This is a genomic window from Streptomyces sp. NPDC001219 (assembly GCF_053597915.1).
Genome location: NZ_JBSFJF010000021.1, coordinates 57,486 through 111,559, shown reverse-complemented (window position 1 = coordinate 111,559; position 54,074 = coordinate 57,486). Strand labels below are relative to the sequence as shown.

Sequence of the window (54,074 nt, the reverse complement as noted above, 5' to 3'; positions counted from 1 at the left end):
CGATGTGGTGCTGTGCGATGTCGCGCGGGAGGCCGGTGACCGGCTGCTGGCCCGGCTGCGGGAGATGGGCCTCGACAGGACCGGGGCGATCGCGATCGAGCACATCGACCTGTCGCTGTCCCGGCGGGCCGACCGGGCGGAGGACGAGGCGCCCGGCGAGGGCGCGGACGCCGTGCTGTGGGAGTCGCTGGCCGACGCCACCCACGAGGAGTCCACGCTCTCGGCCACCTACCTGGCGTTCCTGACCCTCGCCACGATGATCGCGGCCTGCGGTGTGGTGCTGGACAACGCCATTCTGATCGTCGGCGCGATGGCGGTCGGCCCGGAGTTCGGCCCGCTGGCGGGAATCTGTACGGCCCTGGTCCGGCGCGCCCCGCGGCTGGCCTGGCGCTCGCTGCTGGCGCTGGTCGTCGGCTTCGCCGTGGCGATGGTGCTGACCTGCGGCTTCAGCTACTTCATGGACGCGGTGGGGCTGTTCACCGAGCACCGGGTCGAGGGCCCGCGGCCCAATACGTCGTTCATCTGGCAGCCGGACTGGATGTCGTTCGTGGTGGCCTTCCTCGCCGGGGTCGCCGGAACCCTCTCGCTGACCTCGGCGAAGTCCGGCGCCCTGGTGGGCGTGGCCATCTCCGTGACGACCGTCCCCGCCGCCGCCAACGCCGCCGTCGCCTTCACCTACGGCGACTACGCGCAGACCTGGGGCTCCTCCACCCAGCTGGGGCTGAACCTGGTGGGCATCGTCCTCGCCGGCACCCTCACCCTGGCCACCCAGAAACTCCTGTGGGCCCGGCACCACACGGCCCCGGTCACGCGGTAGCCGGGAGCGCAGCAGTCGGAGACTGCAACAGCCGCGGACACACCAGCCGCGGACGCCACCACGCGGACGGCCCCGCCCCGGAGCGGCGAGATGCCACCCCGGGGCGGGGCCGGAGAATCCGCGGAACCCGCGGTGCGGCCGGAGGGGCCGCACCCGGTCGTCCGGTGCCTCAACGGCGGCCGCGGCGGCCGCCCCCGGCACTCATCCCAGCGCCGACTTGACCACGTCCGCCAGCCGCTCGGCCACCGCGCGCGCCTGCTCGATGTCCGCGGCCTCCACCATCACCCGCACCAGCGGCTCCGTACCGGACGGCCGCAGCAGCACCCGCCCGGTGGCGCCCAGCTCCCGCTCCGCCTCGGCGACCGCCGCGGTCACCTCGGGCGAGGTGCCCACCCGGGACCTGTCGACGTCGGGGACGTTGATCAGGATCTGCGGCAGCCGCTCCATGACGCCCGCCAGCTCGGCCAGCGGCCGGCCGGTCGCGGCGACCCGCGCGGCCAGCATCAGCCCGGTCAGCGTGCCGTCGCCGGTGGTGGCGTGGTCCAGCACGATGACGTGCCCGGACTGCTCGCCGCCCAGCGCGAAGCCGTGCGCCTTCATCTCCTCCAGGACGTAGCGGTCGCCGACCGCGGTCTGGACGAGGTCGATGCCCGCGCGCTCCATCGCCAGCTTGAAGCCGAGGTTGGACATCACGGTGGCGACGACGGTCTTCTTGCGCAGCGTGTCCGCCTCGCGCATGCCGATCGCCAGGACGGCCAGGATCTGGTCGCCGTCGATCTCGTTGCCCTCGCGGTCCACGGCCAGGCAGCGGTCCGCGTCGCCGTCGTGGGCGACGCCCAGGTCGGCGCCGTGCTCGACGACGGCGTCGCGCAGCAGCTGGAGGTGGGTGGAGCCACAGCCGTCGTTGATGTTCAGGCCGTCGGGGTCGGTGCCGAGCGTGATGACGTCGGCACCGGCCCGCGCGAACGCCTCGGGCGAGACCCGCGCCGCCGCCCCGTGCGCCCCGTCGATGACGATCTTCAGCCCGTCCAGGCGGTTGGGCAGCACCCCGACGAGGTGCGCGACATAGTTGTCGAAGCCCTCGTCGTAGACGGTGACCCGGCCCACGCCGGCCCCGGTCGGCCGCTCCCAGGGCTCACCGGAGCTGTGGGCGCGGTAGGTCTCCTCGATACGGTCCTCCAGCTCGTCGGCGAGCTTGTGACCGCCGCGGGCGAAGAACTTGATGCCGTTGTCGGGCATCGGGTTGTGGCTGGCGGAGAGCATCACGCCGAGGTCCGCACCGAGCGAGCCGGTCAGATACGCGACCGCCGGGGTCGGGAGCACCCCCACCCGCAGCACGTCCACACCGGCGCTGGCCAGACCCGCGACGACCGCGGCCTCCAGGAACTCGCCGGACGCGCGGGGATCACGTCCGACCACCGCCACCGGCCGGTGCCCTTCGAACGTGCCCGCTTCCGCGAGCACATGCGCCGCCGCGACCGACAGACCGAGCGCCAGCTCCGCCGTCAGATCCGCATTGGCGACACCGCGCACCCCGTCCGTGCCGAAGAGTCGTCCCACTGGTGTCCTCCGAGTAGATGAGCTTGGACCAGAGCATTAAGTCCAGGTATACGCCCCTGGTCGTGGATAGCCGAACGCCCCGGCAGCACGGAGGTGCCACCGGGGCGTTCGCCAAGGCTGCATGGTGCAGCGCGCGCGATTAGCGCTTGCTGTACTGCGGCGCCTTGCGGGCCTTCTTCAGACCGGCCTTCTTGCGCTCGACCGCACGGTCGTCACGCTTGAGGAACCCGGCCTTCTTCAGCGCGCCGCGGTTGTTGTCCACGTCCGCCTCGTTCAGCGCACGGGCCACGCCCAGGCGCAGCGCACCGGCCTGGCCGGAGATGCCGCCGCCGGAGATGCGGGCGACCACGTCGTAGCGGTTGTCCAGCTCGAGCACCTTGAAGGGCTCGTTGACTTCCTGCTGGTGCACCTTGTTGGGGAAGTAGCCCTCAAGGGTGCGGCCGTTGATCTTCCACTGGCCGGTGCCCGGAACGATCCGGACGCGGGCGATGGCGTTCTTGCGACGGCCCAGGCCGGCCGCCGGCTGCGGGTCGCCGAAGCGGGACGCGAGGGACTCGGAGGTGTACTCCGACTCCACGACCTCGGTCTCGGTGGTGTACTCCTCGACCTCGTCCAGCGGGGTCTCGGGGGTGGTCTCAGCCACGATGCTCCTCAGAATTCTCTGTCGTCTTAGGGGGTGGCCGGACTTACTGCGCGACCTGGGTGATCTCGAACGGGACCGGCTGCTGCGCAGCGTGCGGGTGCTCGGCACCGGCGTAGACCTTCAGCTTCGAGAGCATCTGACGGCCGAGGGTGTTCTTGGGGAGCATGCCCTTGATGGCCTTCTCGACGGCCTTCTCGGGGTTCTTGTCGAGCAGCTCGTCGTAGCGGACCGAGCGCAGACCGCCCGGGAAGCCCGAGTGGCGGTAGGCCATCTTCTGGGTCCGCTTGTTGCCGGACAGGTGCACCTTGTCGGCGTTGACGATGATGACGAAGTCACCCATGTCAACGTGCGGCGCATAGACCGGCTTGTGCTTGCCCCGCAGGAGGGACGCGGCCTGGGTGGCCAGACGGCCCAGGACAACGTCCTGCGCGTCAATGATGTGCCACTGGCGCTGGACATCGCCGGGCTTGGGGCTGAACGTACGCACGTCTTAGCCTTCGCTTCTGAGTGAATGGGTCCTGTACTGGTCGCCATGGCTGACACACAGCAGGGCGGCACTACGGGTGACGCAACCCGATCGTCCGCCGCTGGTTATCGGCCCAGGGACCGGCGTAAGGGCCCCTCACGTGAGATAGAGCAAGCCAATACGCATAACGAACCAGCAGAATACCGGGCCGTCCCCAGCGGGGTCAAAACGCCTCCCGAACCGGCGTGCGGACGCCGCACCGGGCGCCCGGCAACCGCCCGCCCCGCTAGCGTGCCCGCTCCACCCTCCGCTCGTCCCACACCGGCTCCGCCGTCTCCCGCACCCTCCCGTCCGAGCCGAAGACCAGGAACCGGTCGAAGGAGCGCGCGAACCAGCGGTCGTGGGTGACCGCCACCACGGTCCCCTCGTACGCCTCCAGCCCCTCCTGGAGCGCCTCGGCGGACTCCAGGTCCAGGTTGTCGGTCGGCTCGTCCAGCAGCAGGGCCGTCGTACCGGCCAGCTCCAGCAGCAGGATCTGGAAGCGGGCCTGCTGGCCGCCGGAGAGCCGCTCGAAGCGCTGCTCGGCCTGCTTCTCCAGCTCGTAGCGGCGCAGCGCGGACATGGCCTGGCCCTTGTCCTTGGCGTGCTCGGTCCACAGGACGTCCAGCAGGGTGCGGCCCATCAGCTCGGGGTGGGCGTGCGTCTGCGCGAAGTGGCCGGGGACGACCCGGGCGCCCAGCTTCCAGGCGCCGGTGTGCGCGACGGGGTTCTCGGCTGCGGCGTCGCCGCCGGCCAGCAGCCGCAGGAAGTGCGACTTGCCGGAACCGTTGGAGCCCAGGACCGCGACCCGCTCGCCGTAGAAGATCTCCAGGGAGAAGGGCTTCATGAGGCCGGTGAGCTCCAGCTGCTCGCAGGTGATCGCGCGCACGCCGGTGCGCCCGCCGCGCAGCCGCATCGTGATCTCCTGCTCGCGCGGCGGCTCCGGCGGCGGCCCGGCCTCCTCGAACTTCCGCAGCCGGGTCTGCGCCGCCTGGTAGCGGGAGGCCAGACCGTCGTTGAACGCCGCCTTGTTCTTGAGCGTGTTCACCAGCTGCTTCAGCTGGACGTGCTTCTCGTCCCAGCGCCGCCGCAGCTCCTCGAAGCGGGCGAAGCGCTCCTTGCGGGCCTCGTGGTAGGTGCCGAACCCGCCGCCGTGCACCCAGACGTCGGAGCCCGCCGGGCCCGGCTCGACGCTGACGATCTTCTCGGCGGAACGGGCCAGCAGCTCCCGGTCGTGCGAGACGAACAGCACCGTCTTGGGGGTCTGCCGCAGCTGCTCCTCCAGCCAGCGCTTGCCCGGCACGTCCAGATAGTTGTCCGGCTCGTCCAGCAGCAGCACCTCGTCCGTACCGCGCAGCAGCGACTCCAGCACCAGCCGCTTCTGCTCGCCGCCGGACAGCGTGCGCACCTTCCGCCACTGCGCCTTCTCGTACGGCATGCCCAGCGCCGCCGTCGTGCAGATGTCCCAGGCGGTCTCGGCCTCGTAGCCGCGGGCCTCGGCCCAGTCGCTGAGGGCCTGGGCGTAGGCCATCTGCGCGGCCTCGTCGTCGTCCTCGGCGGTCATGATCGCCAGCTCGGCGGCGTCCACCGCGGCGGCGGCCTCCCTGATCCGCGGCTGCGCCACGGAAACCAGCAGGTCACGGACCGTGCGCTCGTCCCGTACGGACCCCACGAACTGCGGCATCACGCCCAGCCCGCCGCTGACCGTCACCGACCCGCCGTGCGGCTCCAGCTCCCCCGCGATCAGGCGCAGCAGCGTCGTCTTGCCGGCGCCGTTGGCTCCCACCAGCGCGACCGACGCGCCCTCCCCCACCCGGAAGGACACGTCCCCCAGCAGGACCCTGCCGTCCGGCAGGTAGTACTCCAGATGTCCGGCCTCAAGATGTCCCATGAGCGGATTGTGACCGCCCGCCGCGCCGTCCACCAACCCCATTAGGATGCGCGGCATGAGCTTTGGGCAAGGCGGGCCGTTCGACGGCCCCGGGGGTTCTTCGTCGTCCACGCCGGACTGGGGCGCACTCGCCGAGGAGAGTGAGGCGTCGGCCCGCCGGAAACGCTGGATGTGGATCGGTGGCGGCGTGGTGGCCGCTCTGGCGGTGGCCGGCATCGTCACCGCCGCCGTCATGACCGGCGGCGGCACGAAGGGCGGCGGCGCCACGGCGGCGCCCACCGCCTCCGAGGAGACCGTGCCGGACGACAAGCCGTCCTTCCCCGACGTCTCCGTCCCGCCCCCGCCGAACCCGCGGGACTACATCACCGACCCCAAGAAGGACAAGGCGCCGCTGACCCCCGCCACCCTCTTCCCGCAGAAGAGCATGGTCGTCGGCGCGCACTCCTACCCGCGCACCAAGACCGCCAGCACCAAGGACTGCACCGCCGCCGCTCAGGGCCCGCTGGTCTCCTCGCTGTCCCACAACGGCTGCCGGCAGCTGCTGCGGGCCACGTACTCCAGGGGCGGCGTCGCGGTCACCGTCGGGATCGCGGTCTTCGACTCGCCCGCCAGGGCCGCCAAGGTCATGAACGAGAACAAGGCCAACCTCATGCCGCTGCCCGGCGGCGGGGTGCCCTCGGACTTCTGCCAGGGCACGAAGTGCCGGATGGCCACCAACGCCACCGGCCGCTACGCCTACTTCACCATCGCCGGCTACCTCAACGGCAAGGACGTCACCGGCTCCGAGACCAAGGCCCGGCAGATCGCCCGGGACGGCGGCGCCTACGCGTTCGGCCGGATCACCCAGCGCGGCAAGGACCAGGCCGCGAAGGCCGGCGAGCAGCAGCTCAGGGACGCGCAGAAGAAGGCCGGCCGGTCCTGACGCCCCGGGTGGCGCCGCCGGTCCGGCGGCGCCACCACGAGGCTGTACGGCCCGCCGCTCAGCAGCAGCCGCCCGCCGGCAGCGTCCGCTTGTTCCGCGCCTCCTGGTTGCGCGCCATCAGCAGCTCGTCGGCCGGGTAGCCGACCTCCTCCAGCGTCAGCCCGTGCGGCCGTACGACATGCACCGCGGAGTCCCGCACCCCGGCGGCCAGCACCTTGCCGGGCCACTCCACGGGCCGGTGCCCGTCGCCGACGAACAGCATCGCCCCCACCAGCGACCGCACCATGTTGTGGCAGAAGGCGTCAGCGCGCACGGTCGCCGTGATGATCCCGTCCGCCCCGCGCACCCAGCTCAGCTCCTGGAGAGTACGGATCGTCGTCGCGCCCTCCCGCCGCTTGCAGTACGCCGCGAAGTCGTGCTCGCCCAGCAGCGGCCGGGAGGCCTCGTTCATCGCCTCGACGTCCAGCGCCCAGTCATGCCACAGCACATGGCCGCGCAGCAGCGGGTCCACCCCGCCGTGGTGGTCGGTCACCCGGTACGCGTAGCGCCGCCAGATCGCCGAGAACCGCGCGTTGAAGCCGTACGGCGCCTCGTCGAGCCGCCACACCCGGACGTCCTTCGGCAGCCGCCCGGCCAGCCGCCGCAGCAGCTTGTCCCGGTGCTCCGCCCACAGCTCCACGGGCAGATCCACGTGCGCCACCTGCCCCCGCGCGTGCACCCCCGCGTCCGTCCGCCCGGCCACGGTGAGCTCATACGTCTCCGCGGACCGCGTCACCGTACGCAGCGCGTCCTCGATCTCCCCCTGGACGGTCCGCCGCCCGCCGGCCTGCTTGGCCCACCCGGAGAAGTCCCTTCCGTCGTAGGAAAGGTCCATCCGCACCCGGACCAGGCCCGGCTTCACTTCGTCACTCACACCAGCAATCCTCTCAACCCCGCGCGGTGCCGCCCGCACCCGAACGCGAAAGCGGGCCCGCCCCGAAGGGCGAACCCGCTCACGCGTAAGTCAGGACTCAGGCGTCCTTCGACTCCTCGGTCGCCTCGGCAGCCGTGGCCGCCTCCGCGTCCTTGGCCGCACGCTTGGTCGCGGCCTCGGCCTCACCGGTGGCCTGCTGGGCCACGGTCAGCGCCTCCACCAGCTCGATGACGGCCATGGGAGCGTTGTCGCCACGACGGTTACCGATCTTGGTGATACGGGTGTAGCCACCCGGGCGGTTCTCGAACCGCGGGGCGATCTCGGTGAAGAGCGTGTGCACGACGCTCTTGTCCGAGATCAGCTGCATGACCTGACGGCGGTTGTGAAGGTCGCCCTTCTTCGCCTTGGTCACCAGACGCTCCGCGTACGGACGCAGACGACGGGCCTTGGCCTCGGTCGTCGTGATGCGGCCGTGCTCGAAGAGCGAGGTGGCCAGGTTGCGCAGCATGAGGCGCTCGTGCGCAGCGCTGCCGCCCAGACGGGCACCCTTGGCGGGCTTCGGCATTTTCTTTCTCCTTGGTATCTGCCCCGGCCGTATCAGGTACCGAGGTCAGGACCCGGTGAGCGGTTGCTCACCGGCAACAACCAGCCCCTCCCGCGAGGAGAGGGGCGGGACCCCCGCGCCCTGTAAGGGGCGCGGGGAACTGCGCGACCAGCCGCAGCCGGCCCGCAGTCGCGATCAGGCCGTCCGGCCCGAGTTCTTAGTACTGCTCGGTCTCGACGAAGCCCGCGTCCGCGTCGTCGTCCGCACCGAACGCGTCGGCGGCGGCGGTCGGGTCGAACCCGGGAGGCGAGTCCTTCAGCGCCAGGCCCATACCGGCCAGCTTCGCCTTGACCTCGTCGATCGACTTCGCACCGAAGTTGCGGATGTCGAGCAGGTCGGCCTCGGAGCGCGCCACGAGCTCACCCACGGAGTGGATGCCCTCACGCTTGAGGCAGTTGTACGAGCGGACCGTGAGCTCCAGCTCCTCGATCGGCAGCGCCAGATCGGCGGCCAGGGCGGCGTCCGTCGGGGACGGGCCCATGTCGATGCCCTCGGCGTCGATGTTGAGCTCGCGCGCCAGACCGAACAGCTCGACCAGGGTCTTACCGGCGGACGCCATGGCGTCACGCGGGCGCATGGCCTGCTTGGTCTCGACGTCGACGATCAGCTTGTCGAAGTCGGTGCGCTGCTCGACACGGGTCGCCTCGACCTTGTAGGTGACCTTGAGCACGGGGCTGTAGATGGAGTCGACCGGGATACGGCCGATCTCCTGGCCCACCTGCTTGTTCTGGACGGCGGAGACGTAGCCGCGACCGCGCTCGACGGTCAGCTCCATCTCCAGCTTGCCCTTGCCGTTGAGGGTGGCGAGGACCAGGTCCGGGTTGTGCACCTCGACACCGGCCGGGGGCGCGATGTCAGCAGCGGTGACCAGGCCGGGGCCCTGCTTGCGCAGGTACATCACGACCGGCTCGTCGTGCTCCGAGGAGACGACCAGCTGCTTGATGTTGAGGATGAGGTCGGTGACGTCCTCCTTGACGCCCGGCACGGTGGTGAACTCGTGCAGGACACCGTCGATGCGGATGGACGTGACCGCCGCACCCGGAATCGAGGACAGGAGGGTACGGCGCAGGGAGTTGCCGAGGGTGTAGCCGAAGCCCGGCTCCAGCGGCTCGATCACGAACCGGGAGCGGTATTCGTCGACGACCTCTTCGGTCAACGAGGGACGCTGAGCAATCAGCATGGTGTTCGATCCTTCAGTCGTGGACGCCCGCTATTTGACGCCCGCTGTACTGACAAGGGTACGGGCGGCACGGCGCCATCGGCTCCGTACCGCCCCCACCGGTCAGCTCTTACTTGGAGTAGAGCTCGACGATCAGCTGCTCCTGCACCTGGGTGTCGATCACCTGGCGCTCGGGCATGCTGTGCACGAGAATCCGGAGGTTCGAGGGGATCGCTTCCAGCCAGGCCGGAACGGTCTTCTCGCCGGCCTCGGCCTGCGCCACCGCGAACGGGGTCAGGTTCCGAGAGCCCTCGCGGACCTCGATGATGTCGTTCACGGCCACGCGCGCCGACGGAATGTCGGTCTTGCGGCCGTTCACGTTGACGTGTCCGTGACGCACCAGCTGACGGGCGTGGTCGCGGGACTTGGCGAAGCCGGCCCGGTAGACCACGTTGTCGAGGCGGGTCTCAAGGATGCGCAGAAGGTTCTCACCGGTCTTGCCGGTCTTCTGGTTCGCTTCCTTGTAGTAGTTCACGAACTGCTTCTCCAGGACACCGTAGATACGGCTGCACTTCTGCTTCTCACGAAGCTGAAGGAGGTACTCGCTGTCCTTGGTGCGCCCGCGACCGTGCTCACCCGGGGGGTAAGGACGGATCTCGATCGGGCACTTCGCGCTCTCGCACTTGCTCCCCTTGAGGAAGAGCTTCTGCTTCTCCCGACGGCAACGCTTGCAGTCGGCCCCGGTATAACGCGCCATTTTCCAGTTGTCTCCGTTACCTCAGTGCGTCAGACGCGCCGGCGCTTGGGCGGGCGGCATCCGTTGTGCGGAGTGGGGGTGACGTCCTGGATCGAACCCACCTCGAGGCCGGTGGCCTGGAGGGAGCGGATCGCGGTCTCACGGCCGGAGCCGGGACCCTTGACGAAGACGTCGACCTTGCGCATGCCGTGCTCCTGCGCGCGGCGGGCGGCCGACTCGGCGGCCATCTGCGCGGCGAAGGGGGTGGACTTGCGCGAGCCCTTGAAGCCGACGTGGCCGGCAGAGGCCCAAGAGATCACGTTGCCCGTGGGGTCCGTGATCGAGACGATCGTGTTGTTGAACGTGCTCTTGATGTGAGCGTGCCCGTGGGCAACGTTCTTCTTCTCCTTGCGGCGCACCTTCTTGGCGCCGGCCGTACGGCCCTTCGGAGGCATTCATTACTCCCGTGGAGGTGGTCGGTCCTACAGCGAAGACCGCTGGTAAGCGTCCTGCTGAGGACTACTTCTTGCCCGGCTTCTTCTTGCCGGCGATCGCGCGACGCGGGCCCTTGCGGGTACGGGCGTTCGTGCTGGTGCGCTGACCGTGCACCGGCAGACCGCGACGGTGGCGCAGACCCTGGTAGCAGCCGATCTCGACCTTGCGGCGGATGTCGGCCTGGATCTCGCGACGGAGGTCACCCTCGGTCTTGAGGTTGTTGTCCACGTACTCGCGGATCTTGACGAGGTCTTCCTCGGCCAGGTCGCGAACCCGGGTGTTGGGGTCGACGCCGGTGGCAGCGAGAGTCTGCTGCGACAGCGTCCGCCCGATACCGAAGACGTAGGTGAGGGCGACCTCCACACGCTTTTCGCGCGGGAGATCAACGCCTGCGAGGCGTGCCATTGATGTGGCTCCTGATGGCTATTCGGAGGTCTTCCGCAGCACCGTTCCCGTAAGACTCTGCAGAATTACGAGCCGGGTCCCCGGCCTCCGAGCCGAGGGTGTCGTCCCCGCGCACGTGATGCGGGGGTCGGGTGACTGCGTATGTACGTATGTGCTTGCGTCGCGCGAAAACTGCGAAATGCAGGTGGTCGGCGTGCGTCAGCCCTGGCGCTGCTTGTGGCGCAGGTTGTCGCAGATGACCATGACCCGGCCGTGGCGGCGGATCACCTTGCACTTGTCGCAGATCTTCTTGACGCTCGGCTTGACCTTCATGGGATGTGAGGTTCTCCGGGTCAGTGCCGTCACCCCACGGGAGCGGGGCGGCGACAAGATCTACTTGTAGCGGTAGACGATCCGGCCACGCGTCAGGTCGTACGGAGAAAGCTCCACCACGACCCGGTCATCCGGGAGGATACGGATGTAGTGCATCCGCATCTTGCCGCTGATGTGCGCGAGGACCTTGTGACCGTTCTGGAGCTCCACCTTGAACATGGCGTTCGGGAGGGACTCGATCACGGTGCCCTCGATCTCGATGGCACCTTGCTTCTTGGCCACGCTTCGCCCTTCGAATCGGCTACCTTGATCGACTATCCCGCACCACGCCCCCGACCAAGAGGGCATACGGATGCACGAGAGCCGACGCGTCAGTCTACGCCAGCGTCCAGGAAAAGACGAATCCAGGATTATTGCCCATCGGGCGTGATCCTTACGCCAGGGCGGCGGGCCCGGCTCATGCCAGGGCCGCGGGCCCGGCTCAGACCAGGGGGTCGGGCGCCGCCGTGATCCCCAGCTCGGCGAGCTTGGCCTTGCCGCCGTCCGGCGCGGTCAGCACCAGCGGGCCGTCCTCGGTCAGCGCGACCGAGTGCTCCCAGTGCGAGGACCAGCTGCCGTCGTTCGACTTGACCGTCCAGTCGTCCTCGAGGACGTGGGTCTTGGCCGTGCCGAGGTTCACCATCGGCTCGATCGCGATGCAGAAGCCGGGCACCAGCTTCGGGCCGCGGCCGCGCTTGCGGTCGACGTAGTTCAGCAGATGCGGGTCCATGTGCATCTGCGAGCCGATGCCGTGGCCGCCGTAGTCCTCGACGATGCCGTACTTACCGCTGGTCGGGCGCGGCTGGCGGCGGATGTAGCCCTCGATCGCCCGGGAGATGTCCACCAGGCGGTTGCCCTTGGCCACCGCAGCGATGCCCGCCCACATCGACTCCTCGGTGACCCGGCTCAGCTCGACCAGCTCGGCCGAGTGACCGGACCCGACGAAGGCGGTGTACGCCGCGTCGCCGTGCCAGCCGTCGATGATCGCGCCGCAGTCGATGGAGATGATGTCGCCGTTCTGCAGCACCGTCTCGGTGTCGGGGATGCCGTGGACCACGACATCGTTGACCGAGGTGCAGATCGTGGCGGGGAAGCCGCCGTAACCGAGGAAGTTCGACTTCGCTCCGTGTTCGGCGAGCACCTTGCGTGCCGCGTCGTCCAGGTCCTTGGTCGTGGCGCCCGGCACCGCGGCCTTCCGGGTCGCCGCGTGAATGGCGGCGACCACCAGCCCCGCCTCGCGCATCTTCGCGATCTGCTCGGGGGTCTTGATCTCCACCATGACGGCTGGCGCCTTTCCTGAACCGACTACAACGCTTCTGCGGCGGTCGTCCGACCACCCCGTACACGATACGGCCGCGGTACCCGTTGCGGGCACCGCGGCCGTAGGGACGCTGTGTGCTGTTACGCGTCGCGGGACGGCAGAGCCGCCATCGCGCGCTGGGTGACCTCGTCGACCTTCCCCATCGCGGGGATGTCCACCACCAGGCCCTGGGCCTTGTAGTAGTCGATGATCGGCTCGGTCTCCGTGTGGTAGACCTCCAGGCGCTTGCGGACGGTCTCCTCACGGTCGTCGTCCCGCTGGTACAGCTCGCCGCCGCAGACGTCACAGACGCCCTCGGCCTCCGGCTTGTTGTACTCGGCGTGGAAGACGTGGCTGCTGTCGTTGCGGCAGATGCGCCGGCCGGCGATCCGCTTGACGACCTCGTCCTCGGGGACCTCCAGGTCCAGGACGGCGTCCAGCTTGAGGTGGTTGTCCTTGAGGTACTCGTCCAGCGCCTTGGCCTGGCCCAGGTTGCGGGGGAAGCCGTCCAGGAGGAAGCCGTCGGCCGCGTCGGGCTGCTCCATACGGTCCTCGGCCATCGCGATGGTGACCGAGTCGGGCACCAGATTGCCGGCGTCCATGTATGACTTCGCCTCGCGGCCGAGGGGCGTCCCCTGGCTGATGTTGGCGCGGAACAGGTCCCCCGTGGAGATGTGCGGGATCGCGAGGTTCTTGGCAAGGTACGCAGCCTGCGTACCCTTGCCGGCCCCCGGGGGTCCGACGAGGACGATTCGCATCAGCGGAGGAACCCTTCGTAGTTGCGCTGCTGAAGCTGGCTCTCGATCTGCTTCACGGTCTCCAGGCCCACACCCACGATGATGAGGATGCTTGTCCCGCCGAACGGGAAGTTCTGGTTCGCGTTGAAGAGCACCAACGCCACTGTTGGTACGAGCGCGATCAGCCCCAGGTACAGCGAGCCCGGCCACGTGATCCGGTTGAGCACGTAGCTGAGGTACTCGGCCGTCGGGCGACCAGCCCGGATACCCGGGATGAAGCCACCATACTTCTTCATGTTGTCGGCAACTTCTTCGGGGTTGAAGCTGATGGCCACGTAGAAGAAGGCGAAGAACACGATCAGCAGGAAGTACGTAACGATGTAAACCGGGTGATTTCCCTTGGTGAAGTTGGTGGCGATCCACGTCGCCCATGCCGCCTTCGACCCGCTGAACTGTGCGATGAGGGCTGGAATGTAGAGCAGCGATGACGCGAAGATGACAGGAATCACACCTGCCTGGTTCACCTTGAGCGGGATGTAAGTGGACGTACCGCCATAGGACCGGCGGCCGATCATCCGCTTCGCGTACTGCACCGGAATGCGCCGCTGGGCCTGCTCGACGAAGACCACCAGGGCGACCATCACCAGGCCCACCGCAATCACGGCGAAGAACTCGATCCAGCCGTCGGCCAGCTTGCCGGTGAGCTTGATCTGCCACAGGGCACTCGGGAAGCTGGAGGCGATCGAGATGAACATCAAGATCGACATGCCGTTGCCGATGCCGCGGTCGGTGATCAACTCACCAAGCCACATGATCAGACAGGTGCCGGCGGTCATGGTGACGACCATCGTGATGGTGCTGAAGACCGAGTCGCTGGGGATGATCTCGGTTCCGACCGGGCAGTTCTGGAAGAACGCACCGCTGCGGGCGGCGGCCAGAACGCCCGTGCCCTGCATGATCGCCAGCGCCACGGTCAGATAGCGGGTGTACTGGGTGATCTTCGCCTGGCCGCTCTGACCCTCTTTCTTGAGAGCCTCGAGCCGCGGGATCACGACCGTGAGCAACTGGAGGATGATGCTCGCCGTGATGTACGGCATGATCCCCATCGCGAAGATCGTGATCTGCAGCAGTGCGTTGCCGCTGAACATGTTCACCAGGGCGAACAACCCGCTGTTGCCGCCGGCCTGCTTGATGCAGGTCTCGACGTTCGCGTAATCCACCCCAGGGACCGGGACATGGGCGCCGAGCCGATAGATCACGATGATGCCCAATGTGAACAGCAGCTTCTTGCGCAGGTCGGGCGTCTTGAACGCTCGGGCGAACGCGGTGAGCACGGTGCCTCCTGCGCCTCCCACCGTTACAGGCGAGAGGTGACGGTCTTGAGGAACGACGGATACGTAGCGGCCAAAACCCGCGTAGACAGATGCCACGCGGACATTAACATCGCACGCCACCTTACCGGCGACGGCGACCGGCTAGGAACGACCGACCAAGGAAAGCGGCATCGCAGTCGACGCTGTCAACCGGCCTGCGGGCCCAGCCGGTAGAGCGAAACGTGCCGGACGGCGGAACGGTCGAACGGCGTTTTCGCCCAGTCGCTCCACCTCTCCACGAGCCGCAAGCCTTCCAACTCCGCCATCAAGTCCAGCTCTCCTGGCCAGGTGTACCTGCTGACCTCGGGAAAGGTCTCGGTGACTCCATGGCTGACGAACGTCCGCAGCATCACAACCAGCTGCTGGACCGGGTCGTTGGTGACGGAGTCGACGACCAACGTGCCGTCGGGCAGTACGGAACTCTGCGTGTGAGGCCGCGACAGCTGGTGATAGAAGCTCGGTTCGTAGACCTCCACCAGAAGGCGGCCGTCCCGGGACAGATGAGCGGCCGCCCTGGCGAGTGCCTGCCGCTGCTGCTCGGGCGTGGGCAGCATGAACAGGGTGCTGTTCGTGATCACCACGACATCGAAGTCGTTGCCCGCGTCGACGGTGGTGATGTCGCAATGATGCCGGGTCACCGATCCGGACAGGTCGGCGGTGCGCAGCCGCTCCAGCATCTCCGCGGAGAGATCCACCGCGTGCGCCGTATAGCCCTGCTCCGTCAGCGCGAGGGCGAGCCGGCCGCTGCCCGCACCGAAGTCGATGACCTTCTTGGGCGGGGCGGCCACCTGCTTGATGCACTCCACCATGTCAGGCAGGTCCACCAGTGGGTACATCGTGTCGTGATACTTCCCGATGGTCGCGCCGTACGCGGCCGCCACGGGGGTGTCTCGCGCCATCTCTTCCTCACATTGCATGGATGTCGGAGGCGAAGAACATCTCCGGAGGGATGTCTTCGTCATAGCCGGGCGAAGTGGCCACCAGGAACTGCGTTCGGGCCGCGGCCTCATGGTGCGCGCACTGATGGGTGACATAGTTGAGGATGACCAGATATGGCACGGTGAGCTGCATCTTCTCCATCGGTGCTTCCTGCCGGACGAAGATCTTCAGCTCCTCCACGGCGTCAAAGATGACCTTTTCCCGACGCCGGTTGGGGTTCCACACCGTGTGCCGAGCCATCCGCTCGACCACGATCACCTTCTCCTGCCACTCGGTGAGGGTGCCGTCCGGCAGTTCGTCGCGGAACAGCAGATGGGTGTCGTGCATGCCCGGGTGCGGCCCGAAGAACCGCCAACTCGGAATGAATGTCTGGAGCGGATCGACCTTCTGCTGGATCTTCCCCGCCTTCTGGAGCTGGTTGAGCGCGGTGACCGCGAACCAGGATCCGAGCGCCCCGTACAGCGCGATCCGCCGTCCGGTGCGAAGTACCTTCTGCACTGCTCCCCCTCAAGTCTCAAGCCGGGCGGTGACCCGCGCGCACCCAGGCGACAGCCTCGGCCACTGTCCGGGCATGGCCCGGTTCCATTACCAGCGCCTCGTGCTCGGCGTCCGGCACGGTCTCGTGCCGGTGCTCGGACGACAGCCCGGCCAGCTCCCGCTGCAGCTCCCCGTGCACCGGGTCCTGTCGTACGGACCGTCCCGCGGTGACCACGGCCACCCGCTTCCCGGGCAGACCGGACAGCTGCCGCGCGTCGTCGTTCCACGCCCGGAGCCACCACCGCACCTCCTCGCGCGCCCCGTACCAGGGGCCGGGAAGAGAGAGCTGACGACGCGTCATCTCTTTGGTCTCACCGGGGAGGCCACAGACATGGCTCAGCGCCATGGCGTCGTACATACGTCCGGTTGCGGCCCGCACGCATCCGAGGGTGACCCCCTGCCGGAAGCCGGGCAGCGCCTCGCGCTGGATGCGTGACCGCGCGAGCTGGTCCGGGTGCGAGGAGTCGACCAGGACCAGACCTGCGACCACCTCGGGGTGGCGCAGCGCGAAGCTCCGGACCAGGATTCCGCCCACGGAATGGCCGACAAGGACATACGGTGCGGGCAGGTTGAGCAGTTGGAGGAGTTCCCACAACCGATCGGCGTAAGCCTCCGGTTGCAGTCCCCGCCTGAGCCTCGGCGTCCAGCCCGTACCGGGGCGGTCATAGGCGAGGAACGGAACGGACTCGTCCAGTGCATCGGTGACCCAGAGCCATTCGGAGAGCGCGCACAACAAGGCGTTCTCGAAGACAACTGTCGGCCCGTTCTCCGCCCGCCGCCACAGTGCGTGCACGGGTCCCTCGCTCAGGAGGACCTGCTCCCCCGGGCGCGGCACCACCGTGTTGGCGTGCCGGAAAGCGCGCACTCCGACAGCGGCGGCGCCCAGACCGGCGGCGCCCAGTGCCATCGCCGAAGCCCGGCGCAGCCGGTGTGACGGGCCGCTCATGAGCGGGTGAGCCCAAGAGTGCCTCGCAGCTGCTTGCGGGCGTAGTCCACGGCCGGATACGTACCGGTGAACGCCCACAGAAAGCGGTTGAGGCCCATGAAGCGGCCGTTCGCCAGGTGGAAGGCGACACCGGCGGCGTGACCGGCCCGGCTCATCCGGTCGGGAACCAGCAGCATCGCCGGATACAGCGTCTCGCCCAGGATGACGGCCCAGGCCAGCAGCCGGCTCAACTCCGGCTTGTCCTTGAGGTAGGCGAAGAGCTTCGGGTCACCGTACGTCCGGGTGCGCAGCACACCGGTGATGGCCTCGCCACTCCGCCACGTCGGGGACGTCAGCTTCACCAGGCCCGAGGTGAGATACGACAGCGCGCTCTGGCCCGCCAGGAAGTAGAGACATGCCTGCCGGGCCTTACTGTCCGAACCGGACAGCTTCTCCAGACCCGCGACGATGAAATTGATCAGGGCGAGCTGGTCCGAGCCGTCCATACCCAGGCCGCCGGACCGGATATTGGTGGCCACACTCGTTCCGGCCAACAGCGTCAGCAGCGCGGCCCGCTCGGCCCGGCCCGGGTTGCCGACGAGCAACCGGGTGGCGGCCAACAGTCGCACGATGGGGATCGCGACGTCCTTCGGAGGTTCGATCACCCGCGTGATGATGCGCCCACGCTTTCGGTCCAGAACAGGGAACCTGATCCGCGCGATGCTCCAGGGGAGCAACTCCGCGCTGTTCTTCCGGCCCGAGTCGCTCAGCTGCTCCAGAGCCCCCAGAATGGCGCCGACCGACGTCAACCGTTCCACCTGTCGTACGACGTCATCAATGTCCGGCGGCGATTGCACGGAGCGGCACCCCGCCCCGGAATGCGAAAGGAATTTACGGTCTCCCATATTCAAGGCCAACTCCACGCGCAGCTGTAACGAATAGCCGACCGACGGCCGACGCATGCACAAAGACATGCGACGGCCGCCGGCTCAGATCACCTACTTGCGGATCGCTTACGCAGAGAGGCGCGCAGCGATCAGCTTGTCGGCGGACAGCCCGCTGTCGACGGACAGCTCCGGCGCGACCTCGTTGGCGTCCGGCGTGTAGCCACCGAGACGGGTGATGGTCGGCGTGGCGGTGACCGCCGGGATGGCGGTGGCAACGAGGAGGGCCGTCGGCGTGGCCAGCACCGGGCCACCTCCGGCAGTCAGCAGGGTGCCACGGGCCTCGGCACCCACCACGGAGTTGGCGACGGCGGTGACGTCAATACGGTTGACCATAATTCTTTCCCCTCCCGATATAATTCCTGCGAACTATGCACAAGAAACACCGAACACGCGGAATCGCCTTGATCGATGAAGAAATAGCGAGTCCGAAGTGTGTTCGATATCCGGGAGAGTAACAGACGACTCAAAGTGGATCAAGCAATTCCGTTCGACCCCGGAACGCTTCCATCCGGAATGATTCTCAGGCAGCGGAGCCATTCAAAGAAATCGCTGGACGGAAAATAGATAAACACTAACCGGCCAGTCGGCGACCGCGCCAACTATATGGCGTCCGTCACGTCGGACCCGGAGTGCGACCTCCCCGGAACGCACAGGAGCCGGGAGCCCCGTAGGGACTCCCGGCTCCTGCGTTCAACCGGCTGCGGCCTGAGCGGCCTGGATGCAGACCGTCAGATGAGCTCGGTGACGGTGCCGCCGGCAGCGGCGATCTTCTCCTTGGCGGAGCCGGAAACGGCGTCAACCGAAACCTGCAGCGCCACGGAGATCTCGCCCTGGCCCAAGACCTTGACGAGCTCGTTCTTGCGCACCGCGCCCTTGGCAATCAGGTCGGCCACCGTGACCTCGCCACCCTGCGGGTAGAGCTCGGCCAGCTTGGCCAGGTTCACGACCTGGAACTGCTTGTGGGCGGGGTTCTTGAAGCCCTTCAGCTTCGGGAGGCGCATGTGGAGGGGCATCTGCCCACCCTCGAAGCGCTCCGGAACCTGGTAACGGGCCTTCGTGCCCTTGGTACCACGACCAGCGGTCTTACCCTTGGACGCCTCACCACGACCGACACGGGTCTTGGCGGTCTTGGCGCCCGGGGCGGGCCGGAGGTTGTGGACCTTCAGCGGGTTGTTCTCCGCCATGTCAGTCGACCTCCTCAACCGTCACGAGGTGGCGGACGGTCTGCACCATGCCGCGGAACTCGGGGCGGTCCTCCTTGACAACCACGTCGTTGAGCCGCTTGAGGCCCAGCGAACGGAGGGTGTCGCGGTGGTTCTGCTTGCTACCGATGAAGGACTTCGTCTGCGTGATCTTGAGGTGCGCCATTACGCGGTCACCCCTGCACGCGCCCGCAGCAGAGCGGCGGGAGCAACGTCCTCCAGCGGCAGGCCACGACGGGCCGCGATCTCCTCGGGGCGCTGAAGGCCCTGAAGCGCGGTCACCGTGGCGTGCACGATGTTGATCGGGTTCGACGAACCGAGCGACTTGCTCAGCACGTCGTGGATGCCCGCGCACTCCAGAACGGCACGCACGGGGCCACCGGCGATCACACCGGTACCGGGGGAAGCCGGCTTGAGCAGGACGACGCCCGCAGCCTTCTCGCCCTGGATGGGGTGAGGGATGGTGCCCTGGATACGGGGGACCTTGAAGAAGTTCTTCTTGGCCTCTTCCACGCCCTTGGCGATGGCAGCCGGAACTTCCTTGGCCTTGCCGTAACCGACACCTACGGTGCCGTCACCGTCGCCCACCACGACCAGCGCGGTGAAGCTGAAGCGACGGCCACCCTTGACAACCTTGGCGACACGGTTGATCGCGACAACGCGCTCAACGTATGCGGTCTTCTCGGCGGCAGCGCCACCGTCGCGACCCTTCCGGTCCCGCCGCTCGCCGCCACCGGCACCGCTCCCGCGGCGCTGGGGTCCAGCCATTGGATTTACCTCTCTCTGTTACGTCCGCTAGCTCCGGAACCGGGGCTTAGAACTTCAGCCCGGCTTCGCGGGCGGCGTCGGCCAGAGCGGCAATCCGCCCGGCGTACTGCTTGCCACCACGGTCGAACACGACGGCCTCGACACCGGCGGCCTTGGCACGCTCGGCAACCAGGGAACCGACCTGCTTGGCCTGAGCGCTCTTGTCGCCCTCGCCACCACGAATCGAAGCGTCCAGGGTCGACGCCGAAGCGAGCGTGTGGCCCGCGATGTCGTCGATGACCTGCGCCGTGATGCCACGGTTGGTCCGCGTCACCACGAGACGCGGACGCTCCGGGGTACCCGAAATCCGCTTACGGATGCGGATGTGGCGACGCTTAGCGGCGGCGCGCTTGTAGGCGTCACCCTTAGCGATCTTCACACCGTATGCCATGGCTTACTTACCAGCCTTTCCGACCTTGCGGCGGATGACCTCGCCGGCGTACTTGACGCCCTTGGCCTTGTACGGGTCAGGCTTGCGCAGCTTACGGATGTTCGCCGCCACCTCGCCGACCTTCTGCTTGTCGATGCCCTCGACGCTGAGCTTGGTGGGCGACTCGACCTTGAAGGAGATCCCCTCGGGGGCCTCGACCAGGATCGGGTGGCTGTAGCCCAGGGAGAACTCCAGGTTGGAGCCCTTGGCCTGGACGCGGTAGCCGACACCGCTGATCTCAAGAGCCTTGCTGTAGCCCTGGGTCACGCCGGTGATCATGTTCGCCACCAGCGTGCGGGACAGGCCGTGCAGGGCCTTGTTCTGACGCTCGTCGTTCGGGCGGGTGACGTTGATGACGCCGTCCTCACCCTTGGCGACCTCGATGGGCGCCGCGACGGTGTGCGCGAGGGAACCCTTGGGGCCCTTCACCGCGACCGTCCGGCCCTCGATGGTGACGTCCACACCAGCGGGAACCTGGATGGGCAGCTTGCCAATGCGCGACATTAGCTATTCCTCCGTTCCCTGGTTACCAGACGTAGGCGAGGACTTCCCCACCCACGCCCTTCTTGCTGGCCTGCTGGCCGGTCAGGAGACCGTGGGACGTGGAGATGATCGCCACGCCCAGGCCGCCGAGGACCTTCGGCAGGTTGGTGGACTTTGCGTAGACCCGGAGGCCCGGCTTCGAGATCCGCTTGATGCCGGCGATCGAGCGCTCGCGGTTCGGGCCGAACTTCAGCTCGAGGACGAGGTTCTTGCCAACCTCGGCGTCCTCGACACGCCAGCCGGTGATGTAACCCTCCTGCTGGAGGATCTCCGCGATGTGCGACTTGATCTTGCTGTGCGGCATCACGACGGTGTCGTGGTACGCCGAGTTCGCGTTCCGCAGACGGGTCAGCATGTCTGCGATGGGATCAGTCATGGTCATGAATTGGCCTTCGGCCTCTCTCGCCGGGGTTTCCTATGTGCGCCATCCCTCTCCCCGATCAGTGTCGGGACGGGTGCGGCGCGGGGACCTACGGCGTAGTAAGCGACTTTATGCGGGCTCGGCCCGCGGTCGGTCTCGGGCGGCGGGGCGCCCAAACCCTTCTACCCTACGGGAAAAGGGGTGGGAGCGCCCGCCGGCCGATTGCTTACCGAGAGCCCTGGTATCCCAACTGGGGGATTACCAGGAGCTCTTGGTCACGCCCGGCAGCTCGCCACGGTGAGCCATCTCACGAAGGCACACGCGGCACAGGCCGAACTTGCGGTAAACGGAGTGCGGGCGGCCGCAGCGCTGGCAGCGCGTGTACGCACGCACACCGAACTTCGGCTTGCGAGCAGCCTTGGCAATCAGAGCCTTCTTCGCCATCTCGCTCACGCCTCCTTGAACGGGAAGCCGAGGTGACGAAGGAGGGCCCGGCCCTCGTCGTCGTTGGTCGCCGTGGTGACCACGGTGATGTCCATACCCCGGGTACGGTCGATCTTGTCCTGGTCGATCTCGTGGAACATGACCTGCTCCGTGAGACCGAAGGTGTAGTTGCCCCGGCCGTCGAACTGCTTCGGGGACAGACCACGGAAGTCGCGGATGCGCGGCAGCGCGAGCGACAGCAGGCGGTCCAGGAACTCCCACATGCGGTCACCGCGGAGGGTGACGTGGGCGCCGATCGGCTGACCCTCACGCAGCTTGAACTGCGCGATGGACTTCCGGGCCTTGGTGACGGCCGGCTTCTGGCCGGTGATCGTGGTGAGGTCCTTGATGGCGCCCTCGATCAGCTTGGAGTCGCGGGCGGCGTCGCCCACACCCATGTTGACCACGATCTTGGTCAGACCGGGGATCTGCATGACGTTCTCGTAGGAGAACTCGTCCTTCAGCTTCCCGGCGATCTCTTCGCGGTAGCGCGTCTTGAGACGCGGCGCGTTGGTGGTGGCAGTCATCAGATGTCCTCACCGGTCCGCTTGGCAACGCGGATCTTGTTGCCCTCGTCGTCGAAGCGGTACCCGACGCGGGTGACGACCTTGTTGCCGTCCTTCTCCACGACCAGCTGAACGTTGCTGACGTGGATGGGGGCCTCGGTCGTCACGATGCCGCCGGTCTTCGACCCACGAGCGGTCTGTCCGGCCTTGGTGTGCTTCTTGACCCGGTTGACACCCTCGACCAGGACGCGGTCCTCGCGGGGGAAGGCCTGGATGACCTTGCCCTGCTTGCCCTTGTCCTTACCGGTGATGACCTGGACCAGGTCGCCCTTCTTGATCTTCATCGGTTACAGCACCTCCGGCGCGAGCGAGATGATCTTCATGAACTTCTTCTCGCGCAGTTCCCGGCCCACGGGGCCGAAGATGCGGGTGCCGCGGGGGTCGCCATCGTTCTTGAGGATGACGGCCGCGTTCTCGTCGAAGCGGATGTACGAGCCGTCGGGACGGCGGCGCTCCTTGACGGTCCGAACGATGACCGCCTTGATGACGTCACCCTTCTTCACGTTGCCACCGGGGATCGCATCCTTCACGGTGGCGACGATGACGTCACCGATGCCCGCGTAGCGGCGACCGGAACCACCGAGAACACGGATGCAAAGGATTTCCTTCGCACCAGTGTTGTCGGCGACACGCAGTCGCGACTCCTGCTGGATCACGTCTATCTCCTGAATGTCTGCCGGTTCCCGGCGAGAAGCGCGAGTGCTTCGCGCTTCTCGCCGAGCCTGGCGGAACTGCTCCTAGGGCGTACCCCTAGGAGGGATTACTTGGCCTTCTCGAGGATCTCGACGATGCGCCAGCGCTTGCTGGCGGACAGCGGCCGGGTCTCCATCAGGAGGACGCGGTCGCCGACGCCGGCAGCGTTCTGCTCGTCGTGCGCCTTGAGCTTGTTGGTACGGCGGATGACCTTGCCGTACAGCGCGTGCTTGACGCGGTCCTCGACAGCGACGACGACGGTCTTGTCCATCTTGTCGCTGACGACGAGGCCCTCACGGGTCTTGCGGAAACCGCGCTCGTTCGTCTCAGTCACATTCTTCTCGCTCATCAGGCGCTCTCCACCGTCTCGATGCCCAGCTCGCGCTCACGCATCAGGGTGTAGATCCGGGCGATGTCCTTACGGACGGACTTGAGCCGACCGTGGTTCTCAAGCTGTCCGGTCGCCGCCTGGAAGCGGAGGTTGAACAGCTCCTCCTTGGCCTCACGAAGCTTGCCGACGAGGTCCTCGTCATTCAGCTCGCGCAGCTCGGTCGCCTTGGTACCGGCCGCCATCACGACTCACCTGCCTCGCGCCGCACGATGCGGCACTTCATCGGAAGCTTGTGGGCGGCGCGGGTCAGCGCCTCCTTGGCAACCTTTTCGTTCGGGAAGGACAGCTCGAACATCACCCGACCGGGCTTGACGTTCGCGACCCACCACTCCGGAGAACCCTTACCGGAACCCATGCGGGTTTCGGCCGGCTTCTTCGTGAGCGGGCGGTCCGGGTAAATGTTGATCCAGACCTTGCCGCCACGCTTGATGTGACGGGTCATCGCGATACGAGCGGACTCGATCTGACGGTTCGTCACGTAAGCCGGGGTGACGGCCTGAATGCCGTACTCACCGAAGGCCAGCTCGGTGCCACCCTTGGCCATACCGCTGCGCTTCGGGTGGTGCTGCTTGCGGTGCTTGACCCTGCGAGGGATCAGCATGTCGGTCAGGCCTCCGTTCCGGGGGTCTCCGCCGGAGCAGCGGCAGCGGCCTCGGCCTTGGGGGCCTCGGCAGCGGCGTTCTGCTGCTGCGGCTTGCGGCCACCACGGCCGCCACGCTCGCCACCGCGGCGCGGGCGGTCGTTGCCGCCACCGCGGGCCGGGCGGTTACCCGCACGGGCGGCAGCGTTCTCGGCACGCACCTCGGCGATGTTCTTGACGTCGCCCTTGTAGATCCAGACCTTCACGCCGATACGGCCGAAGGTGGTCTTGGCCTCGAAGAAGCCGTAGTCGACGTTCGCACGGAGCGTGTGCAGGGGCACACGGCCCTCGCGGTAGAACTCCGAGCGGGACATCTCGGCACCGCCGAGACGGCCACCACACTGGATCTTGATGCCCTTGGCGCCGGCCTTCATCGTCGACTGCATGCTCTTACGCATGGCGCGACGGAAGGAGACGCGGGAGGACAGCTGCTCGGCGACGGCCTGGGCCACCAGCTGAGCGTCCACCTCGGGGTTCTTGACCTCGAGGATGTTCAGCTGGACCTGCTTGCCGGTCAGCTTCTCCAGCTCGCCGCGGATGCGGTCCGCCTCGGCGCCGCGGCGGCCGATGACGATGCCCGGACGAGCGGTGTGGATGTCAACGCGGACGCGCTCACGGGTGCGCTCGATCTCCACCTTGGAGATACCGGCGCGCTCCATGCCCTTCGTCATCATGCGACGAATGGCGACGTCTTCCTTGACGTAGTCCTTGTACAGCTTGTCGGCGTACCAGCGGGACTTGAAGTCCGTCGTGACGCCGAGCCGGAACCCGTGCGGGTTTACCTTCTGGCCCATTACCGGGTTCCTTCCTTGCTGCTGACGACCACGGTGATGTGGCTGGTCCGCTTGCGGATCCGGTAGGCACGGCCCTGAGCACGCGGACGGAACCGCTTCAGGGTCGGGCCCTCGTCGACGAACGCCTCGCTGATAACCAGCGTGGAGGCGTCCGTGTGGTCGTAGTTGTGCGCGGCGTTGGCAATGGCGCTGTCAAGCACCTTGCCCACCGGCACGCTCGCGGCCTGCGGGGCGAAACGCAGGACCGCCTGAGCCTCCGTGGCATCCATGCCACGGATAAGGTCCACCACGCGGCGGGCCTTCATGGGCGTGACGCGGATGTACCGCGCCTGGGCCCTGGCTTCCATGGTTGTCCCTTCGGTGTCAGTCATAGTCTTCGCACTCCGGTCGATCAGCGACGACGCGACTTGCGGTCGTCCTTCTCGTGGCCGCGGAAGGTGCGGGTCGGCGCAAACTCGCCGAGCTTGTGGCCAACCATCGACTCGGTGACGAACACCGGGACGTGCTTGCGGCCGTCATGCACCGCGATCGTGTGACCGAGCATGGCCGGGACGATCATGGAGCGGCGGGACCAGGTCTTGATGACGTTCTTGGTGCCGGCATCGTTCTGAACATCCACCTTCTTGGAAAGGTGGTCGTCGACGAAGGGCCCCTTCTTGAGACTGCGCGGCATCTAAACCCGCTCCTAGCGCTTCTTGTTCGTCTTGCGGCGGCGGACGATGTACTTGTTGCTCGCCTTCTTCGGCGAACGAGTACGACCCTCCTTCTGACCCCACGGCGAGACCGGGTGGCGACCACCGGAGGTCTTGCCCTCACCACCACCGTGCGGGTGGTCGACGGGGTTCATCACGACACCACGCACGGTCGGGCGGACGCCCTTCCAGCGCATGCGGCCGGCCTTACCCCAGTTGATGTTCGACTGCTCGGCGTTGCCGACCTCGCCCACAGTGGCGCGGCAGCGGACGTCGACCAGGCGGATCTCACCGGACGGCATACGAAGGTGAGCCATGCGGCCCTCCTTCGCCAGCAGCTGCACGGAGGCACCGGCCGAGCGGGCGAACTTCGCACCGCCGCCCGGACGCAGCTCGATCGCGTGGATCGTCGTACCCACGGGGATGTGACGCAGCGGCAGGTTGTTGCCCGGCTTGATGTCGGCGCCAGGGCCGTTCTCAATCCGAGCACCCTGGGCCATGCCACGGGGCGCGATGATGTAGCGCTTCTCGCCGTCTGCGTAGTGCAGCAGCGCGATGCGCGCGGTGCGGTTCGGGTCGTACTCGATGTGCGCGACCTTGGCCGGCACGCCGTCCTTGTCGTGACGACGGAAGTCGATCACTCGGTAGGCGCGCTTGTGGCCACCGCCCTGGTGGCGAACGGTCACACGACCGGCGTTGTTACGGCCGCCCTTGCTGTGCAGCGGGCGGACCAGCGACTTCTCCGGCGTGGACCGCGTGATCTCGACAAAGTCGGCGACGCTGGAGCCACGACGGCCCGGGGTCGTCGGCTTGTACTTGCGGATACCCATTTCTCAGTCCTCGTCCGATTCCGGACGACTCGGACTCCGTTAGGAGACCGGGCCGCCGAAGATGTCGATACGGTCGCCCTCGGCGAGGGTCACGATGGCGCGCTTCGTGTCGGCGCGCTTGCCGTAACCGGTGCGGGTGCGCTTGCGCTTGCCCTGCCGGTTGATCGTGTTGACCCCGGTGACCTTGACCGAGAAGACCGCCTCGACGGCCTGCTTGATCTGGGTCTTGTTGCTGCCGGGCGCGACGATGAACGTGTACTTGTTCTCGTCCAGCAGCGCGTAGCTCTTCTCGGAAACCACGGGCTTGACGAGAACGTCGCGCGGGTCCGTGAAGGTCTTGCTGGTGACGACGGCCTCAGTCATCAGGCGTCGCTCCCTTCGGTCTCAGCGTTGGCCTTGGGGCCAGACACGAAGGACTCGAAGGCGGCCTTGGTGAAGACCACGTCGTCGGAGACGAGCACGTCGTACGTGTTCAGCTGGCCCGGCTCCAGGATGTGGACCTGGGGCAGGTTGCGGGCGGACAGCCACGCGGCCTCGTCGCTGCGCTCGGCGACCAGGAGCACGTTCTTGCGCTCGCTGACCTTGCCGAGGAGAGCCTTGGCGGCCTTGGTGGAGATGTCGCCCTCGACCACGCCGGAAACGACGTGGATACGGCTGTTGCGGGCCCGGTCGGTGAGGGCACCGCGCAGGGCGGCGGCCTTCATCTTCTTCGGGGTCCGCTGGCTGTAGTCACGCGGCACGGGGCCGTGGACGATGCCACCGCCGGCGAACTGCGGCGCACGGGTCGAACCCTGACGCGCCCGGCCGGTGCCCTTCTGGCGGTACGGCTTCTTGCCACCGCCGCGGACCTCGCCGCGAGTCTTGGTCTTGTGCGTGCCCTGACGGGCCGCGGCCAGCTGCGCGACAACGACCTGGTGGATCAGCGGAACGCTGACCTTGGCGTCGAAGATCTCCGTGGGGAGCTCGACGCTACCGGCCTTGTCGCCTGCCGGCGAAAGGATGTCAATGGTGCTCATCGGTTACCTCAGGCCCCCTTGGCCGCGGTACGGACCAGGACGAGGCCGCCGTTCGGACCAGGAACTGCGCCCTTGATGAGCAGCAGACCCTTCTCCGCGTCAACGGCATGGACGGTCAGGTTCTGGGTGGTGACCCGCTCATTGCCCATACGGCCGGCCATCCGCATGCCCTTGAACACGCGGCCCGGGGTGGCGCAGCCACCGATGGAGCCAGGCTTACGGTGCACGCGGTGGGCACCGTGGGAGGCCTTGCCGCCATGGAAGCCGTGACGCTTCATGACACCGGCGAAGCCCTTGCCCTTGCTCTTGCCGGTCACGTCCACCTTGACGCCGGACTCGAAGGTCTCAGCGGTCAGCTCCTGGCCGAGGGTGTACTCACCGGCGTCGGTGGTACGGACCTCGACGAGGTGACGACGGGGGGTGACGTCGGCCTTCGCGAAGTGGCCCTTGAGGGGCTTGTTCACCTTGCGCGGGTCGATCTCGCCGAAGGCGATCTGGACGGAGTCGTAGCCGTCCTTGTCATTGGTGCGCACCTGGGTAACGACACAGGGGCCGGCCTTCACCACGGTCACCGGGACGACACGGTTGTTCTCGTCCCAGACCTGGGTCATGCCGAGCTTCTCGCCCAGGATGCCCTTGATCTGCTTAGCCATCTCTTCCGCGCCTCTCAGAGCTTGATCTCGATGTCAACGCCGGCCGGAAGGTCCAGGCGCATCAGCGAGTCAACGGTCTTGGGCGTCGGGTCGAGGATGTCGATCAGGCGCTTGTGCGTGCGCATCTCGAAGTGCTCGCGCGAGTCCTTGTACTTGTGCGGCGACTTGATGACGCAGTACACGTTCTTTTCAGTGGGCAGCGGCACCGGGCCCGCGACCGACGCACCAGTGCGGGTCACCGTCTCGACGATCTTCTTCGCCGAGGAGTCGATGACCTCGTGGTCGTAGGCCTTGAGCCGGATGCGGATCTTCTGTCCCGCCATGGCTACTTCGTAGTCCTGTCTCTCGTAACGCTCTGGGACCCGGTACGTTCCCGTTCTTCTCCGACCCACGCGGTCGGGCGTGTCGCGCCCCTTCCCGTAAATCCCCACAAGGGGAATCCTTCAAGAAGGAGACGGCAGGGGAAGAACACCCACCGGGCGCCTGGCCGAGGCACCCCGCTGAGCTTCCCGGAAGATTCCCGTATTTCCGGCCCTGAGAAGGGACGACGAATACCTGGGACTCGCTTCCAGTCCTCCCGGCGGGAGGCGCGCAGCATCGGCACTCAACCGAGCAACCTGGACAGTGTGCCATACCCGGGACGTCCAAGGCCAATCGGCCCCCAACTGTCAAGGAGCCCCGCCCACCTGATGGTGAGCGGGGCTCCCTGTGAGCTCCGGAGAGCTACGACCGGATCGACCGGATCAGCGAAATTACTTCGTGATCTTGGTGACCTGGCCGGCGCCGACGGTCCGGCCACCCTCACGGATGGCGAACTTCAGGCCCTCTTCCATCGCGACGGGCTGGATGAGCTCAACGGTCATCTCGGTGTTGTCGCCCGGCATGACCATCTCGGTGCCCTCGGGGAGGGTCACGACGCCGGTCACGTCGGTGGTGCGGAAGTAGAACTGCGGGCGGTAGTTGTTGAAGAACGGGGTGTGACGGCCACCCTCGTCCTTCGACAGGATGTACGCCTGGGCCTCGAAGGAGGTGTGCGGCGTGACCGAGCCCGGCTTGATGATGACCTGGCCGCGCTCGACGTCCTCGCGCTTGATGCCACGGAGGAGCAGACCGACGTTCTCACCGGCCTGGCCCTCGTCGAGGAGCTTCCGGAACATCTCGATGCCGGTGACCGTGGTGGTGGTCTTCTCGGTCTTGATGCCGATGATGTCGACGGTCTCGTTGACCTTGAGGACACCACGCTCGATACGACCGGTGACAACGGTGCCACGGCCGGTGATCGTGAAGACGTCCTCGATCGGCATCAGGAACGGCTTGTCGACGTCCCGCTCGGGCTGCGGGATCGACTCGTCGACCGCGGCCATGAGCTTGAGGACGGAGTCGCCCCACTCCTTGTCGCCCTCGAGCGCCTTGAGCGCCGAGACCTTGACGACCGGAACGTCGTCGCCGGGGAACTCGTACTCGGAGAGGAGCTCACGGACCTCGAGCTCGACGAGCTCCAGGATCTCCTCGTCGTCCACCATGTCGGCCTTGTTCAGGGCGACAACGATGTACGGAACGCCGACCTGGCGGGCCAGGAGCACGTGCTCCTTGGTCTGCGGCATCGGGCCGTCGGTGGCGGCGACCACCAGGATGGCGCCGTCCATCTGCGCCGCACCGGTGATCATGTTCTTGATGTAGTCCGCGTGACCCGGGCAGTCGACGTGGGCGTAGTGACGGTTCTCCGTCTGGTACTCGACGTGCGCGATGGAGATCGTGATACCGCGCTGGCGCTCCTCAGGAGCCTTGTCGATCTGGTCGAAGGCCGAGGCCTCGTTCAGCTCCGGGTACGCGTCGTGCAGCACCTTGGTAATGGCGGCCGTGAGGGTCGTCTTACCGTGGTCGATGTGACCGATGGTGCCGATGTTGACGTGCGGCTTAGTCCGCTCGAACTTCGCCTTCGCCACTGGTTCCTCCTGAAGTGGTTCTGTACGCCTTACTCATCGGCGCCAGGTGATCTTTGCTGGGATGCCGGCTGACGGGGCAATCCTCACGGATTGCGGGGATTGCCCCGTCAGACGGTGTCAAGCCTAAAGCGTGTTCCGACTCAGCGGAGACGGGACTACTCGCCCTTGGCCTTCGCGATGATCTCCTCGGCGACGTTCCGGGGAACCTCGGCGTAGGAGTCGAACTGCATCGAGTAGCTTGCGCGACCCGACGTCTTGCTGCGGAGGTCTCCGACGTAGCCGAACATCTCCGAGAGGGGAACCAGGCCCGTGACGAGCTTGGCGCCGCTGCGCTCCTCCATGGACTGGATCTGTCCACGGCGGGAGTTGATGTCGCCGATCACGTCGCCCATGTAGTCCTCGGGCGTGGTGACCTCGACCTTCATCATCGGCTCGAGCAGGGCCGGGGAGGCCTTGCGCGCGGCCTCCTTGAAGGCCATCGAACCGGCGATCTTGAAGGCCATCTCGGAAGAGTCGACCTCGTGGAAGGCACCGTCGAGCAGCGTGACCTTGACGCCGGTCAGCGGGTAGCCGGCGAGAACACCGAACTCCATGGCCTCCTGGCAGCCCGCGTCCACCGACGGGATGTACTCCCGCGGGATACGGCCGCCGGTGACCTTGTTCTCGAACTCGTAACCGTCGCCCTCGAGGGGCGCGATCGCGATCTGCACCTTCGCGAACTGGCCGGAACCACCAGTCTGCTTCTTGTGCGTGTAGTCGAGACGCTCGACCGGCTTGCGCAGGGTCTCGCGGTAGGCGACCTGCGGCTTGCCGACGTTGGCCTCGACCCGGAACTCACGCTTCATACGGTCGACCAGCACGTCGAGGTGCAGCTCGCCCATACCGGCGATGATGGTCTGGCCGGTCTCCTCGTCGGTGTGCACCTGGAACGAGGGGTCCTCTTCGGCCAGACGCTGGATGGCGACACCCAGCTTCTCCTGGTCGCCCTTGGACTTGGGCTCGATGGCGACCTGGATGACCGGGGCCGGGAACTCCATCGACTCCAGGATGACCGGCTTCGACGCGTCGCAGAGGGTCTCACCGGTGGTGGTCTGCTTCAGACCCATGACGGCGACGATGTCACCGGCACCCACCGACTCGATCTCCTCACGCTTGTTCGCGTGCATCCGGTAGATCTTGCCGATGCGCTCCTTCTTGCCCTTCACCGAGTTCTGCACCTGCGAGCCGGCCTCGAGGCGGCCCGAGTACACCCGGATGAAGGTGAGCTTGCCCAGGTGGGGGTCGCTCGCAATCTTGAACGCAAGAGCGGACAGCGGCTCGTCCTCGGACGGCTTGCGCTTGATGACCTCTTCCGGGTCGCTGACCGCGTGGCCCTCGATGGCCTCGACGTCCAGCGGGGAGGGGAGGTAGCGCACGACCGCGTCGAGCAGGGGCTGCACGCCCTTGTTCTTGAACGCGGTACCGCAGAACACCGGAGTGACGGTGGTGTTCTCGGCCTTGCCCGACGCGATGGTGATCCGGCGGATCGCCGCGTAGAGCTGCTCCACGGTGGGCTCCTGGCCCTCCAGGTACAGCTCCATGATCTCTTCGTCGTTCTCGGCCACGGCCTCGAGGAGCTTGCCGCGCCACTCGTCGGCGGCCTCGATGTGCGTGTCCGGGATGTCGACGGTGTCGTACATCTCGCCCTTGGCGGCCTCGGCCGACCAGACCAGGGCCTTCATGGTGACGAGGTCGACGACGCCCTTGAAGTCCGCCTCGGTGCCGATCGGCAGCTGCATCACGATCGGGGTCGCGCCCAGGCGGTCCACGATCATGTCGACGCAGCGGTGGAACTCGGCGCCCGTGCGGTCGAGCTTGTTGACGAAGCAGATACGCGGAACGCCGTAGCGGTCCGCCTGACGCCAGACGGTCTCGGACTGGGGCTCGACACCGGCAACGCCGTCGAACACCGTCACCGCACCGTCCAGGACGCGCAGCGAGCGCTCCACCTCGACCGTGAAGTCGACGTGGCCCGGGGTGTCGATGATGTTGATGGTGTTGTCGACGTCTTCCAGCGGCCAGTGGCAGGTCGTCGCGGCAGACGTGATGGTGATGCCGCGCTCCTGCTCCTGCTCCATCCAGTCCATCGTGGCAGCGCCGTCGTGGACTTCACCGATCTTGTAAGAGACACCGGTGTAGAACAGGATCCGCTCGGTGGTGGTCGTCTTGCCCGCGTCGATGTGGGCCATGATCCCGATGTTGCGGACCTTGGCCAGGTCAAGCGAAGTGGTGGCCATAGTGGCTCAATCTTCTCTCGGTCTCGATGTGGGTTGCGACTACCAGCGGTAGTGCGCGAAGGCCTTGTTGGACTCGGCCATCTTGTGCGTGTCCTCACGCTTCTTGACCGAAGCGCCGAGGCCGTTGGAGGCGTCGAGCAGTTCGTTCATGAGGCGCTCGGTCATGGTCTTCTCGCGGCGGGCGCGGGAGTAGCCCACGAGCCAGCGGAGCGAGAGGGTGGCGGCGCGGCCGGGCTTGACCTCGACCGGGACCTGGTAGGTCGCGCCACCGACACGGCGGGACTTGACCTCAAGGGTCGGCTTGATGTTCTCGAGCGCGCGCTTGAGCGTGATGACCGGGTCGTTGCCGGTCTTCTCGCGCAGACCCTCCATGGCGCCGTAAACGATGCGCTCGGCGGTGGAGCGCTTTCCGTTCAGCAGCACCTTGTTGATGAGGGAGGTCACCAGAGGAGAACCGTAGACCGGGTCGATGATGACCGGGCGCTTCGGGGCGGGGCCCTTACGAGGCATTCTTACTTCTCCTTCTTGGCGCCGTAGCGGCTGCGAGCCTGCTTGCGGTTCTTGACGCCCTGCGTGTCGAGGGAGCCGCGGATGATCTTGTACCGAACACCCGGCAGGTCCTTCACACGACCACCACGCACGAGCACGATCGAGTGCTCCTGCAGGTTGTGGCCCTCACCCGGAATGTAAGCGGTGACCTCGATCCCGCTGGTCAGACGCACACGCGCGACCTTACGCAGGGCCGAGTTCGGCTTCTTCGGGGTGGTCGTGAAAACACGCGTGCAGACGCCACGGCGCTGGGGGGAACCCTCGAGCGCGGGCGTCTTGTTCTTCTCGACCTTGTCCTGCCGGCCCTTGCGGACCAGCTGCTGGATCGTAGGCACCGTTTCTCCGGTTTCTGTGTGCCAGTCTCGGTAAAGCTAACCTGGAACATTCCCCGACCCACGCGGTCGGGTGTGTCGAATACTGCAGTCCGGTCCCTCGCTGGAACGAGTGAGGCGGCAGATTGCGGTGTCAAAACCCGGCTTCCGTGCTGGTCGCACTCCGACCGCAGTCCCCTCGGGGCCTCACGGCCCGGCAGGCACTCCAGTGGGAGATTGCGCGCACGGCAGCCCAGGGACACCCCAGGCACAAGGTCAGAGCGTACCTACCGCATGGGCTGCGGTCAAAACAAATGCACACGCGAAGGACACGCCGGACTCCACACGGCGATGCGGTCACGGTAGTGCGATCCACGGCCTTACGGAAGAAGGCGCCACGTCCCGGTGCCGGCCCTCCCCCGGCGGCACCGGGGACCACCGGCCGGCCGCCGGCCGCACACCAGAAGGTCCTAGAGGTTGACCGCGGCGGAGAGGATGAACACCAGCAGGAACAGCGCCCAGCCGCCGATCGCCAACCAGCCCAGGATCAGCCCCGTCAGCGCCTGGCCGTCACCGCGCTCCCCGGACCGGCGGATCTCGGTCCGCGCCTTGTGTCCCAGGATCACCGCCGGAATCGCCGTCAGGCCCCACGTCACCGGTGTCATGATCCCGCAGACCAGCGCGCCCGTCGCCGAGCTGTTCGTCGTCACCGGCACCGGCATCTGCATCGGCATGAAGGTGGCCGGCACCATCGGCCGCTGCGGCACGAACTGCGCCTGCGGCACCGGTCCCTGCGGCAGATCCGCGACCAGCATCTGCAGTTCGCTGTGCGTCTGCGCCTTGTAGGCCCGCCCGAGCCGCTGCTCGTACTCCGGTTGTTGCAGCCGCCCCTCGGCGAATCCCGCCTTGAGCACATCGACCGCCCGCTCGCGATCGGCGTGCGAGGCACGCATGGCAGGCACCTGATGCGACGGCTGAGCCGGCTGACCGCCCTGCCACGGCTGGAATGCCACTTCGCGACCCTCCCCCCCCCCCGCTCGACAGTTCCCCCATCTTCTCATCACAGACGCAGCAATGGGAGGACAAGTTCCCCCGCGCGGCCCATTACCTGACGGGACCGCGCCACACAGGTGCCGCGGCAACACGCCGCAGGGCGGCCACCCCTGAGGGGTGACCGCCCTGTCGCTGTCGTACGGACCAGGATTACTGGTTGTACGGACCGTAGTCGTAGTCCTCCAGCGGGACCGCCTGGCCGGAGCCGGTGCCGAAGGGCGAGTAGTCGATGTCGTCGTAACCGACGGCCGAGTACATCGCGGCCTTCGCCTCCTCGGTGGGCTCGACCCGGATGTTGCGGTAACGGGACAGGCCCGTACCGGCCGGGATGAGCTTACCGATGATGACGTTCTCCTTGAGGCCGATCAGGGAGTCCGACTTGGCGTTGATCGCCGCGTCGGTCAGGACCCTGGTCGTCTCCTGGAAGGACGCCGCCGACAGCCACGACTCGGTGGCCAGCGAGGCCTTGGTGATACCCATCAGCTGCGGACGGCCGGAGGCCGGGTGGCCACCCTCCGCCACGACCCGACGGTTCTCACCCTCGAACTTCGTGCGCTCCACCAGCTCGCCCGGCAGCAGCTCCGCGTCGCCGGACTCGATGATCGTCACACGGCGCAGCATCTGCCGGATGATGATCTCGATGTGCTTGTCGTGGATCGCCACGCCCTGGCTGTTGTAGACCTTCTGGACCTCGCCGACCAGGTGGACCTGGACGGCACGCTGGCCGAGAATCCGCAGCACGTCGTGCGGGTTGACGGCACCCACGGTCAGCGGCTGGCCGACCGTGACGTGGTCGCCCTCGCCCACCAGGAGACGGGCACGCTTGGAGACGCCGTAGGCGGTCTCGTCGCTGCCGTCGTCCGGGGTGACGACGAGCTTCTTGGTCTTCTCGGTCTCCTCGATACGGACGCGGCCGGCCGCCTCCGAGATCGGGGCGACACCCTTGGGCGTACGGGCCTCGAAGAGCTCGACGACACGCGGCAGACCCAGGGTGATGTCGTCACCGGCCACACCACCGGTGTGGAAGGTACGCATCGTCAGCTGGGTGCCGGGCTCACCGATGGACTGGGCGGCGATGATGCCGACCGCCTCACCGATGTCGACCAGCTTGCCGGTGGCCAGCGAACGGCCGTAGCAGAAGGCACAGGTGCCGACCGCGGACTCACAGGTCAGGACCGAGCGGGTCTTGACCTCCTCGACGCCCGCGTTGACCAGCGCGTCGATGAGCACGTCACCGAGGTCGACGTTCGCCGGGGCGACGACCTTGCCGTCGACGACGACGTCCTCGGCGAGCATCCGGGCGTAGACGCTGGACTCCACGTCGTCCGCCTTGCGCAGGACACCGGCGGCGTCCTTCGAGGCGATCCGCAGCTTGAGGCCGCGCTCGGTGCCGCAGTCCTCCTCGCGAATGATGACGTCCTGGGAGACGTCGACCAGACGACGGGTGAGGTAACCGGAGTCGGCGGTACGCAGGGCGGTGTCCGCCAGACCCTTACGGGCACCGTGGGTGGAGATGAAGTACTCCAGCACGGACAGACCCTCGCGGAACGACGCCTTGATCGGACGCGGGATGGTCTCGTTCTTGGCGTTCGACACCAGACCACGCATACCGGCGATCTGCCGCATCTGCATCATGTTTCCTCGGGCACCCGAGTCAACCATCATGAAGATGGGGTTCGTCTTGGGGAAGTTCTCATTCATCGCCTCGGAGACCTCGTTGGTCGCCTTGGTCCAGATGTTGATGAGTTCCTGCGTGCGCTCGTCCTTGGTGATCAGACCGCGCTCGTACTGCTTCTGGACCTTCTCGTCCTGGGCCTCGTAGCCCGCGACGATGGCCTTCTTGGCCTCCGGCACGACGATGTCCGAGACGGCGACGGTGACGCCGGAACGGGTCGCCCAGTGGAAGCCGGCCGCCTTCAGGTTGTCGAGCGTCGCCGCCACGATGACCTTGGGGTAGCGCTCGGCCAGGTCGTTGACGATCGCGGAGAGCTGCTTCTTGCCCACCGAGTAGTCGACGAACGGGTAGTCCTCGGGCAGCAGCTCGTTGAAGAGCGCACGGCCCAGGGTCGTCCGCAGCCGGAAGCTGTCGCCCTGCTGCCACTCGGGCTCGCCCTCCTCCGGAACCGGCGGGGTCCAGCCACGGGGCGGGACGGTGCCGATCGGGAAGCGGATGTCGACCTTCGCCTGGAGCGAGAGCTCCTTGGCGTCGAACGCCATGATCGCCTCGGCGGTCGAGCCGAACGCCCGGCCCTCACCGATGACCTTGCGCTCCTCCTCATCCGTGGTGAGGAAGAAGAGGCCGAGCACCATGTCCTGGGTCGGCATGGTGACCGGACGGCCGTCGGCCGGCTTGAGGATGTTGTTCGAGGACAGCATCAGGATGCGGGCCTCGGCCTGGGCCTCCGCGGACAGCGGGAGGTGGACGGCCATCTGGTCACCGTCGAAGTCCGCGTTGAACGCGGTGCAGACGAGCGGGTGAATCTGAATGGCCTTGCCTTCGACCAGCTGCGGCTCGAAGGCCTGGATGCCCAGACGGTGCAGCGTGGGCGCACGGTTCAGCAGCACCGGGTGCTCGGCGATGACCTCTTCGAGCACGTCGTAGACGACCGTGCGGCCGCGCTCGACCATGCGCTTGGCGCTCTTGATGTTCTGCGCGTGGTTGAGGTCCACCAGGCGCTTCATCACGAACGGCTTGAAGAGCTCCAGCGCCATGGCCTTGGGCAGACCACACTGGTGCAGCTTCAGCTGCGGGCCGACGACGATGACGGAACGCGCCGAGTAGTCGACTCGCTTACCGAGCAGGTTCTGACGGAACCGGCCCTGCTTACCCTTCAGCATGTCGCTGAGGGACTTCAGCGGGCGGTTACCGGGACCGGTGACCGGGCGACCGCGACGACCGTTGTCGAAGAGGGCGTCCACGGCCTCCTGGAGCATGCGCTTCTCGTTGTTCACGATGATCTCGGGCGCACCGAGGTCGAGAAGCCGCTTCAGGCGGTTGTTGCGGTTGATCACACGGCGGTACAGGTCGTTCAGGTCGGAGGTCGCGAAGCGGCCACCGTCCAGCTGCACCATCGGACGCAGGTCCGGCGGGATCACCGGGATGCAGTCCAGCACCATGCCCTTGGGGCTGTTGCGGGTCTGCAGGAAGGCGGAGACGACCTTGAGGCGCTTGAGCGCACGGGTCTTCTTCTGGCCCTTGCCGGTACGGATGATCTCGCGGAGGCGCTCGGCCTCCTCGTCGAGGTCGAAGGTCTCCAGGCGCTTCTGCAGGGCAGCGGCACCCATGGAGCCGTCGAAGTACGTGCCGAAGCGGTCCCGCAGCTCGCGGTAGAGCAGCTCGTCGCCCTCGAGGTCCTGGACCTTGAGGTTCTTGAAGCGGTTCCAGACCTCGTCGAGACGGTCGATCTCGCGCTGCGCACGGTCGCGCAGCTGCTTCATCTCGCGCTCGGCACCCTCACGCACCTTGCGGCGGACGTCCGCCTTGGCGCCCTCGGCCTCCAGCTCGGCCAGGTCGGTCTCGAGCTTCTTGGCGCGGGCCTCCAGGTCGGAGTCGCGGCGCTGCTCGATCTGCTGACGCTCGACGGAGACGTGCGCCTCCAGCGAGGGCAGGTCGCGCGTACGGCGCTCCTCGTCCACCCACGTGATCATGTAGGCGGCGAAGTAGATGACCTTCTCGAGGTCCTTGGGCGCGAGGTCCAGCAGGTAGCCCAGCCGGCTCGGCACGCCCTTGAAGTACCAGATGTGGGTCACGGGAGCGGCAAGCTCGATGTGGCCCATCCGCTCACGGCGCACCTTGGCGCGAGTGACCTCGACGCCGCAGCGCTCGCAGATGATGCCCTTGAAGCGGACGCGCTTGTACTTACCGCAGTAGCACTCCCAGTCCCGGGTCGGACCGAAGATCTTCTCGCAGAAGAGTCCGTCCTTTTCGGGCTTGAGCGTGCGGTAGTTGATGGTCTCGGGCTTCTTGACCTCGCCGTGGCTCCACTGACGGATGTCGTCAGCGGTGGCCAGACCGATCCGGAGCTCATCGAAGAAGTTGACGTCGAGCACTATGCGTCAATCCCTCTCAGGGTTGTAAGTCTTGGGGTCTGAAACGGGGGTCCTGGGGCCGGCCGGGGGAGCCATCACTGGCTCCCCGGCCGGACTCCCGTCAGACCTCTTCGACGCTGCTCGGCTCGCGCCGGGACAGGTCGATGCCGAGCTCCTCCGCTGCGCGGAAGACGTCCTCGTCGGTGTCGCGCATCTCGATGGACATGCCGTCCGAGGACAGCACCTCCACGTTGAGGCACAGGGACTGCATTTCCTTGATGAGCACCTTGAAGGACTCGGGAATGCCGGGCTCGGGGATGTTCTCGCCCTTGACGATGGCCTCGTAGACCTTCACGCGGCCGGTCACGTCGTCGGACTTGATCGTCAGCAGCTCCTGGAGGGCGTATGCGGCGCCGTAAGCCTCCAGCGCCCACACCTCCATCTCACCGAACCGCTGGCCACCGAACTGAGCCTTACCACCCAGCGGCTGCTGGGTGATCATCGAGTACGGACCGGTCGAGCGCGCGTGCAGCTTGTCGTCGACCAGGTGGTGCAGCTTGAGGATGTACATGTACCCGACCGAGATCGGGTCCGGGAACGGCTCACCGGAGCGGCCGTCGAAGAGCTGCGCCTTGCCGGAGCCCTTGACCATCCGCTCGCCGTCGCGGTTGGGGAGCGTCGAGTCGAAGAGACCCGCCAGCTCGTCCTCGCGCGCGCCGTCGAAGACCGGGGTGGCGACGTTGGTGCGCGGCGCGACGTCGTCGGCGCCGATCGCCTGCAGCCGGCGCTGCCAGTCCTCGCCGCCCTCGACCTTCCAGCCCTGGCTGGCGAGCCAGCCGAGGTGGATCTCCAGGACCTGTCCCGGGTTCATTCGGGACGGGACACCCAGCGGGTTGAGGATGATGTCGACCGGGGTGCCGTCCTCCAGGAACGGCATGTCCTCGACCGGCAGGATCTTCGAGATGACGCCCTTGTTGCCGTGACGGCCGGCGAGCTTGTCACCGTCGGTGATCTTGCGCTTCTGCGCGACGTAGACGCGGACCAGCTGGTTCACGCCCGGGGGCAGCTCGTCGCCCTCTTCACGGTCGAAGACGCGGACGCCGATGACCTTGCCGATCTCACCGTGCGGCACCTTCAGCGAGGTGTCACGGACCTCGCGCGCCTTCTCACCGAAGATCGCGCGGAGCAGGCGCTCCTCGGGGGTCAGCTCGGTCTCACCCTTGGGCGTGACCTTGCCGACGAGGATGTCGCCGGCGACGACCTCGGCACCGATACGGATGATGCCGCGCTCGTCGAGGTCGGAGAGGACCTCCTCGGAGACGTTCGGGATGTCCCGGGTGATCTCCTCGGGGCCCAGCTTGGTGTCACGGGCGTCGACCTCGTGCTCCTCGATGTGGATCGAGGAGAGGACGTCGTCCTGCACGAGGCGCTGCGACAGGATGATCGCGTCCTCGTAGTTGTGGCCCTCCCACGGCATGAACGCCACGAGCAGGTTCTTGCCGAGCGCCATCTCGCCCTCGTCCGTGGACGGACCGTCGGCGAGGACCTGGCCCTCGATGACCCGCGCGCCCTCGTCCACGACGACCTTCTGGTTGAAGGAGGTGCCCTGGTTGGAGCGGGTGAACTTGGCGACGCGGTACGTGGTGTACGTGCCGTCGTCGTTGGCGACGGTGATGTAGTCCGCGGAGACCTCCTGGACCACACCGTCCTTCTCGGCCTTGATGACGTCGCCGGCGTCGACCGCGCAGCGGTACTCCATGCCGGTGCCGACCAGCGGCGACTCCGCCTTGATCAGCGGAACGGCCTGGCGCATCATGTTCGATCCCATGAGCGCGCGGTTGGCGTCGTCGTGCTCGAGGAACGGGATCATGGCGGTCGCGGCCGACACCATCTGGCGCGGCGAGACGTCCATGAAGTCCACCTCGTCGGCGGGGACGAGGTCGACCTCGCCGCCACGACGGCGGACCAGCACACGCTGCTCGGAGAAGCGCATGTCGTCGGAGAGCTTCGCGTTCGCCTGGGCGATCAGGAAGCGGTCCTCCTCGTCAGCGGTGAGGTAGTCCACCTCCTCCGTGACCTGGCCGTCGACGACCTTGCGGTAGGGCGTCTCGATGAAGCCGAAGACGTTGACCCGGCCGTAGGAGGCCAGCGAGCCGATCAGACCGATGTTGGGACCTTCAGGGGTCTCAATCGGGCACATACGGCCGTAGTGCGAGGGGTGCACGTCACGGACGTCCAGGCCGGCCCGCTCACGGGACAGACCACCCGGGCCCAGCGCCGACAGACGGCGCTTGTGGGTCAGACCCGACAGCGGGTTGGTCTGGTCCATGAACTGGGACAGCTGGCTGGTGCCGAAGAACTCCTTGATGGAGGCGACGACCGGCCGGATGTTGATCAGGGTCTGCGGCGTGATCGCCTCGACGTCCTGGGTGGTCATGCGCTCACGCACGACGCGCTCCATACGGGCGAGACCCGTACGGACCTGGTTCTGGATGAGCTCGCCGACGTTGCGCAGACGACGGTTGCCGAAGTGGTCGATGTCGTCGGTCTCGACAACGATGGAGTTGCCGTTCTCGCCGATCGTCTCGGTCTCGCCCGCGTGCAGCTTGACCAGGTACTTGATCGTCGCGATGACGTCATCGGTGGTCAGCACGCCGGCGTCGAGCGGCTCGTCGCCGCCGAGCTTCTTGTTGACCTTGTAGCGGCCGACCTTCGCGAGGTCGTAGCGCTTGGGGTTGAAGTACAGGTTCTCCAGCAGCGTCTGCGCGGCCTCGCGCGTCGGCGGCTCGCCCGGACGCAGCTTGCGGTAGATGTCGAGCAGCGCGTCGTCCTGGCCCTGGGTGTGGTCCTTCTCCAGGGTGGCGCGCATCGACTCGTACTCGCCGAACTCCTCGAGGATCTGCTCGGTGGTCCACCCGAGCGCCTTGAGCAGGACGGTCACGGACTGCTTGCGCTTGCGGTCGATGCGGACACCGACCATGTCGCGCTTGTCGATCTCCATCTCCAGCCAGGCACCCCGGGACGGGATGATCTTGGCGGAGAAGATGTCCTTGTCGGACGTCTTGTCGATGGAGCTGTCGAAGTACACGCCCGGCGAGCGCACCAGCTGCGAGACGACGACACGCTCGGTGCCGTTGATGCAGAAGGTGCCCTTGTTCGTCATGAGCGGGAAGTCGCCCATGAAGACCGTCTGGGACTTGATCTCGCCGGTCTCGTTGTTCGTGAACTCAGCGGTGACGAAGAGCGGAGCCGCGTACGTGAAGTCGCGCTCCTTGCACTCGTCGATGGAGTTCTTCGGGGGCTCGAAGCGGTGGTCGCGGAACGTCAGCGACATCGACCCGGAGAAGTCCTCGATCGGGGAGATCTCTTCGAAGATCTCTTCCAGACCGGACTTGGTGGGGACTTCCTGCCCACTCTCCAGCGCAGCCTCGACGCGACCCTTCCATGCGGCATTGCCGAGCAGCCAGTCGAAGCTTTCGGTCTGCAGCGCAAGGAGGTTAGGAACCCCGAGGGGCTCCTTGATCTTCGCAAAAGAGATGCGCAGCGGGGCGGTGCTGTCGCCGTTGTTCGTATTGGCAGTCGAGGCGTTGCGCGAGGCGGCCAAGAGGGGGTCCTTCCGAGGGCTCGGACTCACTACGCGCGTACCGGTCCCGAATCGAGCAGACTGAGGGAAAGCCCAGATCAGGGCAGATCATTCAGCTTTGCTCGGGCTCGGGTATGCCCCTGGTGACGGGCAGGGAGCAGCTAACAGGCAGCGCAAAGGGTCAGTGTAGCCACTTGGCACACTGATGTCCAGAGCGAGTTTCCGGAGACCGGTTCAGCACCGTGATACCGATCTTCTCCCTCCGGGAGGTCACGCCCTCCGCACCGGAGGAAGTCCTCGTTGTTTGTTCTTCTCAATGCCATGCGCCTGCCGAAAGCCCTGCGCCAGTGGCGCACACCGATGCTTCCCTCTTCGTCCGCGATCCATGCCTCGAACCCTGGATCGCTTCTGCGTCGCGTCCCGAGAATTGCGCGCCGCGTCCGGTTCGTCAAGGCCCCCCACCTCAGGGAGATCGTCACATGGGGGCACGTCCGGGCAACGAAGATCACCATACTCGCACTCAGGCGCGAGGCAATGCAGCCGTGGCGAGCACGCCGAAGGGCGACCACCCGCATGGGTGATCGCCCTTGGCTGCTGTCCGGCGCGCCAGCGGCGCTGTGGACGTGAGTCAGAGACTCAGTGGGGTCACTTGACCTCGACGGAGGCGCCGGCGCCCTTGAGGGACTCGGCGGCCTTCTCGGCGGCGTCCTTGGCGACCTTCTCGAGGACGGGCTTCGGGGTGCCGTCGACGAGGTCCTTGGCCTCCTTCAGGCCCAGGGAGGTCAGCTCACGCACGACCTTGATGACCTGGATCTTCTTGTCGCCCGCACCGGTGAGGATGACGTCGAACTCGTCCTGCTCCTCGGCCTCGGCGGCGGCCGGGGCGCCCGGGGCACCGGCGGCGGCAACGGCGACCGGGGCGGCAGCCTCGACGTCGAACTTCTCCTCGAAGAGCTTCACGAACTCGGAGAGCTCGATGAGGGTCATCTCCTCGAACTGCGCGAGCAGGTCTTCCTGGCTGAGCTTCGCCATGGTGGCGGTCCTTCCACTAATTCGGCTGGTGCCGGATGTACATGTCTGGCGGGCGTACTACGGGCCCGCTGGGCGTCCGAGTGATTACTCGGCAGCCTCGGCGGGAGCCGGCGTACCGGCACCGCCCTGCTCGACCTTGCTGCGAAGCGCGTCCGCGGTGCGGGCGAACTTCGTGAGGGGGGCCTGGAAGGTCGCCGCGGCCTTGGCCATGGACGCCTTCATGCCACCCGCCAGCTTGGCGAGCAGAACCTCACGGGACTCGAGGTCCGCAAGCTTCTTGATCTCGTCGGCGGACAGCGCCTTGCCGTCAAGGACACCGCCCTTGATGACGAGAGAGGGGTTTTCCTTGGCGAAGTCACGCAGACCCTTCGCCGCCGTGACCGGGTCACCGGTCACGAAAGCAACAGCGGTCGAGCCCTTGAGGTGCTCGTCCAGCTGAATCCCGGCCTCCTGGGCCGCGATCTTGGTCAGCGTGTTCTTCACCACACGGTACTGAGCGTTCTCGCCGAGAGAACGACGCAGCTCCTTGAGCTGCGCCACAGTCAGTCCGGTGTAAGAAGTCACAACAGCTGCGTTGGAGTCACGGAGCTTAGAAGTGATCTCCTCAACGGCTGCGATCTTGTCAGACGTCGCCATGAGCCTCGGCCTCCTTCCGGGTGATGAGGACCGCGCAGAAGGGGCTGGGCAAAACAAACGCCCCGGCGCAGGCGCACGGGGCGTACTCGACCAGAGCGGAATCCATCGGAATTCCGTCCAGGAGTTCATCCATACACACCTGCGCAGGCCGTCCGCAGCTAGCGGATCCTTCGGCCACTGCCCGTCCGGGTTCGGACGCACAGAGACAACCAGCGGTCTTTGGCTTCCGCATACGGTACGGGAGAGCCCTGCGTCAGGCAAATCGGCCGAGAGAGGGCGCCTGACGCTCTCCGGGCCGCAGGAGCGCTTTCCCCCAACCGGCCCGCCCCGGAGGTCACATGGGGCGCCGGAGGGCGGCACAGCATGCGTCAGGCCCCGCTCTCCGCGTGGGAGAGCGGGGCCCGACGACAGTGGTCACACGCCAGGCGCGCCGATCCGGGAGATCAGACGGCCTCGTCCTCGACGAGGAGGTTGCGAGTGCGGTTGGCGTCCAGCGGGATGCCGGGGCCCATCGTGGTGGTGATGGTCGCCTTCTTGATGTAGCGGCCCTTGGCGGCGGACGGCTTGAGGCGGGTGATCTCCTCGAGCGCCGCGGCGTAGTTCTCCACCAGCTTGGTCTCGTCGAAGGAGACCTTGCCGATGATGAAGTGGAGGTTCGCGTGCTTGTCCACGCGGAACTCGATCTTGCCGCCCTTGATGTCGGTGACAGCCTTGGCGACATCCGGGGTGACGGTGCCGGTCTTCGGGTTCGGCATCAGACCACGCGGACCGAGCACGCGGCCGAGGCGGCCGACCTTGCCCATGAGGTCCGGGGTGGCGACGACGGCGTCGAAGTCCAGACGGCCCTTGGAGACCTCGTCGATCAGTTCGTCCGAGCCGACGATGTCGGCGCCGGCGGCTTCCGCGGCCGCAGCACGGTCACCGGTCGCGAAGACCAGGACCCGGGCGGTCTTACCGGTGCCGTGCGGGAGGTTCACGGTGCCACGGACCATCTGGTCGGCCTTGCGCGGGTCGACACCCAGACGCATGGCGACCTCGACGGTCGCGTCGAACTTGACGGACGCGGTGTCCTTGGCGAGACGGACGGCCTCGAGGGGGGCGTACACGCGCTCCCGGTCGATCTTCGCGTCCGCGGTGCGAAGAGTCTTGCTGCGCTTCACTTCTGCTCCTGGTGCAGTGGGGTGGAGTCGTGGTGCGGACCAGCGCCTGGTCCTGCCACGGGTGGTGCCTGAAGGGCTGGGATCAGCCTTCGACCGTGATGCCCATGGAACGGGCGGTGCCGGCGATGATCTTCTCGGCGGCGTCCAGGTCGTTGGCGTTCAGGTCGGGCATCTTGGTGGTGGCGATGTCACGGACCTGGTCACGCGTGATCTTCGCGACCTTGGTCTTGTGCGGCTCGCCGGAGCCCTTCTCCACGCCCGCGGCCTTCAGGATGAGCTTCGCGGCCGGCGGGGTCTTGGTGATGAAGGTGAAGGAACGGTCCTCGTAGACCGTGATCTCCACCGGCACGACCATGCCACGCTGCGACTCGGTCGCGGCGTTGTAGGCCTTGCAGAACTCCATGATGTTGACGCCGTGCTGACCCAGCGCGGGGCCGACCGGCGGAGCCGGGTTCGCGGCACCGGCCTGGATCTGGAGCTTGATAAGCCCCGTGACCTTCTTCTTCTTGGGAGGCATGCTCTCTCCGGGTCCTAGTGAGAGGTGTTTCGCCAATCCATCCGGTCATCCGGATGGAGGCATACCGCACAACGATAACGGGTATGGTCGCGCGGCCAAAAACCGAGCAGGTCAGACCGGCTGTGAGCCCGTCTGACCTGATCGATTTGGCTGGTGTTCCGGAAGAACCTAGTTCTTCTGGATCTGGTCGAAGCTCAGCTCGACCGGGGTCTCGCGGCCGAAGATCTCGACGAGGCCCTTGACCTTCTTCGAGTCGGCGTTGATCTCGTTGATCGTCGCCTGCAGCGTCGCGAACGGACCGTCGGTGACGGTGACGGAGTCGCCCACCTCGAAGTCCAGCACCTGGACCTCGACCTTGCGGGACGGCGCCGGCTTGCCCTCGGCCGCGGCGGCCTCCTTGGCGGCCTTCTCCTCGGCCTCCGGGGCGAGCATCTTGACGATCTCGTCCAGCGTCAGCGGGTAGGGGTCGTAGGCGTTGCCCACGAAGCCCGTGACACCTGGCGTGTTGCGGACGACGCCCCAGGACTCGTTCGTCAGGTCCATGCGCACCAGCACGTAGCCCGGGAGCTTGTTCTGGCGGATGGTCTTGCGCTCGCCGTTCTTGATCTGGGCGACCTCTTCCTGCGGCACCTCGGCCTGGAAGATGTAGTCCTCGACGTTCAGCGAGACGGCGCGCTGCTCGAGGTTGGTCTTCACGCGGTTCTCGTAACCCGCGTAGGTGTGGATGACGTACCACTCACCGGGGAGGCCGCGGAGTTCGTCACGGAGGGCGGCCACCGGGTCGACCGGCTCCTCTTCCTCCTCGGCGTCCTCGCCGGTGACCTCGTCCTCGTCCTCGACGTGCACGGCCGCGTCCTCGGCGGGCTCGCCGGCGGCGGCTTCCTCGGCGTCCAGCTCGTCGACCTCGTCGGCGGCCTGGACGATCTCGAGTTCGGTGTCGTCGCCCTGGACCTCGGCCGAGGCAGCCGCGTCCACGTCGGCCGCTGCCGTCTCGGCGGAGTCGGCGGCGTCGTTCAGGTTCGGGTCAGACACGGTGGCTGCTTCTTCCTGGCTTCAAGGGGTTGAACATGCGAAACGGGCGCCCGCTGAGGCGCCCTCCGCGGGATCAGCCGAAGACGTACCCGACGACTCGGTTGATTCCCAAGTCAATCACGGTTACGAGACCGATGATGATGACAACGAAGACGATCACCACGGTGGTGTACGTCGACAGCTGGCTGCGCGTGGGCCAGACGACCTTGCGGAGTTCCGCCACGACCTGGCGGTAGAAGAGCGCGAGGCGGGCGAACGGGCCCTTCTTGCCGCGCTTGCCGCCGCGGCGGGGCTTCTTCTGGGACTCTGCGGTCTCGTCCTCGGAACGACCGCGCTCAGGCATGTCGATGGAGCCCAGGGCGTCCGTCACTCGTCCTCACCTGAATCCGGGTCGTGGCCGTGCCGCGCCCGGTTGAGCCGCACGGCGGTGCATTTCATACGTACGCGTGCACGCACTGTGATGACGAAGTGCGTGTAGCAGGGCCGGAGGGACTTGAACCCCCAACCGCTGGTTTTGGAGACCAGTGCTCTACCAATTGAGCTACGACCCTTTGTGGTTCCCCCAACCTACCGCATGCGGCCGACTGCACTACGTGCGTGCACCGCGGCGGCCTGTTGAGAGCCAACGGTCAGCGAGTGTACGTGTTTCGGAGCCAGGCGTCGAACAGAAACGTGCCGGGTGGTGCCCGCCGACAATGTGCCGGGCCCGTCAGAGGTCTGGGACGATGCAGGTATGAGCGCTGCCACTCCTCCCGTTTCGTCCGCCGGTGACCGCCGGGTGTCGGCCCGCGTCGGGGCGATCTCCGAGTCCGCGACCCTCGCCGTCGACGCCAAGGCGAAGGCCCTCAAGGCCGCCGGGCGCCCGGTGATCGGCTTCGGCGCCGGTGAGCCCGACTTCCCCACGCCCGACTACATCGTCGAGGCGGCGACCGAGGCCTGCCGCAACCCGAAGTACCACCGCTACACCCCGGCCGGCGGCCTCCCCGAGCTGAAGTCCGCCATCGTCGCGAAGACCCTGCGGGACTCCGGCTACGAGATCGAGGCCGCGAACGTCCTGGTGACGAACGGCGGCAAGCAGGCGATCTACGAGGCGTTCGCCGCGATCCTGGACCCGGGCGACGAGGTCATCGTCCCGGCGCCGTACTGGACCACCTACCCCGAGTCGATCCGTCTGGCCGGCGGTGTGCCGGTCGATGTCGTCGCGGACGAGACCACCGGCTACCGGGTGACCGTGGAGCAGCTGGAGGCGGCGCGTACGGACCGCACGAAGGTGCTGCTGTTCGTCTCGCCGTCGAACCCGACCGGCGCGGTCTACAGCCGGGAGCAGATCGAGGCCGTCGGCCGCTGGGCGGCCGAGCACGGCCTGTGGGTGCTGACCGACGAGATCTACGAGCACCTGGTCTACGGCGACGCCACCTTCTCGTCGCTGCCGGTGGTCGTGCCGGAGCTGCGCGACAGGTGCGTCATCGTCAACGGCGTGGCGAAGACGTACGCGATGACCGGCTGGCGGGTGGGCTGGGCGATCGGCCCCAAGGACGTCATCAAGGCCGCCACGAACCTCCAGTCGCACGCCACGTCCAACGTGTCCAACGTCGCCCAGGCCGCGGCCATCGCGGCGGTCTCCGGGGATCTGGCGGCCGTCGAGGAGATGAAGGTCGCCTTCGACCGGCGCCGGAAGACCATCGTGCGGATGCTCAACGAGATCGACGGGGTGCTGTGCCCGGAGCCGGAGGGCGCGTTCTACGCGTACCCGTCGGTGAAGGAGCTGCTGGGCAAGGAGATCCGCGGCAAGCGCCCGCAGAGCAGCGTCGAGCTGGCCGAGCTGATCCTGGAGGAGGCGGAGGTCGCCGTCGTCCCGGGTGAGGCCTTCGGCACCCCCGGCTATCTGCGGCTGTCGTACGCGCTGGGCGACGAGGACCTGGTCGAGGGCGTGTCGCGCCTCCAGAAGCTGCTGGCGGACGCCAAGTAGGCGGCTGTCCCGTCCACGGGCCCCGGAAGCGCAGCCGGGGCCCGTACGCGTATTCCACCGGACACCCCTTCGGGAAAGGGCCTACCGGCGCCCGCTCACATACGGCAAGATCTTCGGATGGAGAGCGTTCGTGCCCGCGGCGAAGCCGCCAGTCGAGACCTGCGCCGACTGCCGAAGGCCCATCTGCACCTGCACTTCACCGGTTCGATGCGGTCCGCGACCCTGCTGGACCTCGCCGACAAGTACGGCGTGCACCTGCCGGAGGCGCTGCGCAGCGGTGAGCCTCCCCGGCTGCGGGCCACGGATGAGCGCGGCTGGTTCCGTTTCCAGCGGCTGTACGACATCGCGCGCTCGTGTCTGCGGACGCCGGAGGACATCCAGCGGCTGGTGCGCGAGGCCGCCGAGGAGGACGTCCGCGACGGGTCACGATGGCTGGAGATCCAGGTCGACCCGACCTCGTACGCCCCGCGGCTGGGCGGGCTGATCCCGGCCCTGGAGATCATCCTGGACGCGGTGCGCAGCGCCTCCCGCGACACCGGTCTCGGCATCCGCGTCGTGGTGGCCGCGAACCGTATGAAGCACCCCCTGGACGCCCGTACGCTGGCCCGTCTCGCGGTGCGCTACGCCGACCACGGTGTGATCGGTTTCGGGCTGTCCAACGACGAACGCCGGGGTTTCGCCCGGGACTTCGACCGTGCCTTCGCCATCGCCCGGGAGGGCGGCCTGCTGGCGGCGCCGCACGGCGGCGAGCTGTCGGGGCCGGCCAGCGTCCGGGACTGCCTGGACGATCTGCACGCCGGCCGGGTCGGGCACGGCGTACGGGCCGCCGAGGACCCCGTGCTGCTGCGCCGGCTGGCCTCGCGCGGGGTGACCTGCGAGGTGTGTCCGGCGTCGAACGTGGCGCTGGGGGTCTACGAGAAGCCGGAGGACGTGCCGCTGCGGACGCTCTTCGACGCGGGTGTGCCGATGGCGCTGGGCGCGGACGATCCGCTGCTGTTCGGCGCGCGGCTGGCCGCGCAGTACGAGATCGCCCGCGGCACGCACGGCTTCTCCGACACCGAACTGGCCGAACTGGCCCGGCAGTCGGTCCGCGGCTCCTGCGCCCCGCAGGACGAGCAGCAGCGGCTCCTGACGGACATCGACGCCTGGCTGGCCGGCTGACGGGCCGGCCCGTCAGCCGGCGGGAGGCGGCGCCCCGGCCCGCGTCCTAGAGGCTGACGCCGACCGTGACCGGTTCGTTGACGAGGGTGACGCCGAAGGCCGCCCGTACCCCGTCGCGGACCTCGCGGGCCAGGGCGAGCAGGTCCTCGGTGGTGGCCGTGCCGCGGTTGGTGAGCGCGAGGGTGTGCTTGGTGGAGATGCGGGCGGGGCCGCTGCCGTAGCCCTTGGTGAAGCCGGCCCGGTCGATGAGCCAGGCCGCCGAGGTCTTCACCAGGCCGTCGCCGGCCGGGAAGGCGGGCGGGGCGACGTCGGGGCCGAGGCGGTCCTGGACGCGGCGCAGGAAGGCGGTGTGCTCGGCCTCGGTGAGGATCGGGTTGGTGAAGAACGAGCCCGCCGACCAGGTGTCGTGGTCCTCGGGGTCCAGCACCATGCCCTTGCCGGCGCGCAGGGCCAGCACGGTCTCCCGGGCGACGGCGGCCGGGACCCGGTCCCCCGCCTCCACTCCGAGGGCGCGGGCCGTCTCGGGGTACTTCAGGGGCGCGGAGAGGCCCCCGGCGTCCTCCAGGGCGAAGCGCACCCGCAGCACCACGAACCGGTCGGGGTGCTCCTTGAAGCGGCTGTGGCGGTACGAGAAGCCGCACTCCGCGGCGGGGATCGTGACGGTCTCGCCGAGGCGGCGGTCGTAGGCGACGACCTCGGTGATCGTGGCGGAGACCTCCTGGCCGTACGCGCCCACGTTCTGGATCGGGGTGGCGCCCGCGGAGCCGGGGATGCCGGCCAGGCACTCGATGCCCGCCAGTCCCGCCTCGACCGTACGGGCGACCGCGTCGGACCAGTTCTCGCCCGCGGCGAGCGTGAGGGCCGTGCCGTCGAGCGTGAAGCCGCGGGTGGCGAGGCGCAGGGCCGTGCCGTCGAAGCCCTTGTCGCCGATGACGAGGTTGCTGCCGCCGCCGATGATCAGCAGCGGGGTCCCGGCTTCGTCGGCCGCGCGGACCGCCGCGATCACCTCGTCGTCGGTGGTGGCCGTGATGAGGCGGGTGGCCGGGCCGCCGAGGCGGAAGGTGGTCAGCGGGGCGAGGGGGGCGTCGTGGAGTTCCTGCACGCGCCCAAGGGTACGGGGGCGGTCCGGCAGCCCTCGGCCGGACGCCCCCGGGCGGCTCCGCTCAGGCGAGGCGGACCACGGCGCGGGACATGCCCAGCACCTTCTGGCCGGCGCTCATCGCGGTGAGGTCGACGCGGACCGTACGGTCGTCGTCGTCCAGCTTGGCGGCGACCTTGGCGCTGACCTCGATCTGTGCGCCGGTGTCGTCGTTGGGGACGATGACGGGCTTGGTGAAGCGCACCCCGTACTCGGCGACCGCGCCCGGGTCACCGGCCCAGTCGGTGACCACCCGGATCGCCTCGGCCATGGTGAACATGCCGTGGGCGATGACGTCCGGCAGCCCGACCTCCTTGGCGAACTTCTCGTTCCAGTGGATCGGGTTGAAGTCGCCGGAGGCGCCCGCGTACCGGACGAGCGTGGCGCGGCTCACGGGGAAGGACTGCGCCGGGAGTTCCGTACCGACCTCGACGTCGTCGTAGGAAATCTTCGCGGTCATCTCAGGCCTCCTTCTCGGCGCGGGCCACCAGCTTGGTGAAGGCGGTCACGACGTGTTCGCTCGCCTCGTCGTGCACCTCGCCACGGATGTCGATGATGTCGTTGCCGGCCATGGTCTTGATGGCCTCGATGGTGGAGGTGACGGACAGCCGGTCGCCGCTGCGCACCGGCCGGGTGTAGGCGAACTTCTGGTCGCCGTGCACCACCCGGCTGTAGTCCAGGCCGAGTTGCGGGTCCTCGATGACCTGTCCCGCGGCCTTGAATGTGATGGCGAACACAAAAGTCGGCGGGGCGATCACATCGGAGTATCCGAGCGCCTTGGCCGCTTCTGCGTCCGTATAAGCGGGGTTGGGGTCACCGATCGCCTCGGCGAATTCGCGGATCTTTTCCCGGCCGACCTCGTACGGGTCGGTGGGCGGGTACGTGCGTCCGACAAAAGACTGGTCGAGCGCCATGGGCTCGCAACCTCCCTGTACTGATGGTGATAACGCCGTGAGGCCGCCCCCACGAATGGGGACGGCCTCACGAACGAGCCTGAGTTATCGCGTCTCGCGGTGCGCGGTGTGCGAGTTGCAACGAGGGCAGTGCTTCTTCATCTCAAGACGGTCCGGGTCGTTACGCCGGTTCTTCTTGGTGATGTAGTTCCGCTCCTTGCACTCCACGCAGGCCAGCGTGATCTTCGGGCGGACGTCGGTGGCAGCCACGTGAGTGCTCCTTGGACGGACGGGTGGTCGGATTAACGCATAAAAGAGTAGCCGATCGGAGGACCGACCCCACAATCGGCTACTGTCAGTAGCGGTGACCGGACTTGAACCGGTGACACAGCGATTATGAGCCGCTTGCTCTACCGACTGAGCTACACCGCTGTGATGCGAGGGGACCCCGCCCGAAGGCGGGAACCTCACACATCAGAGCCCCAATACGGAATCGAACCGTAGACCTTCTCCTTACCATGGAGACGCTCTGCCGACTGAGCTATTGGGGCGAGCGATGAAGACATTACACGGCCCGCCGCCAAACGTGAAATCCGTATCCGGGCCGTGCCCCAGCCGCCCCGCGCACCACACCGGTACGACTATTTCGCGCCTGCGCGAAGCTCTCCCGGCCGCGGCCTAGGCTCGGAAGAACGCTGCGTGATCTTGCACGCCGGGTGCCTTCGAGGAGCGCGATGTCCGACAGCAGTTCGCCGCAGCCGCAGCCGGGAAAACCCGGCGGGCCCGGCCGGTTCGCCAGGCCGGAAGGCGGGGCGCTGGTGCTGTGCGGCGCGCGGCTCGCGGACGGCCGGACGGTGGACGTACGGCTCGGCGGCGGACACATCGAGGCCGTCGGGACGGCCGGCAGCCTCGCCCCGCAGGGCGCCCGCGTCGACCTCGCCGGCTACCTCCTGCTCCCCGCCCCCGCCGAGCCCCACGCGCACTGCGACACCGCGCTGACGGCCGACTCCGACGGGCCCGCGTCCAGTTCGCCCGAGGACGTCCAGCGGCGGACGACCGAGGCCGCGCTGCTGCAACTGGGGCACGGCGCCACCGCTTCCCGCAGCCACGTCAGGATCGGCGACGTCCAGGGCCTGCGCTCGCTGGAGGCGGTGCTGCAGGCCCGTCGGTCGCTGCGCGGGCTGGCCGATCTGGCGGCGGTCGCGGTGCCGCGGGTGCTGACCGGGGTGGCCGGGGCGGACGGGCTGGCGATGCTGCGGGACGCGGTGAAGATGGGCGCCTCGGTCATCGGCGGCTGCCCGGACCTGGACCCCGATCCGGCCGGGTACGTCGAAACGGTGCTGGAGCTGGCCGGGGAGCACGGCTGTCCGGTGGATCTGCACACCGACGGCGACGACCCTGCGCGGCTGGCGCGGTTCGCGGCGATGTCGGGCGGGCTGCGGCCGGGCGTCGCCCTCGGGCCGTGCGCCGGGATGGCGCGGATGCCGCGGAGCGTGGCGGCGCGGGTCGCCGAGCAGCTGGCGGCCGCCGGGGTCGCCGTCGTGTGCCTGCCGCAGGGCGACTGCACGGGCCTGGAGCGGTACGGCTCGCGGGTGTCGCGGCCGGCGCCGGTACGGCTGCTGCGGGCGGCCGGGGTGCGGGTGGCGGCGGGCAGCGGGGCGCTGCGGGACGTGGCGAACCCGGTGGGGCGCGGGGACCCGCTGGAGGCCGCGTATCTGCTGGCCTCCCTGGGTGAGGCGACGCCGGAGGCGGCTTACGGGACGGTGAGTTCGGCGGCGCGGGCGACGCTGGGGCTGCCGGAGGTGCGGGTCGAGGCGGGCTTCCCCGCGGAGCTGCTGGCGGTGCGTGGGGAGCGGATCGCCGGGGTGCTCTCGCTCGCGTACAGCCGGATCGTGATCCACCGCGGGCGGGTGGTCGCCCGGACCAGCGCGGTGCGGGAGTACTGCGACTCGGCGGCGGACGTGGCGCTGGAGCTGCCGCGGCAGTCGCAGCGCTGAGCCGCGGGCGGGGAGAAGGGCCGCTCCCCGGCCGGTCCCGTACGCCACGGCGGCGGCACCGCGTACGGTCGGGATCATGCGCATTGTCATCGCAGGTGGACATGGTCAGATCGCGCTGCGGCTGGAGCGGTTGCTCGCCAAGCGCGGGGACGAGGTCGCGGGCATCATCCGCCGGCCGGAACAGGCCGGTGATCTGCTGGCCGCGGGAGCCGAACCGGTGGTCTGCGACCTGGAGTCGGCGTCGGTGGAGGACGTCGCCCGGCACATGGACGGCGCCGACGCGGCCGTCTTCGCGGCGGGCGCGGGACCGGGCAGTGGCATCGAACGCAAGGACACGGTGGACCGCGGTGCGGCGGCGGTCTTCGCGGACGCGGCGGAGGCGGCCGGGGTACGGCGCTTCCTCGTCGTCTCGTCCATGGGCGCGGACCGTGAGCCCCCCGAGGGCACCGACCCGGTCTTCGCGGCGTACCTGCGGGCGAAGGGCGCGGCGGACGCGGACGTACGGGCCCGCGCCGGGCTGGACTGGACGATCCTGCGGCCGGGCCGGCTGACCAACGACGCCGGCACGGACCTGGTGACGCTGGCCGACGCGACCGGCCGCAGCGAAGTGACCCGGGACGATGTGGCCGCCGTCCTGGTGGAGCTGCTCGACGAGCCGGGCACCATCGGCCGGACGCTGGAACTGATCGGCGGGGACGTCCCCGTCCGGGAAGCGGTGCGGGCGGTGGCCGGGGGCTGAGGGGCGGTGGCGCCCGCGCGGGGGCGCGGCCGCGGTGCCGCGGCTGCCGTGACCGACGTCTCTGAACTCCGGTGGGGCGGCGGGCCATCCGGTCTTCGGTGTGCCGCCGTCCGGCTCCCCGCGCAAGTGCCGTACAAGGCCGCCGCAGCGCCTACGGGGAGGATGAGGGCCCCGGTATGGGCGCGCGGAGATC

The 54,074-nt window shown here is 67.7% G+C and carries 64 protein-coding genes and 3 tRNA genes (1 of these 67 only partly in view); 6 read left to right on the top strand and 61 right to left on the bottom strand.

Annotated features, from left to right (window positions below):
* Window positions 1-817: the 3' portion of a DUF389 domain-containing protein gene (locus tag ACWC9R_RS16600; protein ID WP_450732166.1), read on the top strand. Its footprint begins 122 nt before the window's first position; 817 of the gene's 939 nt are visible here — the last part of the coding sequence; the start codon falls outside the window, past its left edge; it ends in the stop codon at window positions 815-817.
* Window positions 818-1,018: 201 nt separating this feature from the next.
* Here the strand turns inward: ACWC9R_RS16600 and glmM are convergent, their stop codons facing one another.
* The 4 genes from glmM to ACWC9R_RS16580 form a co-directional block, all read right to left on the bottom strand.
* On the bottom strand, window positions 1,019-2,377 hold the full coding sequence (glmM, locus tag ACWC9R_RS16595) for a phosphoglucosamine mutase (RefSeq protein WP_450732164.1): 1,359 nt from the start codon (window positions 2,375-2,377) through the stop codon (window positions 1,019-1,021).
* Window positions 2,378-2,516: 139 nt separating this feature from the next.
* Complete coding sequence (gene rpsI, locus ACWC9R_RS16590) at window positions 2,517-3,020, bottom strand: 30S ribosomal protein S9 (protein ID WP_086719508.1); 504 nt, start codon at window positions 3,018-3,020, stop codon at window positions 2,517-2,519.
* Window positions 3,021-3,063: 43 nt separating this feature from the next.
* Window positions 3,064-3,507, bottom strand: a complete 444-nt coding sequence (gene rplM / locus ACWC9R_RS16585) for a 50S ribosomal protein L13 (RefSeq protein WP_006604900.1) — start codon at window positions 3,505-3,507, stop codon at window positions 3,064-3,066.
* Between the two features lie 265 nt (window positions 3,508-3,772).
* Window positions 3,773-5,416: an ABC-F family ATP-binding cassette domain-containing protein gene (locus ACWC9R_RS16580; RefSeq protein WP_450732162.1), complete on the bottom strand. Its 1,644-nt coding sequence runs from the start codon at window positions 5,414-5,416 to the stop codon at window positions 3,773-3,775.
* A gap of 55 nt (window positions 5,417-5,471) precedes the next feature.
* On the opposite strand from ACWC9R_RS16580, the gene ACWC9R_RS16575 reads away from it, so the two are divergent.
* Window positions 5,472-6,338 (top strand): hypothetical protein, encoded by an 867-nt coding sequence (locus ACWC9R_RS16575; RefSeq protein WP_450732160.1) that lies wholly within the window; start codon window positions 5,472-5,474, stop codon window positions 6,336-6,338.
* Between the two features lie 58 nt (window positions 6,339-6,396).
* Here the strand turns inward: ACWC9R_RS16575 and truA are convergent, their stop codons facing one another.
* The 51 genes from truA to ACWC9R_RS16320 form a co-directional block, all read right to left on the bottom strand.
* Window positions 6,397-7,251 (bottom strand): tRNA pseudouridine(38-40) synthase TruA, encoded by an 855-nt coding sequence (gene truA / locus ACWC9R_RS16570; protein ID WP_450732159.1) that lies wholly within the window; start codon window positions 7,249-7,251, stop codon window positions 6,397-6,399.
* Window positions 7,252-7,348: 97 nt separating this feature from the next.
* Entirely contained in the window at window positions 7,349-7,816 is a 468-nt protein-coding gene (gene rplQ / locus ACWC9R_RS16565) for a 50S ribosomal protein L17 (protein ID WP_030074813.1), read from the bottom strand.
* A 196-nt stretch (window positions 7,817-8,012) separates the two neighbouring features.
* The gene (locus ACWC9R_RS16560) at window positions 8,013-9,035 is read right to left on the bottom strand and encodes a DNA-directed RNA polymerase subunit alpha (RefSeq protein ID WP_003956430.1); all 1,023 of its coding nucleotides are present in this window, start codon (window positions 9,033-9,035) and stop codon (window positions 8,013-8,015) included.
* Between the two features lie 109 nt (window positions 9,036-9,144).
* Window positions 9,145-9,771, bottom strand: coding sequence for a 30S ribosomal protein S4 (gene rpsD / locus ACWC9R_RS16555; protein WP_450732156.1), 627 nt, complete (start codon window positions 9,769-9,771; stop codon window positions 9,145-9,147).
* Between the two features lie 29 nt (window positions 9,772-9,800).
* Window positions 9,801-10,205: a 30S ribosomal protein S11 gene (rpsK, locus tag ACWC9R_RS16550; protein ID WP_004571845.1), complete on the bottom strand. Its 405-nt coding sequence runs from the start codon at window positions 10,203-10,205 to the stop codon at window positions 9,801-9,803.
* Between the two features lie 64 nt (window positions 10,206-10,269).
* On the bottom strand, window positions 10,270-10,650 hold the full coding sequence (gene rpsM, locus ACWC9R_RS16545) for a 30S ribosomal protein S13 (protein WP_100604412.1): 381 nt from the start codon (window positions 10,648-10,650) through the stop codon (window positions 10,270-10,272).
* A 198-nt stretch (window positions 10,651-10,848) separates the two neighbouring features.
* Window positions 10,849-10,962 carry a 50S ribosomal protein L36 gene (rpmJ, locus tag ACWC9R_RS16540; RefSeq protein ID WP_003956441.1) on the bottom strand — a complete coding sequence of 38 codons (114 nt, stop codon included), beginning with the start codon at window positions 10,960-10,962 and terminating at the stop codon, window positions 10,849-10,851.
* 60 nt (window positions 10,963-11,022) lie between these two features.
* Complete coding sequence (infA, locus tag ACWC9R_RS16535) at window positions 11,023-11,244, bottom strand: translation initiation factor IF-1 (protein ID WP_003956442.1); 222 nt, start codon at window positions 11,242-11,244, stop codon at window positions 11,023-11,025.
* 199 nt (window positions 11,245-11,443) lie between these two features.
* Window positions 11,444-12,280: a type I methionyl aminopeptidase gene (gene map / locus ACWC9R_RS16530; RefSeq protein ID WP_450732154.1), complete on the bottom strand. Its 837-nt coding sequence runs from the start codon at window positions 12,278-12,280 to the stop codon at window positions 11,444-11,446.
* Between the two features lie 122 nt (window positions 12,281-12,402).
* Window positions 12,403-13,059 carry an adenylate kinase gene (locus tag ACWC9R_RS16525; RefSeq protein ID WP_450732152.1) on the bottom strand — a complete coding sequence of 219 codons (657 nt, stop codon included), beginning with the start codon at window positions 13,057-13,059 and terminating at the stop codon, window positions 12,403-12,405.
* Window positions 13,059-14,372 (bottom strand): preprotein translocase subunit SecY, encoded by a 1,314-nt coding sequence (secY, locus tag ACWC9R_RS16520; protein ID WP_450732151.1) that lies wholly within the window; start codon window positions 14,370-14,372, stop codon window positions 13,059-13,061. Before secY ends, ACWC9R_RS16525 begins: the two co-directional genes overlap by 1 nt.
* Before the next feature lie 185 nt (window positions 14,373-14,557).
* Window positions 14,558-15,310 (bottom strand): class I SAM-dependent methyltransferase, encoded by a 753-nt coding sequence (locus ACWC9R_RS16515; protein WP_450732149.1) that lies wholly within the window; start codon window positions 15,308-15,310, stop codon window positions 14,558-14,560.
* Window positions 15,311-15,317: 7 nt separating this feature from the next.
* Window positions 15,318-15,848 carry a hypothetical protein gene (locus ACWC9R_RS16510; RefSeq protein ID WP_450732148.1) on the bottom strand — a complete coding sequence of 177 codons (531 nt, stop codon included), beginning with the start codon at window positions 15,846-15,848 and terminating at the stop codon, window positions 15,318-15,320.
* 16 nt (window positions 15,849-15,864) lie between these two features.
* Window positions 15,865-16,833, bottom strand: a complete 969-nt coding sequence (locus ACWC9R_RS16505; protein WP_450732147.1) for an alpha/beta fold hydrolase — start codon at window positions 16,831-16,833, stop codon at window positions 15,865-15,867.
* Entirely contained in the window at window positions 16,830-17,477 is a 648-nt protein-coding gene (locus ACWC9R_RS16500) for a hypothetical protein (protein ID WP_450732145.1), read from the bottom strand. The genes ACWC9R_RS16505 and ACWC9R_RS16500 overlap by 4 nt, the downstream gene beginning before the upstream one ends.
* 348 nt (window positions 17,478-17,825) lie before the next feature.
* Window positions 17,826-18,092, bottom strand: coding sequence for a hypothetical protein (locus ACWC9R_RS16495; RefSeq protein ID WP_450732144.1), 267 nt, complete (start codon window positions 18,090-18,092; stop codon window positions 17,826-17,828).
* Between the two features lie 395 nt (window positions 18,093-18,487).
* Complete coding sequence (gene rplO / locus ACWC9R_RS16490; protein ID WP_362605948.1) at window positions 18,488-18,943, bottom strand: 50S ribosomal protein L15; 456 nt, start codon at window positions 18,941-18,943, stop codon at window positions 18,488-18,490.
* Window position 18,944: 1 nt separating this feature from the next.
* A complete protein-coding gene (gene rpmD / locus ACWC9R_RS16485; protein WP_398553602.1) occupies window positions 18,945-19,127 on the bottom strand; it encodes a 50S ribosomal protein L30 in 183 nt (60 codons plus the stop codon).
* Complete coding sequence (gene rpsE, locus ACWC9R_RS16480; RefSeq protein ID WP_006604888.1) at window positions 19,127-19,729, bottom strand: 30S ribosomal protein S5; 603 nt, start codon at window positions 19,727-19,729, stop codon at window positions 19,127-19,129. The genes rpmD and rpsE overlap by 1 nt, the downstream gene beginning before the upstream one ends.
* A 46-nt stretch (window positions 19,730-19,775) precedes the next feature.
* Window positions 19,776-20,159 (bottom strand): 50S ribosomal protein L18, encoded by a 384-nt coding sequence (rplR, locus tag ACWC9R_RS16475; protein ID WP_018090893.1) that lies wholly within the window; start codon window positions 20,157-20,159, stop codon window positions 19,776-19,778.
* A 3-nt stretch (window positions 20,160-20,162) separates the two neighbouring features.
* Entirely contained in the window at window positions 20,163-20,702 is a 540-nt protein-coding gene (rplF, locus tag ACWC9R_RS16470) for a 50S ribosomal protein L6 (protein WP_450732140.1), read from the bottom strand.
* A 22-nt stretch (window positions 20,703-20,724) separates the two neighbouring features.
* Complete coding sequence (rpsH, locus tag ACWC9R_RS16465) at window positions 20,725-21,123, bottom strand: 30S ribosomal protein S8 (RefSeq protein ID WP_006604885.1); 399 nt, start codon at window positions 21,121-21,123, stop codon at window positions 20,725-20,727.
* Between the two features lie 237 nt (window positions 21,124-21,360).
* A complete protein-coding gene (locus ACWC9R_RS16460) occupies window positions 21,361-21,546 on the bottom strand; it encodes a type Z 30S ribosomal protein S14 (protein WP_003956452.1) in 186 nt (61 codons plus the stop codon).
* Window positions 21,547-21,551: 5 nt separating this feature from the next.
* Window positions 21,552-22,112: a 50S ribosomal protein L5 gene (rplE, locus tag ACWC9R_RS16455; protein ID WP_018090895.1), complete on the bottom strand. Its 561-nt coding sequence runs from the start codon at window positions 22,110-22,112 to the stop codon at window positions 21,552-21,554.
* Entirely contained in the window at window positions 22,112-22,435 is a 324-nt protein-coding gene (gene rplX / locus ACWC9R_RS16450; RefSeq protein WP_030062892.1) for a 50S ribosomal protein L24, read from the bottom strand. Before rplX ends, rplE begins: the two co-directional genes overlap by 1 nt.
* A gap of 3 nt (window positions 22,436-22,438) precedes the next feature.
* On the bottom strand, window positions 22,439-22,807 hold the full coding sequence (rplN, locus tag ACWC9R_RS16445) for a 50S ribosomal protein L14 (RefSeq protein ID WP_003992364.1): 369 nt from the start codon (window positions 22,805-22,807) through the stop codon (window positions 22,439-22,441).
* A gap of 104 nt (window positions 22,808-22,911) precedes the next feature.
* On the bottom strand, window positions 22,912-23,193 hold the full coding sequence (gene rpsQ / locus ACWC9R_RS16440) for a 30S ribosomal protein S17 (RefSeq protein ID WP_030589651.1): 282 nt from the start codon (window positions 23,191-23,193) through the stop codon (window positions 22,912-22,914).
* Window positions 23,193-23,417 carry a 50S ribosomal protein L29 gene (gene rpmC / locus ACWC9R_RS16435; RefSeq protein ID WP_018090896.1) on the bottom strand — a complete coding sequence of 75 codons (225 nt, stop codon included), beginning with the start codon at window positions 23,415-23,417 and terminating at the stop codon, window positions 23,193-23,195. Before rpmC ends, rpsQ begins: the two co-directional genes overlap by 1 nt.
* Window positions 23,417-23,836 (bottom strand): 50S ribosomal protein L16, encoded by a 420-nt coding sequence (gene rplP, locus ACWC9R_RS16430; protein WP_006604880.1) that lies wholly within the window; start codon window positions 23,834-23,836, stop codon window positions 23,417-23,419. Before rplP ends, rpmC begins: the two co-directional genes overlap by 1 nt.
* Before the next feature lie 5 nt (window positions 23,837-23,841).
* Window positions 23,842-24,669, bottom strand: a complete 828-nt coding sequence (rpsC, locus tag ACWC9R_RS16425; protein ID WP_450732137.1) for a 30S ribosomal protein S3 — start codon at window positions 24,667-24,669, stop codon at window positions 23,842-23,844.
* Window positions 24,669-25,016, bottom strand: a complete 348-nt coding sequence (gene rplV / locus ACWC9R_RS16420; RefSeq protein ID WP_159747089.1) for a 50S ribosomal protein L22 — start codon at window positions 25,014-25,016, stop codon at window positions 24,669-24,671. The genes rpsC and rplV overlap by 1 nt, the downstream gene beginning before the upstream one ends.
* A gap of 44 nt (window positions 25,017-25,060) precedes the next feature.
* The gene (rpsS, locus tag ACWC9R_RS16415; protein WP_018090899.1) at window positions 25,061-25,342 is read right to left on the bottom strand and encodes a 30S ribosomal protein S19; all 282 of its coding nucleotides are present in this window, start codon (window positions 25,340-25,342) and stop codon (window positions 25,061-25,063) included.
* Between the two features lie 12 nt (window positions 25,343-25,354).
* Window positions 25,355-26,191: a 50S ribosomal protein L2 gene (gene rplB / locus ACWC9R_RS16410; protein ID WP_364880221.1), complete on the bottom strand. Its 837-nt coding sequence runs from the start codon at window positions 26,189-26,191 to the stop codon at window positions 25,355-25,357.
* Between the two features lie 39 nt (window positions 26,192-26,230).
* Window positions 26,231-26,554, bottom strand: a complete 324-nt coding sequence (gene rplW, locus ACWC9R_RS16405) for a 50S ribosomal protein L23 (protein WP_069567068.1) — start codon at window positions 26,552-26,554, stop codon at window positions 26,231-26,233.
* Window positions 26,554-27,207, bottom strand: a complete 654-nt coding sequence (rplD, locus tag ACWC9R_RS16400; RefSeq protein WP_450732135.1) for a 50S ribosomal protein L4 — start codon at window positions 27,205-27,207, stop codon at window positions 26,554-26,556. The genes rplW and rplD overlap by 1 nt, the downstream gene beginning before the upstream one ends.
* Window positions 27,208-27,215: 8 nt before the next feature.
* Complete coding sequence (gene rplC, locus ACWC9R_RS16395; protein WP_450732134.1) at window positions 27,216-27,860, bottom strand: 50S ribosomal protein L3; 645 nt, start codon at window positions 27,858-27,860, stop codon at window positions 27,216-27,218.
* A 14-nt stretch (window positions 27,861-27,874) separates the two neighbouring features.
* Window positions 27,875-28,183, bottom strand: a complete 309-nt coding sequence (rpsJ, locus tag ACWC9R_RS16390; RefSeq protein WP_003948644.1) for a 30S ribosomal protein S10 — start codon at window positions 28,181-28,183, stop codon at window positions 27,875-27,877.
* A gap of 429 nt (window positions 28,184-28,612) precedes the next feature.
* Window positions 28,613-29,806 carry an elongation factor Tu gene (gene tuf / locus ACWC9R_RS16385; RefSeq protein ID WP_367799082.1) on the bottom strand — a complete coding sequence of 398 codons (1,194 nt, stop codon included), beginning with the start codon at window positions 29,804-29,806 and terminating at the stop codon, window positions 28,613-28,615.
* Window positions 29,807-29,961: 155 nt separating this feature from the next.
* Window positions 29,962-32,082 carry an elongation factor G gene (gene fusA, locus ACWC9R_RS16380; RefSeq protein WP_450732132.1) on the bottom strand — a complete coding sequence of 707 codons (2,121 nt, stop codon included), beginning with the start codon at window positions 32,080-32,082 and terminating at the stop codon, window positions 29,962-29,964.
* A 39-nt stretch (window positions 32,083-32,121) separates the two neighbouring features.
* Window positions 32,122-32,592 (bottom strand): 30S ribosomal protein S7, encoded by a 471-nt coding sequence (rpsG, locus tag ACWC9R_RS16375; RefSeq protein WP_004571813.1) that lies wholly within the window; start codon window positions 32,590-32,592, stop codon window positions 32,122-32,124.
* 2 nt (window positions 32,593-32,594) lie between these two features.
* Window positions 32,595-32,966: a 30S ribosomal protein S12 gene (rpsL, locus tag ACWC9R_RS16370; RefSeq protein ID WP_003948652.1), complete on the bottom strand. Its 372-nt coding sequence runs from the start codon at window positions 32,964-32,966 to the stop codon at window positions 32,595-32,597.
* A 446-nt stretch (window positions 32,967-33,412) separates the two neighbouring features.
* Complete coding sequence (locus ACWC9R_RS16365) at window positions 33,413-33,895, bottom strand: DUF1707 and DUF4190 domain-containing protein (protein ID WP_450732196.1); 483 nt, start codon at window positions 33,893-33,895, stop codon at window positions 33,413-33,415.
* 250 nt (window positions 33,896-34,145) lie between these two features.
* Window positions 34,146-38,045, bottom strand: coding sequence for a DNA-directed RNA polymerase subunit beta' (locus ACWC9R_RS16360; RefSeq protein WP_362605923.1), 3,900 nt, complete (start codon window positions 38,043-38,045; stop codon window positions 34,146-34,148).
* A 100-nt stretch (window positions 38,046-38,145) separates the two neighbouring features.
* Window positions 38,146-41,628 carry a DNA-directed RNA polymerase subunit beta gene (gene rpoB, locus ACWC9R_RS16355; protein ID WP_362605920.1) on the bottom strand — a complete coding sequence of 1,161 codons (3,483 nt, stop codon included), beginning with the start codon at window positions 41,626-41,628 and terminating at the stop codon, window positions 38,146-38,148.
* Window positions 41,629-42,252: 624 nt separating this feature from the next.
* Window positions 42,253-42,639 (bottom strand): 50S ribosomal protein L7/L12, encoded by a 387-nt coding sequence (rplL, locus tag ACWC9R_RS16350; protein ID WP_018090915.1) that lies wholly within the window; start codon window positions 42,637-42,639, stop codon window positions 42,253-42,255.
* Between the two features lie 84 nt (window positions 42,640-42,723).
* On the bottom strand, window positions 42,724-43,275 hold the full coding sequence (gene rplJ, locus ACWC9R_RS16345; protein ID WP_388198278.1) for a 50S ribosomal protein L10: 552 nt from the start codon (window positions 43,273-43,275) through the stop codon (window positions 42,724-42,726).
* Window positions 43,276-43,718: 443 nt separating this feature from the next.
* A complete protein-coding gene (rplA, locus tag ACWC9R_RS16340) occupies window positions 43,719-44,435 on the bottom strand; it encodes a 50S ribosomal protein L1 (protein ID WP_450732129.1) in 717 nt (238 codons plus the stop codon).
* A gap of 82 nt (window positions 44,436-44,517) precedes the next feature.
* Complete coding sequence (gene rplK, locus ACWC9R_RS16335) at window positions 44,518-44,952, bottom strand: 50S ribosomal protein L11 (RefSeq protein ID WP_009715899.1); 435 nt, start codon at window positions 44,950-44,952, stop codon at window positions 44,518-44,520.
* A gap of 168 nt (window positions 44,953-45,120) precedes the next feature.
* The gene (nusG, locus tag ACWC9R_RS16330) at window positions 45,121-45,984 is read right to left on the bottom strand and encodes a transcription termination/antitermination protein NusG (RefSeq protein WP_450732127.1); all 864 of its coding nucleotides are present in this window, start codon (window positions 45,982-45,984) and stop codon (window positions 45,121-45,123) included.
* A gap of 73 nt (window positions 45,985-46,057) precedes the next feature.
* On the bottom strand, window positions 46,058-46,354 hold the full coding sequence (secE, locus tag ACWC9R_RS16325; RefSeq protein WP_018090919.1) for a preprotein translocase subunit SecE: 297 nt from the start codon (window positions 46,352-46,354) through the stop codon (window positions 46,058-46,060).
* 108 nt (window positions 46,355-46,462) lie between these two features.
* Window positions 46,463-46,535: transfer RNA gene (locus ACWC9R_RS16320), tRNA-Trp, on the bottom strand.
* 182 nt (window positions 46,536-46,717) lie between these two features.
* Here ACWC9R_RS16320 and ACWC9R_RS16315 point away from each other — a divergent pair.
* On the top strand, window positions 46,718-47,953 hold the full coding sequence (locus tag ACWC9R_RS16315; RefSeq protein WP_450732125.1) for a pyridoxal phosphate-dependent aminotransferase: 1,236 nt from the start codon (window positions 46,718-46,720) through the stop codon (window positions 47,951-47,953).
* A 117-nt stretch (window positions 47,954-48,070) separates the two neighbouring features.
* On the top strand, window positions 48,071-49,114 hold the full coding sequence (locus ACWC9R_RS16310) for an adenosine deaminase (RefSeq protein ID WP_450732123.1): 1,044 nt from the start codon (window positions 48,071-48,073) through the stop codon (window positions 49,112-49,114).
* A 46-nt stretch (window positions 49,115-49,160) separates the two neighbouring features.
* Here ACWC9R_RS16310 and ACWC9R_RS16305 read toward each other — a convergent pair whose 3' ends face one another.
* From ACWC9R_RS16305 to ACWC9R_RS16280, 6 genes are all read right to left on the bottom strand, one after another.
* A complete protein-coding gene (locus ACWC9R_RS16305; protein ID WP_450732122.1) occupies window positions 49,161-50,216 on the bottom strand; it encodes a UDP-N-acetylmuramate dehydrogenase in 1,056 nt (351 codons plus the stop codon).
* Window positions 50,217-50,277: 61 nt separating this feature from the next.
* Entirely contained in the window at window positions 50,278-50,712 is a 435-nt protein-coding gene (locus ACWC9R_RS16300) for a MaoC family dehydratase (RefSeq protein WP_362605893.1), read from the bottom strand.
* A gap of 1 nt (window position 50,713) precedes the next feature.
* A complete protein-coding gene (locus tag ACWC9R_RS16295) occupies window positions 50,714-51,166 on the bottom strand; it encodes an FAS1-like dehydratase domain-containing protein (protein WP_450732121.1) in 453 nt (150 codons plus the stop codon).
* Window positions 51,167-51,250: 84 nt separating this feature from the next.
* Window positions 51,251-51,415 carry a 50S ribosomal protein L33 gene (gene rpmG, locus ACWC9R_RS16290; protein ID WP_006604855.1) on the bottom strand — a complete coding sequence of 55 codons (165 nt, stop codon included), beginning with the start codon at window positions 51,413-51,415 and terminating at the stop codon, window positions 51,251-51,253.
* An 89-nt stretch (window positions 51,416-51,504) separates the two neighbouring features.
* Window positions 51,505-51,577, bottom strand: a tRNA-Met gene (locus tag ACWC9R_RS16285).
* A gap of 46 nt (window positions 51,578-51,623) precedes the next feature.
* Window positions 51,624-51,696 (bottom strand) — tRNA-Thr (locus tag ACWC9R_RS16280).
* Between the two features lie 183 nt (window positions 51,697-51,879).
* On the opposite strand from ACWC9R_RS16280, the gene ACWC9R_RS16275 reads away from it, so the two are divergent.
* The gene (locus ACWC9R_RS16275; protein WP_362605887.1) at window positions 51,880-53,142 is read left to right on the top strand and encodes an amidohydrolase family protein; all 1,263 of its coding nucleotides are present in this window, start codon (window positions 51,880-51,882) and stop codon (window positions 53,140-53,142) included.
* A 76-nt stretch (window positions 53,143-53,218) separates the two neighbouring features.
* The gene (locus tag ACWC9R_RS16270; RefSeq protein WP_450732120.1) at window positions 53,219-53,881 is read left to right on the top strand and encodes an NAD(P)H-binding protein; all 663 of its coding nucleotides are present in this window, start codon (window positions 53,219-53,221) and stop codon (window positions 53,879-53,881) included.
* Window positions 53,882-54,074 lie beyond the last annotated feature (193 nt).

What these genes read in the sequence shown, in the direction of transcription:
- rplJ (WP_388198278.1), bottom strand. Translation starts at nt 43,275, where the DNA reads ATGGCGACGTCTGACAAGATCGCAGCCGTTGAGGAGATCACTTCTAAG.
- fusA (WP_450732132.1), bottom strand. Translation starts at nt 32,082, where the DNA reads ATGGCCACCACTTCGCTTGACCTGGCCAAGGTCCGCAACATCGGGATC.
- ACWC9R_RS16300 (WP_362605893.1), bottom strand. Translation starts at nt 50,712, where the DNA reads ATGACCGCGAAGATTTCCTACGACGACGTCGAGGTCGGTACGGAACTC.
- rpsG (WP_004571813.1), bottom strand. Translation starts at nt 32,592, where the DNA reads ATGCCTCGTAAGGGCCCCGCCCCGAAGCGCCCGGTCATCATCGACCCG.
- rplL (WP_018090915.1), bottom strand. Translation starts at nt 42,639, where the DNA reads ATGGCGAAGCTCAGCCAGGAAGACCTGCTCGCGCAGTTCGAGGAGATG.
- ACWC9R_RS16580 (WP_450732162.1), bottom strand. Translation starts at nt 5,416, where the DNA reads ATGGGACATCTTGAGGCCGGACATCTGGAGTACTACCTGCCGGACGGC.
- rplK (WP_009715899.1), bottom strand. Translation starts at nt 44,952, where the DNA reads ATGCCTCCCAAGAAGAAGAAGGTCACGGGGCTTATCAAGCTCCAGATC.
- rplB (WP_364880221.1), bottom strand. Translation starts at nt 26,191, where the DNA reads ATGGGTATCCGCAAGTACAAGCCGACGACCCCGGGCCGTCGTGGCTCC.
- ACWC9R_RS16495 (WP_450732144.1), bottom strand. Translation starts at nt 18,092, where the DNA reads ATGGTCAACCGTATTGACGTCACCGCCGTCGCCAACTCCGTGGTGGGT.
- ACWC9R_RS16365 (WP_450732196.1), bottom strand. Translation starts at nt 33,895, where the DNA reads ATGCGTGCCTCGCACGCCGATCGCGAGCGGGCGGTCGATGTGCTCAAG.
- rpmJ (WP_003956441.1), bottom strand. Translation starts at nt 10,962, where the DNA reads ATGAAGGTCAAGCCGAGCGTCAAGAAGATCTGCGACAAGTGCAAGGTG.
- rplE (WP_018090895.1), bottom strand. Translation starts at nt 22,112, where the DNA reads ATGACTGCCACCACCAACGCGCCGCGTCTCAAGACGCGCTACCGCGAA.
- rpmD (WP_398553602.1), bottom strand. Translation starts at nt 19,127, where the DNA reads ATGGCGCACCTCAAGATCACGCAGACGAAGTCCTTCATCGGTAGCAAG.
- rplD (WP_450732135.1), bottom strand. Translation starts at nt 27,207, where the DNA reads ATGAGCACCATTGACATCCTTTCGCCGGCAGGCGACAAGGCCGGTAGC.
- rplQ (WP_030074813.1), bottom strand. Translation starts at nt 7,816, where the DNA reads ATGCCGAAGCCCGCCAAGGGTGCCCGTCTGGGCGGCAGCGCTGCGCAC.
- rpsK (WP_004571845.1), bottom strand. Translation starts at nt 10,205, where the DNA reads ATGCCTCCGAAGGGCCGTACGGCCGGCGCCAAGAAGGTGCGCCGCAAG.
- rpsE (WP_006604888.1), bottom strand. Translation starts at nt 19,729, where the DNA reads ATGGCTGGACCCCAGCGCCGCGGGAGCGGTGCCGGTGGCGGCGAGCGG.
- rplV (WP_159747089.1), bottom strand. Translation starts at nt 25,016, where the DNA reads ATGGAAGCCAGGGCCCAGGCGCGGTACATCCGCGTCACGCCCATGAAG.
- ACWC9R_RS16315 (WP_450732125.1), top strand. Translation starts at nt 46,718, where the DNA reads ATGAGCGCTGCCACTCCTCCCGTTTCGTCCGCCGGTGACCGCCGGGTG.
- ACWC9R_RS16515 (WP_450732149.1), bottom strand. Translation starts at nt 15,310, where the DNA reads ATGGCGCGAGACACCCCCGTGGCGGCCGCGTACGGCGCGACCATCGGG.
- rplX (WP_030062892.1), bottom strand. Translation starts at nt 22,435, where the DNA reads ATGAAGATCAAGAAGGGCGACCTGGTCCAGGTCATCACCGGTAAGGAC.
- rpsS (WP_018090899.1), bottom strand. Translation starts at nt 25,342, where the DNA reads ATGCCGCGCAGTCTCAAGAAGGGGCCCTTCGTCGACGACCACCTTTCC.
- ACWC9R_RS16295 (WP_450732121.1), bottom strand. Translation starts at nt 51,166, where the DNA reads ATGGCGCTCGACCAGTCTTTTGTCGGACGCACGTACCCGCCCACCGAC.
- rpmC (WP_018090896.1), bottom strand. Translation starts at nt 23,417, where the DNA reads ATGGCGGCCGGTACCAAGGCGACCGAGCTGCGCGAGCTGAATGACGAG.
- rplR (WP_018090893.1), bottom strand. Translation starts at nt 20,159, where the DNA reads ATGGCATACGGTGTGAAGATCGCTAAGGGTGACGCCTACAAGCGCGCC.
- ACWC9R_RS16560 (WP_003956430.1), bottom strand. Translation starts at nt 9,035, where the DNA reads ATGCTGATTGCTCAGCGTCCCTCGTTGACCGAAGAGGTCGTCGACGAA.
- rpsJ (WP_003948644.1), bottom strand. Translation starts at nt 28,183, where the DNA reads ATGGCGGGACAGAAGATCCGCATCCGGCTCAAGGCCTACGACCACGAG.
- rplF (WP_450732140.1), bottom strand. Translation starts at nt 20,702, where the DNA reads ATGTCGCGCATTGGCAAGCTGCCCATCCAGGTTCCCGCTGGTGTGGAC.
- rpsQ (WP_030589651.1), bottom strand. Translation starts at nt 23,193, where the DNA reads ATGAGCGAGAAGAATGTGACTGAGACGAACGAGCGCGGTTTCCGCAAG.
- ACWC9R_RS16310 (WP_450732123.1), top strand. Translation starts at nt 48,071, where the DNA reads ATGGAGAGCGTTCGTGCCCGCGGCGAAGCCGCCAGTCGAGACCTGCGC.
- rpsD (WP_450732156.1), bottom strand. Translation starts at nt 9,771, where the DNA reads ATGGCGCGTTATACCGGGGCCGACTGCAAGCGTTGCCGTCGGGAGAAG.
- ACWC9R_RS16505 (WP_450732147.1), bottom strand. Translation starts at nt 16,833, where the DNA reads ATGAGCGGCCCGTCACACCGGCTGCGCCGGGCTTCGGCGATGGCACTG.
- rpsM (WP_100604412.1), bottom strand. Translation starts at nt 10,650, where the DNA reads ATGGCACGCCTCGCAGGCGTTGATCTCCCGCGCGAAAAGCGTGTGGAG.
- ACWC9R_RS16460 (WP_003956452.1), bottom strand. Translation starts at nt 21,546, where the DNA reads ATGGCGAAGAAGGCTCTGATTGCCAAGGCTGCTCGCAAGCCGAAGTTC.
- ACWC9R_RS16575 (WP_450732160.1), top strand. Translation starts at nt 5,472, where the DNA reads ATGAGCTTTGGGCAAGGCGGGCCGTTCGACGGCCCCGGGGGTTCTTCG.
- rplO (WP_362605948.1), bottom strand. Translation starts at nt 18,943, where the DNA reads ATGGCGGAGAACAACCCGCTGAAGGTCCACAACCTCCGGCCCGCCCCG.
- ACWC9R_RS16525 (WP_450732152.1), bottom strand. Translation starts at nt 13,059, where the DNA reads ATGCGAATCGTCCTCGTCGGACCCCCGGGGGCCGGCAAGGGTACGCAG.
- rplC (WP_450732134.1), bottom strand. Translation starts at nt 27,860, where the DNA reads ATGGCTAAGCAGATCAAGGGCATCCTGGGCGAGAAGCTCGGCATGACC.
- rplW (WP_069567068.1), bottom strand. Translation starts at nt 26,554, where the DNA reads ATGACTGAGGCCGTCGTCACCAGCAAGACCTTCACGGACCCGCGCGAC.
- ACWC9R_RS16275 (WP_362605887.1), top strand. Translation starts at nt 51,880, where the DNA reads ATGTCCGACAGCAGTTCGCCGCAGCCGCAGCCGGGAAAACCCGGCGGG.
- rplP (WP_006604880.1), bottom strand. Translation starts at nt 23,836, where the DNA reads ATGCTGATCCCTCGCAGGGTCAAGCACCGCAAGCAGCACCACCCGAAG.
- rpsC (WP_450732137.1), bottom strand. Translation starts at nt 24,669, where the DNA reads ATGGGCCAGAAGGTAAACCCGCACGGGTTCCGGCTCGGCGTCACGACG.
- map (WP_450732154.1), bottom strand. Translation starts at nt 12,280, where the DNA reads ATGGTGGAGATCAAGACCCCCGAGCAGATCGCGAAGATGCGCGAGGCG.
- ACWC9R_RS16270 (WP_450732120.1), top strand. Translation starts at nt 53,219, where the DNA reads ATGCGCATTGTCATCGCAGGTGGACATGGTCAGATCGCGCTGCGGCTG.
- rpsH (WP_006604885.1), bottom strand. Translation starts at nt 21,123, where the DNA reads ATGACCATGACTGATCCCATCGCAGACATGCTGACCCGTCTGCGGAAC.